At 56.2% G+C, this 56888-nt stretch carries 55 protein-coding genes (1 of these 55 cut by a window edge); 28 read left to right on the forward strand and 27 right to left on the reverse strand.

Features of this window, described 5'->3' with window-relative positions:
• The 3 genes from MUN82_RS00455 to MUN82_RS00465 all read left to right on the forward strand — a co-directional run.
• Positions 1–273, forward strand: partial view of a glycosyltransferase family 9 protein gene (locus MUN82_RS00455; RefSeq protein ID WP_245093874.1) — the 3' end only. It extends 735 nt beyond the left edge of the window; 273 of the gene's 1008 nt are visible here — the last part of the coding sequence; its start codon lies beyond the left edge, outside the window; the stop codon is at positions 271–273.
• Positions 274–365: 92 nt separating this feature from the next.
• Entirely contained in the window at positions 366–1661 is a 1296-nt protein-coding gene (locus MUN82_RS00460; RefSeq protein ID WP_245093875.1) for an aminopeptidase P N-terminal domain-containing protein, read from the forward strand.
• Positions 1662–2000: 339 nt separating this feature from the next.
• The gene (locus MUN82_RS00465) at positions 2001–3464 is read left to right on the forward strand and encodes an OmpA family protein (RefSeq protein ID WP_245093876.1); all 1464 of its coding nucleotides are present in this window, start codon (positions 2001–2003) and stop codon (positions 3462–3464) included.
• Between the two features lie 68 nt (positions 3465–3532).
• Here the strand turns inward: MUN82_RS00465 and MUN82_RS00470 are convergent, their stop codons facing one another.
• From MUN82_RS00470 to MUN82_RS00495, 6 genes are all read right to left on the reverse strand, one after another.
• Positions 3533–4090 carry a DUF4252 domain-containing protein gene (locus MUN82_RS00470; RefSeq protein WP_245093878.1) on the reverse strand — a complete coding sequence of 186 codons (558 nt, stop codon included), beginning with the start codon at positions 4088–4090 and terminating at the stop codon, positions 3533–3535.
• A 43-nt stretch (positions 4091–4133) separates the two neighbouring features.
• Positions 4134–5654, reverse strand: coding sequence for a hypothetical protein (locus tag MUN82_RS00475; RefSeq protein ID WP_245093880.1), 1521 nt, complete (start codon positions 5652–5654; stop codon positions 4134–4136).
• 182 nt (positions 5655–5836) lie between these two features.
• Complete coding sequence (locus MUN82_RS00480) at positions 5837–6247, reverse strand: EVE domain-containing protein (protein WP_245093882.1); 411 nt, start codon at positions 6245–6247, stop codon at positions 5837–5839.
• 92 nt (positions 6248–6339) lie between these two features.
• Complete coding sequence (locus MUN82_RS00485; protein WP_245093884.1) at positions 6340–6774, reverse strand: hypothetical protein; 435 nt, start codon at positions 6772–6774, stop codon at positions 6340–6342.
• Between the two features lie 75 nt (positions 6775–6849).
• Positions 6850–7248, reverse strand: coding sequence for a lipocalin family protein (locus MUN82_RS00490; protein ID WP_245093886.1), 399 nt, complete (start codon positions 7246–7248; stop codon positions 6850–6852).
• Positions 7249–7310: 62 nt separating this feature from the next.
• Positions 7311–7697: a hypothetical protein gene (locus MUN82_RS00495; protein WP_245093888.1), complete on the reverse strand. Its 387-nt coding sequence runs from the start codon at positions 7695–7697 to the stop codon at positions 7311–7313.
• Between the two features lie 215 nt (positions 7698–7912).
• On the opposite strand from MUN82_RS00495, the gene polX reads away from it, so the two are divergent.
• The 3 genes from polX to MUN82_RS00510 all read left to right on the forward strand — a co-directional run bounded on the left by polX (position 7913) and on the right by MUN82_RS00510 (position 11512).
• Complete coding sequence (polX, locus tag MUN82_RS00500; RefSeq protein WP_245093890.1) at positions 7913–9664, forward strand: DNA polymerase/3'-5' exonuclease PolX; 1752 nt, start codon at positions 7913–7915, stop codon at positions 9662–9664.
• A gap of 9 nt (positions 9665–9673) precedes the next feature.
• Positions 9674–10738: a glycosyltransferase family 9 protein gene (locus MUN82_RS00505; protein WP_245093892.1), complete on the forward strand. Its 1065-nt coding sequence runs from the start codon at positions 9674–9676 to the stop codon at positions 10736–10738.
• Positions 10739–10933: 195 nt separating this feature from the next.
• Positions 10934–11512: a hypothetical protein gene (locus MUN82_RS00510; RefSeq protein ID WP_245093894.1), complete on the forward strand. Its 579-nt coding sequence runs from the start codon at positions 10934–10936 to the stop codon at positions 11510–11512.
• 92 nt (positions 11513–11604) lie between these two features.
• Here the strand turns inward: MUN82_RS00510 and serS are convergent, their stop codons facing one another.
• Positions 11605–12879, reverse strand: coding sequence for a serine--tRNA ligase (gene serS / locus MUN82_RS00515; protein WP_245093896.1), 1275 nt, complete (start codon positions 12877–12879; stop codon positions 11605–11607).
• A 374-nt stretch (positions 12880–13253) separates the two neighbouring features.
• Here serS and rho point away from each other — a divergent pair, with 374 nt between their 5' ends.
• The gene (rho, locus tag MUN82_RS00520; protein ID WP_245093898.1) at positions 13254–15380 is read left to right on the forward strand and encodes a transcription termination factor Rho; all 2127 of its coding nucleotides are present in this window, start codon (positions 13254–13256) and stop codon (positions 15378–15380) included.
• 71 nt (positions 15381–15451) lie between these two features.
• On the opposite strand, the gene MUN82_RS00525 is transcribed toward rho, so the two are convergent.
• Positions 15452–16180: a hypothetical protein gene (locus MUN82_RS00525; RefSeq protein WP_245093899.1), complete on the reverse strand. Its 729-nt coding sequence runs from the start codon at positions 16178–16180 to the stop codon at positions 15452–15454.
• Positions 16181–16261: 81 nt separating this feature from the next.
• Between MUN82_RS00525 and MUN82_RS00530 the strand changes: the two genes are divergently transcribed.
• Positions 16262–16924: a DsbA family protein gene (locus tag MUN82_RS00530; RefSeq protein ID WP_245093901.1), complete on the forward strand. Its 663-nt coding sequence runs from the start codon at positions 16262–16264 to the stop codon at positions 16922–16924.
• A gap of 12 nt (positions 16925–16936) precedes the next feature.
• On the opposite strand, the gene MUN82_RS00535 is transcribed toward MUN82_RS00530, so the two are convergent.
• The 4 genes from MUN82_RS00535 to MUN82_RS00550 form a co-directional block, all read right to left on the reverse strand.
• Positions 16937–17575: a hypothetical protein gene (locus MUN82_RS00535; protein WP_245093903.1), complete on the reverse strand. Its 639-nt coding sequence runs from the start codon at positions 17573–17575 to the stop codon at positions 16937–16939.
• A gap of 66 nt (positions 17576–17641) precedes the next feature.
• Complete coding sequence (locus tag MUN82_RS00540; RefSeq protein ID WP_245093904.1) at positions 17642–18523, reverse strand: UbiA family prenyltransferase; 882 nt, start codon at positions 18521–18523, stop codon at positions 17642–17644.
• A gap of 150 nt (positions 18524–18673) precedes the next feature.
• Positions 18674–19462, reverse strand: coding sequence for a class I SAM-dependent methyltransferase (locus MUN82_RS00545; RefSeq protein WP_245093906.1), 789 nt, complete (start codon positions 19460–19462; stop codon positions 18674–18676).
• A 538-nt stretch (positions 19463–20000) separates the two neighbouring features.
• Complete coding sequence (locus MUN82_RS00550; RefSeq protein ID WP_245093907.1) at positions 20001–20420, reverse strand: hypothetical protein; 420 nt, start codon at positions 20418–20420, stop codon at positions 20001–20003.
• A gap of 457 nt (positions 20421–20877) precedes the next feature.
• Here MUN82_RS00550 and MUN82_RS00555 point away from each other — a divergent pair, with 457 nt between their 5' ends.
• The 5 genes from MUN82_RS00555 to MUN82_RS00575 all read left to right on the forward strand — a co-directional run bounded on the left by MUN82_RS00555 (position 20878) and on the right by MUN82_RS00575 (position 26615).
• Entirely contained in the window at positions 20878–21525 is a 648-nt protein-coding gene (locus tag MUN82_RS00555) for a hypothetical protein (protein ID WP_245093909.1), read from the forward strand.
• Positions 21522–21818, forward strand: a complete 297-nt coding sequence (locus tag MUN82_RS00560) for a winged helix-turn-helix domain-containing protein (protein WP_245093911.1) — start codon at positions 21522–21524, stop codon at positions 21816–21818. The genes MUN82_RS00555 and MUN82_RS00560 overlap by 4 nt, the downstream gene beginning before the upstream one ends.
• Positions 21819–21870: 52 nt before the next feature.
• Positions 21871–23514 (forward strand): DUF4153 domain-containing protein, encoded by a 1644-nt coding sequence (locus tag MUN82_RS00565; RefSeq protein WP_245093913.1) that lies wholly within the window; start codon positions 21871–21873, stop codon positions 23512–23514.
• Positions 23492–23716 (forward strand): hypothetical protein, encoded by a 225-nt coding sequence (locus MUN82_RS00570; RefSeq protein ID WP_245093915.1) that lies wholly within the window; start codon positions 23492–23494, stop codon positions 23714–23716. Before MUN82_RS00565 ends, MUN82_RS00570 begins: the two co-directional genes overlap by 23 nt.
• Before the next feature lie 517 nt (positions 23717–24233).
• A complete protein-coding gene (locus MUN82_RS00575; RefSeq protein WP_245093917.1) occupies positions 24234–26615 on the forward strand; it encodes a penicillin-binding protein 1A in 2382 nt (793 codons plus the stop codon).
• 94 nt (positions 26616–26709) lie between these two features.
• Here MUN82_RS00575 and MUN82_RS00580 read toward each other — a convergent pair whose 3' ends face one another.
• The 3 genes from MUN82_RS00580 to MUN82_RS00590 form a co-directional block, all read right to left on the reverse strand.
• Positions 26710–27624 carry a TIGR01777 family oxidoreductase gene (locus MUN82_RS00580; protein ID WP_245093919.1) on the reverse strand — a complete coding sequence of 305 codons (915 nt, stop codon included), beginning with the start codon at positions 27622–27624 and terminating at the stop codon, positions 26710–26712.
• 129 nt (positions 27625–27753) lie between these two features.
• A complete protein-coding gene (folE, locus tag MUN82_RS00585; RefSeq protein ID WP_245093921.1) occupies positions 27754–28431 on the reverse strand; it encodes a GTP cyclohydrolase I FolE in 678 nt (225 codons plus the stop codon).
• Positions 28418–28831, reverse strand: coding sequence for a 6-pyruvoyl trahydropterin synthase family protein (locus tag MUN82_RS00590; RefSeq protein ID WP_245093923.1), 414 nt, complete (start codon positions 28829–28831; stop codon positions 28418–28420). Before MUN82_RS00590 ends, folE begins: the two co-directional genes overlap by 14 nt.
• A 283-nt stretch (positions 28832–29114) precedes the next feature.
• Between MUN82_RS00590 and MUN82_RS00595 the strand changes: the two genes are divergently transcribed.
• On the forward strand, positions 29115–29822 hold the full coding sequence (locus tag MUN82_RS00595) for a hypothetical protein (protein ID WP_245093925.1): 708 nt from the start codon (positions 29115–29117) through the stop codon (positions 29820–29822).
• A 73-nt stretch (positions 29823–29895) separates the two neighbouring features.
• On the opposite strand, the gene MUN82_RS00600 is transcribed toward MUN82_RS00595, so the two are convergent.
• The gene (locus MUN82_RS00600) at positions 29896–30501 is read right to left on the reverse strand and encodes an inorganic diphosphatase (RefSeq protein WP_245093927.1); all 606 of its coding nucleotides are present in this window, start codon (positions 30499–30501) and stop codon (positions 29896–29898) included.
• A gap of 157 nt (positions 30502–30658) precedes the next feature.
• Between MUN82_RS00600 and MUN82_RS00605 the strand changes: the two genes are divergently transcribed.
• Positions 30659–31081, forward strand: a complete 423-nt coding sequence (locus tag MUN82_RS00605) for a hypothetical protein (RefSeq protein WP_245093929.1) — start codon at positions 30659–30661, stop codon at positions 31079–31081.
• A 74-nt stretch (positions 31082–31155) separates the two neighbouring features.
• Here the strand turns inward: MUN82_RS00605 and rplS are convergent, their stop codons facing one another.
• The 8 genes from rplS to MUN82_RS00645 all read right to left on the reverse strand — a co-directional run bounded on the left by rplS (position 31156) and on the right by MUN82_RS00645 (position 39751).
• The gene (gene rplS, locus MUN82_RS00610) at positions 31156–31515 is read right to left on the reverse strand and encodes a 50S ribosomal protein L19 (RefSeq protein ID WP_245093930.1); all 360 of its coding nucleotides are present in this window, start codon (positions 31513–31515) and stop codon (positions 31156–31158) included.
• Between the two features lie 221 nt (positions 31516–31736).
• The gene (trmD, locus tag MUN82_RS00615; protein ID WP_245093931.1) at positions 31737–32411 is read right to left on the reverse strand and encodes a tRNA (guanosine(37)-N1)-methyltransferase TrmD; all 675 of its coding nucleotides are present in this window, start codon (positions 32409–32411) and stop codon (positions 31737–31739) included.
• Between the two features lie 86 nt (positions 32412–32497).
• A complete protein-coding gene (gene rimM, locus MUN82_RS00620) occupies positions 32498–33037 on the reverse strand; it encodes a ribosome maturation factor RimM (protein WP_245093932.1) in 540 nt (179 codons plus the stop codon).
• Between the two features lie 110 nt (positions 33038–33147).
• On the reverse strand, positions 33148–33690 hold the full coding sequence (locus MUN82_RS00625) for a 30S ribosomal protein S16 (RefSeq protein WP_245093933.1): 543 nt from the start codon (positions 33688–33690) through the stop codon (positions 33148–33150).
• A gap of 194 nt (positions 33691–33884) precedes the next feature.
• Positions 33885–34643: an acyl-CoA desaturase gene (locus MUN82_RS00630; RefSeq protein WP_245093934.1), complete on the reverse strand. Its 759-nt coding sequence runs from the start codon at positions 34641–34643 to the stop codon at positions 33885–33887.
• Between the two features lie 316 nt (positions 34644–34959).
• Positions 34960–35667, reverse strand: coding sequence for an RluA family pseudouridine synthase (locus MUN82_RS00635; RefSeq protein ID WP_245093935.1), 708 nt, complete (start codon positions 35665–35667; stop codon positions 34960–34962).
• Positions 35668–35773: 106 nt separating this feature from the next.
• Positions 35774–36589: a 3-methyl-2-oxobutanoate hydroxymethyltransferase gene (gene panB, locus MUN82_RS00640; RefSeq protein WP_245093936.1), complete on the reverse strand. Its 816-nt coding sequence runs from the start codon at positions 36587–36589 to the stop codon at positions 35774–35776.
• Positions 36590–36784: 195 nt separating this feature from the next.
• The gene (locus MUN82_RS00645) at positions 36785–39751 is read right to left on the reverse strand and encodes a putative LPS assembly protein LptD (protein WP_245093937.1); all 2967 of its coding nucleotides are present in this window, start codon (positions 39749–39751) and stop codon (positions 36785–36787) included.
• A gap of 145 nt (positions 39752–39896) precedes the next feature.
• Here MUN82_RS00645 and MUN82_RS00650 point away from each other — a divergent pair, with 145 nt between their 5' ends.
• The 6 genes from MUN82_RS00650 to MUN82_RS00675 all read left to right on the forward strand — a co-directional run bounded on the left by MUN82_RS00650 (position 39897) and on the right by MUN82_RS00675 (position 47161).
• A complete protein-coding gene (locus MUN82_RS00650) occupies positions 39897–40658 on the forward strand; it encodes an N-acetylmuramoyl-L-alanine amidase family protein (protein WP_245097625.1) in 762 nt (253 codons plus the stop codon).
• A gap of 59 nt (positions 40659–40717) precedes the next feature.
• Positions 40718–41758: an MlaD family protein gene (locus tag MUN82_RS00655; RefSeq protein ID WP_245093939.1), complete on the forward strand. Its 1041-nt coding sequence runs from the start codon at positions 40718–40720 to the stop codon at positions 41756–41758.
• 180 nt (positions 41759–41938) lie between these two features.
• Entirely contained in the window at positions 41939–43567 is a 1629-nt protein-coding gene (locus tag MUN82_RS00660) for an acyl-CoA carboxylase subunit beta (protein WP_245093941.1), read from the forward strand.
• A gap of 191 nt (positions 43568–43758) precedes the next feature.
• On the forward strand, positions 43759–44226 hold the full coding sequence (locus MUN82_RS00665) for a hypothetical protein (RefSeq protein ID WP_245093943.1): 468 nt from the start codon (positions 43759–43761) through the stop codon (positions 44224–44226).
• A 112-nt stretch (positions 44227–44338) separates the two neighbouring features.
• The gene (poxB, locus tag MUN82_RS00670) at positions 44339–46075 is read left to right on the forward strand and encodes a ubiquinone-dependent pyruvate dehydrogenase (RefSeq protein ID WP_245093945.1); all 1737 of its coding nucleotides are present in this window, start codon (positions 44339–44341) and stop codon (positions 46073–46075) included.
• Between the two features lie 213 nt (positions 46076–46288).
• On the forward strand, positions 46289–47161 hold the full coding sequence (locus MUN82_RS00675; RefSeq protein ID WP_245093947.1) for a transglutaminase-like domain-containing protein: 873 nt from the start codon (positions 46289–46291) through the stop codon (positions 47159–47161).
• A gap of 165 nt (positions 47162–47326) precedes the next feature.
• Here MUN82_RS00675 and MUN82_RS00680 read toward each other — a convergent pair whose 3' ends face one another.
• Both MUN82_RS00680 and MUN82_RS00685 read right to left on the reverse strand, forming a co-directional pair.
• On the reverse strand, positions 47327–47926 hold the full coding sequence (locus tag MUN82_RS00680) for a redoxin domain-containing protein (protein WP_245093949.1): 600 nt from the start codon (positions 47924–47926) through the stop codon (positions 47327–47329).
• Positions 47927–47962: 36 nt separating this feature from the next.
• Positions 47963–48622: a 4'-phosphopantetheinyl transferase family protein gene (locus MUN82_RS00685; RefSeq protein WP_245093951.1), complete on the reverse strand. Its 660-nt coding sequence runs from the start codon at positions 48620–48622 to the stop codon at positions 47963–47965.
• Positions 48623–48700: 78 nt separating this feature from the next.
• Here MUN82_RS00685 and MUN82_RS00690 point away from each other — a divergent pair, with 78 nt between their 5' ends.
• The 3 genes from MUN82_RS00690 (at position 48701) to folB (ending at position 51327) form a co-directional block, all read left to right on the forward strand.
• Positions 48701–49639 carry a WD40 repeat domain-containing protein gene (locus tag MUN82_RS00690; protein WP_245093953.1) on the forward strand — a complete coding sequence of 313 codons (939 nt, stop codon included), beginning with the start codon at positions 48701–48703 and terminating at the stop codon, positions 49637–49639.
• 140 nt (positions 49640–49779) lie between these two features.
• Positions 49780–50820, forward strand: coding sequence for a DivIVA domain-containing protein (locus MUN82_RS00695; RefSeq protein ID WP_245093955.1), 1041 nt, complete (start codon positions 49780–49782; stop codon positions 50818–50820).
• Positions 50821–50970: 150 nt separating this feature from the next.
• Positions 50971–51327: a dihydroneopterin aldolase gene (folB, locus tag MUN82_RS00700; protein WP_245093957.1), complete on the forward strand. Its 357-nt coding sequence runs from the start codon at positions 50971–50973 to the stop codon at positions 51325–51327.
• A gap of 91 nt (positions 51328–51418) precedes the next feature.
• Here the strand turns inward: folB and MUN82_RS00705 are convergent, their stop codons facing one another.
• Positions 51419–52948, reverse strand: coding sequence for a PQQ-dependent sugar dehydrogenase (locus tag MUN82_RS00705; RefSeq protein ID WP_245093959.1), 1530 nt, complete (start codon positions 52946–52948; stop codon positions 51419–51421).
• Positions 52949–53158: 210 nt separating this feature from the next.
• On the opposite strand from MUN82_RS00705, the gene MUN82_RS00710 reads away from it, so the two are divergent.
• The 4 genes from MUN82_RS00710 to MUN82_RS00725 all read left to right on the forward strand — a co-directional run bounded on the left by MUN82_RS00710 (position 53159) and on the right by MUN82_RS00725 (position 56417).
• Positions 53159–53695: an RNA polymerase sigma factor gene (locus MUN82_RS00710; protein ID WP_245093961.1), complete on the forward strand. Its 537-nt coding sequence runs from the start codon at positions 53159–53161 to the stop codon at positions 53693–53695.
• A gap of 18 nt (positions 53696–53713) precedes the next feature.
• Entirely contained in the window at positions 53714–54568 is an 855-nt protein-coding gene (locus tag MUN82_RS00715) for a zf-HC2 domain-containing protein (protein ID WP_245097626.1), read from the forward strand.
• A gap of 161 nt (positions 54569–54729) precedes the next feature.
• A complete protein-coding gene (locus MUN82_RS00720; RefSeq protein ID WP_245093963.1) occupies positions 54730–55518 on the forward strand; it encodes a DUF4097 family beta strand repeat-containing protein in 789 nt (262 codons plus the stop codon).
• A 179-nt stretch (positions 55519–55697) separates the two neighbouring features.
• Positions 55698–56417 carry a DUF4097 family beta strand repeat-containing protein gene (locus MUN82_RS00725; protein ID WP_245093965.1) on the forward strand — a complete coding sequence of 240 codons (720 nt, stop codon included), beginning with the start codon at positions 55698–55700 and terminating at the stop codon, positions 56415–56417.
• Positions 56418–56888 lie beyond the last annotated feature (471 nt).

Below are 56888 nucleotides of genomic sequence, written 5' to 3' on the forward strand. Positions count from 1 at the left end.
GGTGCGGCCCCGCTGCTGTTTTCCACCGATTCGGGGCCGGTGCACGTGGCCAACGCCTTGGGCACGCCGGTAGTGGTGTGCTTTGGGCCGGGCAATGAGCATAATACGGGGCCCTACCACTCAGCGCGGGCAGCCGTGGTGCGGGCGCCCGGCCCGGTGCCGTGCGGGGGCTGCCAGCGCAACCAGTGCCGTTTCGGCGACGCCCCACCCTGCCTCACTCACCTCGACGAAGCCCAGCTGGTAGCCACCGTGCAGCGCTTGCTGGTGGGATAGGAAGTGGCTTTTTAGGACAATCGCCGGTTCAATCTGTTAACTTGCTGCGGCGCCGTTTTGGCGTCGCCCTCATCTTCTATACCTGTCCTTCCATGCGCTACGGCCCCATCGACCCACAGCTGTTCACCGAAAACCGCCGCCGTTTCAAGAAGTTGCTACCCCCAGCATCGCTGGCTATTTTCAATGCCAACGACATCATGCCCACGAATGCCGATGGTACTATGGCGTTTCGGCAAAACAACGATTTGTTCTACCTCTCCGGGGGCGATCAGGAGGAAAGCATTCTGGTGATTTTTCCGGATGCCAAGCTGCCGCAGTACCGCGAAATCCTGTTTCTGCGCGAAACCAGCGAGCATATTTTGGTGTGGGAAGGCTATAAGCTCACCAAAGACCAGGCCCGCCAGCAGTCGGGAGTGCCTACCATTATGTGGCTTGACTCGTTTAAATCGGTGCTGCCAGCACTGATGAACGAAGCTGAAAACGTGTATTTGAATAGCAACGAGCACATTCGGGCGGTGGTAGAGGTGGAAACCCGCGATGCCCGTTTTGGCAAATGGCTGCGCGAGGCCTACCCTCTGCACCAGTACCGCCGCGTGGCGCCGCTCATGCACCAATTGCGCGCCATCAAGAGCCAGGAAGAAATCCGGCTGATGCGTAAGGCTGCTGATATCACTGATAAAGCGTTCCGTCGCTTGCTGGGCTTTGTGAAGCCCGGTGTGATGGAATACGAGATTGAGGCCGAAATCTTCCACGAGTTTCTGCGCCACGGCTCCCGCGGACCGGCTTATAGCAGCATCATCGCCTCGGGCGAAAACGCTTGTATCCTGCACTACGTCAGCAACGAGCGCGAGTGCAAGGACGGCGACGTACTGTTGCTGGACTTTGGGGCCGAGTACGCCAACTACGCCGCCGATTTGTCGCGTTCTATCCCCGTCAATGGCAAGTTCACCAAGCGTCAGCGCGACGTGTATGAGGCCGTGCTCAGCGTGATGAAGTTCGCGACTTCGCAGCTAGTAGCCGGCAACAACATTGAGGACTACCATGCTGCCGTGGGGCGCCATATGGAGCAGGAGCTGATCAAGCTGGATTTGCTTAACGCCAACGACGTGAAGAACCAGGACCCCGCTGCGCCTTTGTATAAAAAATACTTCATGCACGGTACTTCCCACTACCTCGGCCTCGATGTGCACGATGTAGGCGACAAATACCGGGTGTTTGAGCCGGGTATGGTGTACACCTGCGAACCGGGTATTTACATCCGGGAAGAGGGGCTTGGCATACGCCTCGAAAACGATATTCTCATCACCGAAACCGGCAATGATGACCTGATGAAAAACATCCCGCTGGAAGCCGATGATATTGAGCGCCTGATGCAAGCCAGCCGCTAAATTCGGCGCCGTTACAAGAATCCGCCAAAATTCCCGCCCTGCTGCCAACGTGTAGCAGGGCGGGAATTTTAATTTCGGACCAGAGCTTCTGAGGCTCTGTTTGTTATATTCAATGAATAAAATATATTTTTTTATGCTGGGATTTTAGGCCTAAAATGCGGCCGATTTGCTTGAAAATGGGCTTTGTAGGGTAGTGAATAGGTGTAGCCTATAGGTAGTCGAGTACATGCCTGCTACAACTTTATTCTGCCTGGAACGGTATAGGCAGCATATTCCGCCTCATGCTCTCTCCCATATTGAGCGGATCTACTACAAGTTTTACCCAATTTTTTCTCTTGTATGAGACACCTTTTAACCACAACGGCGGCACTCGGACTAGCCATGTTCGCAGCCGCCCCCAAAGCCCAGGCGCAGACCTCCGACCACAAGACGGTGGTTGGTCTATCGGCCAATGCTTTCCAGTACAAAGGCAATCTGGGCTCCGATTACTGGGACTTCAGCCGCTCTAAGTGGGGCCCTGGCATTTCTATCAACCAGTACATTGCTCCCGGTCTGAGCATTGGTTTGCAGGGTAGCTATGCTGAGCTGAAGAAAACGGTTGGCGCTAGCTCTTTCGCTACCAACGTGGTAAGCGCTAATGTGCCGATCAAGCTGATGCTGAACAACGGCTGGGCACTGAAGGAAGATGCGTTCATTCAGCCCTACATCTTAGTAGCGCCCGGTGTCCTCTTCTACAGCCGCGAAGGTCAGTACCGTGCTAACAACGTAACGTCTAACATCAACAAAGACGAAACGAAATTTGCTGGTCAAGCAGGCCTGGGTATCAACTTCCGTATCAGCGACAACATCGGCATCTTCGTGCAGACCTCGCAGGTAGTAGGCTACAAAGCTAACTTCGATGGTAGCACGGGTGGCGACAGCGACGGCTGGGATGACCGCTTCCTACAACACTCTGCTGGTCTGAACATTGCTTTCGGCAAAGCCAAGGACACAGACGGCGACGGTGTACCAGACCGTAAAGACAAATGCCCCGACACGCCTGCTGGCGTAGCTGTAGACGAGAATGGCTGCCCACTTGACCGCGACGGCGACGGTGTACCAGATTACCAAGATAAGTGCCCCGACGAGAAGGGCCTAGCTTCGCTGGAAGGCTGCCCCGACCGCGACGGTGACGGCGTGCGTGACTCGGAAGACGAGTGCCCCGATACCCCCGGCCTGCCTGCTCTGCGCGGCTGCCCAGACTCAGACGGTGACGGTGTGCCCGACAAAGACGACAAGTGCCCCAACACTCCCGCTGGTACCCAGGTTGACGCAACCGGCTGCCCAGTAGTAGTAGACTCTGACGGCGACGGCGTGAACGACGACGTAGATAAGTGCCCCGGCACTCCAGCTGGTGTAACGGTTGACTCTACTGGTTGCCCGCTGCCCATCCCAGCTGAAATCCGCAAACTAGAGCAACCCATCCGCTTCGAAACCAACAGCACGGTAATTCAGCGTAGCTCTTACACTACCCTCGATAAGATGGTGAAAGTGCTGCAAGACCACCCCGAGTATAGCCTGCGCATCTCGGGCCACGCTGACAGCCGCGGTACGGATGAGTACAACCAAGGCTTGTCGGAGCGTCGTGCTGAGTCGGCTAAGACCTACTTCACCGGCAAAGGCATCGACACTAACCGCATCCCAACCGAAGGTTTCGGTGAGAGCCGTCCGGCTGCTCCGAACACCTCGCGCGCCAACATGTCGAAGAACCGTCGCGCCGAGTTCAAGTTCGAATTCTACATCCCTAGCCAGCCGCAACCCTAATCCTGCGCTGCGCTAAAGCAAAAGGGGCGAACCACTGGTTCGCCCTTTTTTGTGTTGATAGGAAATGACTACTGCGCCGTTTCTCGCACCACATTGGGTAGAAACTCCGCCAGCCGCTCGGCCTGCGCCCGCGTGAAGGTGCCGCTGACATCTACTAGCACAAACGAGTCAGGGGCGTTGTTGAGGTGACCGGTAGCTACCATTTCTTGTACCCGGTCGCCCTGCTGCCGAATGGCGTAGCGTAGCGCCGTGCTGTTGTCGGGGGCAGATACGGCTAAGGGCGTGTACCGCTCGTTTTGCAATAAGCCATCCACCTCCTGGGTCAGGCCCTCGTTGGTGAGCCTGCGGGCACTGGAGGTGGTAGGCGCGAAGGCCAGCACCTTGCAGCTGCGAATGGAGGAAAGCGCCTGCGCTAAGTCGTTGTCGCCGCCGAGCTTGCCCAGGCGGCCCAGCAGCAGCCGGGTCGTTAGGCCCGCCGACCACTCGATGGTGCGAAAGCCAGGGCGGCCATCATACTTGCGAAAAAATTCGGCCACGGTGCGGGCCGGCGTGCCGGGGCCACTGGCCCGGCAGCCACTCAGCAGCAGCGCCACGGCGGCTACTAAGGAAAAGGCATAGCGTTTCATGCGCCTAAATTGCGCCAAATTCCGCTACTGCCTTTTCGGCTGTTTACTGCGCAGTAGTGCCGTCAAAGGCCACGGCATTCAGGAAATATACGTCGCGGCTGGCCCCATTAGCCCCCCGAATGTGCTGGTAGCCAAAGGCCAGAAACCGGCTGCCATACCAGGCCAGCATACCCTGCTGGGTAGCATTATTGGCTTTTTCTTTAGCGTTGGCCAGGGTGGTTTGCACAGGCACCATCAGGTCGTTGGAAGAAGCGTTGGCACCGTCGATAATCTTGTACCGAATGCGGTACTCATCCAGGTACGCCATAACAAAGCGCCGGCCGCCGGGTAGGGGACGCAGCTGCACCATTTCAACCAGATCGTAGCTGCGGGCATTTTGCAGTACAAAGGTGTTGTCCCACAATAGATTACCTTGGCGGTCGAATCCACAAACGATGGCGTGCGTGGTGTAGTATCCCTCAGTGTTGTTGTAGGCCCCCAGCGGCATGCCCGTGTTGGGCTGGTAGGGAACCGTGTTGCGAAAGCGCTGATTGTACACCTCGCCTACCAGTACGTAGCCCTCGGGGGTAGGCAGCAGCTCGTGCGTGAGCAGGCGGTAGTGCAGGCGCAGGTGGCGGTTGGTGGCGCGCATTTGCTCGCCGCGCACTTTCAGCCGTACCGCCCGCTTTGGCGACACAAAATCAAAGAAGTGCTTCAGGTTTAGGAAGTCGTAGAAGCGCAGACTGCGGCGGCTGCCGGTGAGGGTAGGCGCCTCGTTCAGATCAGCTACAAACAAACCCTGGGCGTAGCGCGTGTCGCGTAGGCTGTAAGTGCCCAGCAGTAGCCGGTCGCGGAAGCCAGGACTGAGCTGGGCCATCAGCAGGTTTCGGTCGCTCTCGGCCTGCACAAACTCCGAGCGCACCAGCTGACCTTCGGCCGACAGCTCTTTCACTTGCAGGCGCGTTTTGTAGCCATTACTCTGGCTGCTGATGAAGTCGACGCGGTGTGCCAGTGGGTCAACGGAAAAGGTGAAGTTGGTAGGCAGCTGCTCGTAGATAGCGGGCAACGAGCCAATGCGGTTGCGCCGCAAATTCAGCAGCAAAGCGGTGAGGTGATTTTCAACCATCACCGTCAGGAAGGCTTGCCCGCGCAGCACTCGAAAGTCGTAGATGGAGCGCACATCTTCGGCCTCAAACATGTGCGCATACACGGCCCCAGTCTGGGCATCCAACTCGGCTATCCAGAGCTGCTTGGCTAATAAGTCGTGCCTGAAAAGCGCGTATACCAGCATGCCATCGGCCGTAAGTCGGTCGAAGGAAAAGCCCTTGGGCACCTCCAGCGGCGACGACCACACGGGACTCAGCTGATGGTTGTATTTCTGAAAGCTGAGAGTAGTTGTATAGGCACCAGGTTTTAACTGCTCCACCAGCAGCACCACACTGCTATCGGCGGGTAGGGGCTGAATGCTGACCTCGCTGTTGTAGGCATCTAGCGGCAACTCCAGGCGGGCGGGCTGCGTGGGCTCTTGGGCGGCCAGCGCTGTGCCCATGCACAACCAGAGCAAGGGTAGTAAAAATAGCTTCATCGATAGGTGTAGAAAGAGCGTAGTGGTAGAATTACGACAAATCAACCAGAAAAGCCAGCGCCCACGAGTTGGTTTACTACTACCCGATGCCAATCGATGCTATTTTCCATAAAAAAAGTCGGCCCCGCACAACAGTAGGGCCGACTAGGATGGCGACTAGAAGCATTAAAAAGCAAAAAGCTCTACCCAGCGCCCAACGCCAGCAAGATGTCGAACTCCTCGGGGCGCAGCGGCATCACGGATAGCCGCGACTGACGCAATAGGGCTATCTGAGTCAGGCGCTCATCGGCCTTTATCTGGGCCAGCGAGACAGGCTGGGGTAGGGCCTCACGTGGGGCCAGGGCCACGGCCACCCATGAGCTGCCAGCTTCGGCCGTAGCATCGGGTGCGGCAGGGGCTACCACTTCGGCCACGCCTACCACTTCCTTATCGGATACGCTGTGGTAGAACAGCACCAAGTCCTGAGGCTGCATCTGCTGCAAAAAGTTGCGGGCCTGGTAGTTGCGCACGCCGGTCCAATCGGTGCGGCCTTCTTGTAGAAAGTCCTGCCAGGAATATTTTTCGGGTTCGGACTTCACGAGCCAGTAGTTCATAGAAAGCAAACGGAAAATGAGAACTACAAACTTATAACAAAGCGGCCTACCCAGTTGGAACCAGGTAGGCCGCTTCGGCGGGGTATGCACTGCTATTTTAGGTAGCGGGCGCGCAGCAAATCACTGCTGGCCGCTGTAATCTGTATTTGGAAATCGGGCCGGTAGTTGTCGTTGAGGTGTACGTAGAAAATGGTTTTATCATCGCTCTGCCACCACACGCCTTGGTGCCGGGTAGGGCCAGGGCCAATCCCAGGCGCGATGTAGAGCAAGGTGCCGTCTTTCTCAAACCGAAACCCATCGCCGCCCTCAAAGGGCATGTTGTAGCGCACGGGCTGCTCGGCCCAGGCGTAGTCCTGTGGGCGGTAGGTAGGCGTTTCGTCGGGCCGGGCCTCGTAGGAGTTTAGCCACAGTTGCCCAAGCAAATACGAATTCACTTCCTCCGGCGATACGCTGTCGTCGTCGGCGGAGCAGGCATCAAAGGTTAGGCTGATGAATAAAAGGCAACTGAGCAATAAGAAAAAGCGCATATATAGTAGCAGAGCTAGATAGGTATTGATGTAACGTAAAGAAGAGCGACATCTTGCCCAACACGTTGCAAATCGCTAGTGCAGGTACCGCACTTTTAAGACATTATTTTTCAGCGACACGATTTCTAAGCGATAATCTGGCGACAGTTGATTATCCAGGGAAATGATTAGGGTGTGGGTGCCATCCATTTTCCAAGTGCCCGGGCGGCTGTATATACCATCGGTGGGGGCAATGTCATACTGGGTGAACAAGCCAGCACGGTCGAAGGCGAAGCCGGTGCGGCCTCGCGAAGGCGGAAACGCGTAAGTTTCGGGCCGGTATATCCATACATCATCCCGGCTTTCTTCATAAGAATACAGCCACGAACCTTCTAACTTGTCAGCTATTTCGGTAGCAGTAGGATCGTCGTCTTTCGAGCAGGCACCGAGGAGTAGGCTAAGAAGGCAACCAACAAAAAGTACAGCAATACGCATATGAATAGGACATATAGATGTGAACGATAGTAAGAGGCTCACACTTTGCCAAGCGTTGCATGTCACTTCTCCAGCCGCCGCACTTTCAGCACATTATTTTCCAAAGACACGATTTCCAAACGGTACTCCGGCTCCTGTTTGTCTTCAAAGGAGACAAGCACGATATGGTCGCCATCCATTTTCCAGGTGCCTTCGTGGCCTTCCAGGCCATCGGTGGGGGCAATGTCGTACTGCGTGAACAAGCCTGCGCGGTCGAAGGCGAAGCCGGTGCGGCCCCGCGAGGGCGGAAACGCATAGGTGTTTGGGCGGTAAACGAGTACGCCATCTTGATCTTCCTCGTGGGCATGCAGCCAGGTGCCCTCCAGCTTGCGCAGGTTAAGGTCGGAACGCGTGCATGTAGACGCCAGCAACAGGATGCTCAGAAAACCGAGGAGAGAAAAAAGGCGCATAGTACCCAAGTCAAATAAAATGAAAACGGCGTGAGCTGCAAACAGGGCAGCGCTTGGTCTGAAACGTACGTAACGGTATATACGGCAACCACCTCGCTAGAGGTCTGTTGAAGCAAAACGGGGCGTAAGCTACCAGTTTGCCCGTATCTTTACCGAGCTGCGCCCTACCTGGCCTCGGCGCCCCGCGCGGCCCTACCACCTAAGTTCCCTACCCCGTGACCAATCGTGACCTGATTCGGGCTTTTAAACTGGCGGCTCAGCTGCTGGAGCTGCACGACGAGAATCCGTTTAAAATCCGCGCCTACGAAGGCACTGCCAATGCTCTCGATCAGCTCAACTTTCAGGTGGCCGATGTGGAGCGTACGGGCCTGCCCGACCGCACCGGCCTGAGCAAAAGCGCCGCTGCTCGCGTGGCCGAGCTGCTCGATACGGGCTCGTTTGACGAGCTTACGCGTCTGCTGGCCCTCACGCCGCCCGGCGTAGTAGAGCTGCTGAACATCAAAGGCATCGGTCCTAAGAAGATCCGCCAGTTGTGGCGCGAGGCCGGTATCGAGAGTCCCGAGCAGCTGCGCGAAGCCGCCGAGCAGGACCAGATCAGCAAGCTGAAAGGCTTCGGCAAAAAGACCCAGGATACTATTTTGGCAGCGCTGGAGTTCACCAGCCAAAGCAAAGGCAAGCTGCTGTTCCCGCAGGCCGAGGCCCTGGCCGCCGACCTGCAAGCCCGCCTGCGCGAAGCCCTGCGCACCGAGCAGATAGCTGTGGCCGGAGAGCTGCGCCGTAGCCTCGAAACCATCGAAACGGTGGTGTTGGTGGCAGCCACGTCTACCCCCGACCGCGGCCACGAGGCTCTACATGCGCTGGAAGGTCTCACCGCCGAGCCTACCCAATGCGGGGTGTACTGCTGGCGCGGCACCGCCACCGAGTCGGGCGTGAAGGTGCAGGTGCATTTCGTGACCAAGGAGAACTTCACCAACCAGCTGTTTCTGCTGACCGGCAACGAAGCACACCTCACCGAAGCCCTACCTAGCACCGCGCCCGGCCAGCCGGCCACCCTGCGGCAATTGGTGAAAAAAGAGAAGTTTTATCAAGAAGAAGCCATCTACGAGAAAGCTGGCTTGCAATACGTGGTGCCTGAGTTGCGCGAGGGTAGGGGCGAACTGACCTTGGCCAAAGAGCAGAAAATTCCGCGCCTGCTGGAGGAAACCGACCTGCGCGGCTCCCTGCACAACCACAGCACCTACTCCGACGGTGCCCATACCCTGCGCCAGATGGCCGAGTGGCTGCGCGACCATCAGTACCAGTACCTCGGCATTTGCGACCACTCGCAGGCAGCGCACTACGCCAATGGCCTCACGCCAGAGCGTGTGCGCCAGCAGCAGCAGGAAATCGACCAGCTGAACCAGGAGCTAGCGCCGTTTCGCATTTTCAAGGGTATTGAGTGCGATATTCTGAGTGATGGGGCGTTGGACTACACACCTGATGTGCTCAACTCCTTCGATTTTGTGGTGGCCTCCGTGCACAGCAACTTGCGCATGGATGAGCGCAAAGCCACCGAGCGGATGCTGCGCGCCATCGAAAATCCCTACTGCACCATGCTGGGCCACCCCACCGGCCGCCTACTGTTGCGCCGGGAGGGCTACCCACTCGATTTTAAAGCCATTATCGATGCTTGCGCCAAGCATGGGGTTATCATTGAAATCAACGCTAACCCCTGGCGCCTCGATCTGGACTGGCGCTGGGTGCGCTACGCCCTCGACCAGGGCGTGCGCCTCAGCATCAACCCCGACGCCCACCACACCGATGGCTACGCCGATATGCGCTACGGCGTGCTGATGGGCCGTAAAGGAATGCTGACGCCCGAAATGACTTTCAATGCGCTAGCGGTGGAGGAAGTGGACGCGTATTTTGCGGCGCGGAAGGCCAACATCAAGCCGCCGCTGGAGTACAAAAAATCGTTGTTTGAGTAAGAAAACTGCATGAAAATCCTGATTCTGCGCTTTTCCTCCATCGGCGATATTGTGCTCACTACCCCCGTGGTGCGCGCCATCCGGCAACAGCTGCCCGGCGCAGAGGTACACTTCTGCACCAAACCTGCTTACCGGGGGCTGGTCGAGTCGAACCCATACATCAAGAAAGGGCATTACCTGACTGGCTCCCTGCGCGAATTGGCAGCGGAGCTACGCGCCGAACAGTTCGACTATATCGTTGATTTGCATAATAATCTGCGCACCAGCCTGCTAAAGGTGCAACTGCGCGTGCCCAGCAGCAGCTTCGACAAGCTAAACTTACGGAAGTGGCTCCTAGTTCGCTTCAAGCTCAACCGCCTACCCCACGTGCACATCGTGGACCGCTACCTGGCTGCAGCCGCACCCCTGGGTGTGCACAACGACGGCCAGGGCCTAGATTATTTCATTCCCGAAAAAGATGAGGTAGACCTGGCTACAGCTTTGCCCGCGGGTTTCCAGCGCGGCTACGTAGCCTTTGCTATTGGGGCACAGCACGCCACTAAGCGCCTACCCGTGGAGCGCATTATTGAGCTGTGCGGGAAGTTAGGCCGCCCCGTAGTACTGCTCGGCGGCCCTGAGGATGAAAGCACTGGCCACGTGGTAGAATTGGCGTTCGAAAAGCAAGCAGCTACCCCCACACCGCCTACCCCGCAGCTTCCCGATAGCCCTTACTACTTTCCCAAGCCCCCAAGCCCTCAAGCCCCCAAGGCTCTCATTTACAACGCCTGTGGTAAATTCAACCTGCACCAATCGGCCTCGCTGGTGCGGCAGGCGCAGTTCGTGGTCAGCCACGACACCGGGCTGATGCACATTGCGGCGGCTTTCAAAAAGGAAATTTTTAGTGTGTGGGGCAACACAGTGCCGGCTTTTGGCATGTACCCCTACCGTACCGAGTTTCGGGTGCTGGAGGTGGAAGGGCTAGCGTGCCGACCGTGCTCCAAAATTGGCTTTGCGCAGTGTCCGCAGGGGCATTTCAAATGCATGCGCGAAATATCCTTCAATTTGAACTTGCCACCTCTTCGAGATGGACGGTAAGAGAGGAGTTGCTATAGAAAAGAAATGAATAGAATTTCGGCCTAATATTCGCTATGGTCTCTAATGCCTTAGTCAGGTTAAAATTCTATTTCCTCCTTTCTCCATTTACATTATTTTATGCGAATTTGTACTCTCTGCATGTGGGTGCTTTGTGCTGTTGCATTGACTGTAACTTCTTGCGGTCCACAAATTTATATGGCAAATGATTTTCGTGCGTATTCTCCCAAGCACAAAGTAGTGGCCATTCTACCAGCAGCTGTTTCTATGCAGCTTCGTCCTAACCAAGCCCGTAACATGACTCCTGAACAGCTGCACGATATGGAGCGGCAGAGTGGAGTAGATTACCAAGAGAAAATTTATGCGTGGCTGCTGCGCCGTAGCCAGCAGCGCGGCTACACGGTGGCTTTCCAGGATGTAGCGCAAACCAACGCCTTGCTACGTCAAAACAACTTAACCTATGCCGACCTGCGTACTCGGGCGCCACAGGAAATTGCGCAGCTTTTGGGTGTAGACGCCGTACTGAGCACCAGCGTACGTACCTCGAAACCCATGAGCGACGGCGCCGCCGTGGCCGTAGGCCTTCTGGTAGGTGCCTGGGGTGCCACCAACCAAGCCAACATCACTGTAAATATTCACGAGCACGATGCAGGTAAATTGCTGTGGAAATATGATTACCTGGCTTCCGGATCAGTTTCCAGCTCCACCGAAAACGTAGTAGATGCGCTGATGCGGAACGCCTCCAAGAAATTTCCTTACACTCCTGTAAAATCGTAGTAACCTACTTCGTAGCCTGACGCAAAGCATAAATAAAGGGCCGTTACGCTATAGCGTAACGGCCCTTTATTTATGCTGATTATGCTGAAATATTACCCAATCTGGCTAAACCCGCAGTACGAGTGTAGCACCTCCGGCAACTGGATACCATCTGCCGTCTGGTTGTTCTCTAGCAGGGCCGCCACAATGCGGGGTAGGGCCAGCGCAGAGCCATTGAGCGTGTGCAACAGCTGCGTTTTGCCACCCTCGGCACGGTAGCGTAGCTTAAGGCGGTTGGCCTGGTAGGTTTCAAAGTTGGAAGCCGAACTCACCTCCAGCCACCGCTGCTGGGCAGCGCTCCATACTTCTAAATCGTAAGTGAGGGCGGAGGTGAAGCCCATGTCGCCGCCACAGAGGCGCAGCACGCGGTAGGGGAGTTGCAGCTTTTGCAACAGGCCTTCGATGTGCGCTACCATCTGATCCAGGGTAGCGTAGCTTTCCTCGGGCTGCGTGATCTGCACAATCTCTACCTTATCGAACTGGTGCAGACGGTTGAGGCCGCGCACATCGGCGCCCCAGCTGCCAGCCTCGCGGCGGAAGCAGGGCGTGTAGGCGGTATTACGGATGGGCAGCTTTTCCGTCGGGATAATCTCGTCGCGGTAGAGGTTGGTGATAGGCACCTCCGAGGTAGGAATCAGGTAGAGATTATCCTGGGCGTCGTGGTACATCTGGCCTTCCTTATCGGGCAATTGGCCGGTACCGTAGCCCGAGGCCTCGTTCACCAAAATCGGGGGCTGCATCTCGGTGTAACCAGCGGCGCGGGCTTCGTCGAGGAAGAAATTGATGAGCGCCCGCTGCAACCGGGCACCTTTGTCTTTATACACCGGGAAGCCCGCGCCGGTGATTTTCACCCCGAGCTCAAAATCGATGATGTCGTATTTCTTGATCAGCTCCCAGTGGGGTAGGGCGTCGGCAGGCAGTGTGGGCTTGTCGCCTACTTCGCGCACCACCTCATTGTCTTGGGCCGAGCGGCCTTCGGGCACGCTGCTGTGCGGCAGGTTGGGCAACTTCCACAGTGTTTGCTGCAAGGCCTGTTCCACCTGGGTCAGCTCGTCGGCGTGCTGCTTGGTTTGCTGCTTAAGCGTGGCCGTGCGGGCTTTCAGCTCCTCCGCTTCGGCCTTGTTGCCGGCCTTCATGAGGCCTCCAATCTGGCGGGCCAATTCATTGGCCTCGGCCTGAGCCGAGTCGTGCTCAGTCTGGAGCTGACGGCGGCGCTGGTCGAGGTCGAGCACGGCTTGCACATCGGCTTCGGCGGTTTTGTAATGCTTTTTGGCGAGGGCGGCCAGCGCCTCGGCGGTGTGCTCGCGCAGGACGGAAACTTGCAACATAAGACAGAGATAACGCGAAATGGGAGAAAGCAAAAGTACGCAGCCGGAACGGAAGCTGTGCGCCTGGCGTTAGACAAGCACTACCGCTAATAGCCCGGATAGCGTGGAATTTCTAAAAATCCATGTATCTCATTTGGCAAAGTGCGCGTATTACTCTAACATTGCGTTAACAAGCCGGCCGCTGTTGCCGGGCCTACAGGTAGTTTGTACTGTTGTGAGGCCCACGCCGATTTTCCAGCGCCTCCCCAGTACTCCATTCTTTCTTCGTCTGATTTCGCGTTTTGCGCCGCCCGGCGGTTGCCTTCGTTGCCCAGCGTAGCTTATGCAGCCGCGTGTTTGGTCCCGGGCCCGCCCTTTCGCCCCTACTACTTATTATGTACACTATTGACGAGTTGAAGAACCGTCTGCTGTCCGAGCTAAAGGAAGTTGCAGAAGAGCTTAAGGTTGGTAACTTCCGCAGACTCAGCAAACAGGATCTGATTTACAAGATTCTTGATCAACAGGCTATTTTGCCTGCCGATCAATTGCCTCAAAAAAATACAACTCCTGCCCCAGTAGAGGCGACAGATGCCCCAGCTGCGCCGCGTGCCAATGGCCGTGCTACGCGCACTGCTGCTCCACGTCGTGGTGCTACTAGGGCAGCAGCTCCAGCGGCCAGCGCTTCAGAAGTAGCCGTAGCTGAAGCTCCCGCTCCTGTAGCCGAAGTTGCCTCAGCTCCTACACCAGAAGCTATAGCACCTGCCCCTGCGCAAGAACCGGAAGTACTTCCTACTCCCGCTGCAGAAGCTCCTGCGGAGGTGGCTACTGGCAACGACCGACCCATTAAGCTTTACCAGCGACCTGAGCGCCGCGCCCGCAATGGGCAAAGCAGCCGTGACAATACTCTGGAAACGGCTGTAGCTGCTAGCGATGTGGCAGTGGCCGACGAGTCGGTGACGGCAGAAGAAGCCGCTGCTCCTGCTGCTATTCTGCGCGACCAACCCACGGCCTTTGTGCGCGAAGGTAGAGAGCCACGCCCTGAGCGCGACCAGAACCGCGACGGTCGCGATAATCGGGAAAACCGGGAAGGCCAGCGCAACGATGCCCCCCGCGACTACCGCTCCAACGACCGACCTCAGCGCAACGACGCCCCGCGTACCGACGGCCGCGAACTACGCCCCGAGCGTGACCAGAACCGGGAGGGTAGGGAAAATCGGGAAGGTCAACGCAACGACGCACACCGCGACAACCGCGAGCCGCGCCCTGACCGCGACCAAAACCGCGCCGAGCGCGACCAGCGCCGCGAGGAGCGGTTTGCCGCTCGTGAGCAGCAGCGCCAGCAACGCCGCGAAGAGCAACAACAGAACCCACGTCAGCAGCAACCCGCCCCTGCTCGCAACGATTTGGATATTACTATCCAGAGCGAAGGCACGCTGGAGATGATGCCCGATGGTGGCTACGGTTTCCTCCGCTCGCCGTTCTACAACTACCTGGCCTCGCCCGACGATATCTACGTGGCGCCCCAGCAAGTGAAGCAGTTTGCTCTGAAGGCCGGCGACACAGTAAAATGCAGCATCCGGCCACCCCGCGAAGGCGAGAAATACTTTGCTCTGGTAGGGGTAGAGAGCGTAAACGGCCGCTCCCTGGAGGAAGCCCGCGACCGGATACCGTTCAACAACCTCACGCCCCTGTTTGCGGAGGAGCGCCTCAAGCTGACTACCAAGCCCGGTCAGTACAGCACGCGTATTCTGGATTTGTTTGCCCCCATTGGCAAGGGCCAGCGTGGGTTGATTGTGGCCCAACCTAAAACCGGTAAAACGGTGCTGTTGCAGGAAATCGCAAACTCCATTTCCGAAAACCACCCCGAGGTCTACCTTATTATTCTATTGATTGACGAGCGCCCGGAGGAGGTAACAGACATGGCCCGCTCGGTGAAGGCCGAAGTGCTTAGCTCTACCTTCGACGAGACGGCCGACCGCCACGTGAAGATTGCCAGCATTGCGCTGGAAAAGGCCAAACGCCTGGTAGAGTGCGGCCACGATGTGGTGATTCTGCTAGACTCGATTACGCGTCTGGCGCGTGCGTATAACACGGTGCAACCTGCTTCAGGCAAGATCTTGTCGGGTGGTGTGGATGCCAACGCGCTGCACAAGCCCAAGCGCTTCTTCGGTGCGGCCCGCAACGTGGAAAACGGCGGCTCGCTCACCATCATCGCTACGGCTCTGATCGAAACTGGCTCCAAGATGGACGAGGTAATCTTCGAGGAGTTTAAAGGAACCGGCAACATGGAATTGCAGCTGGACCGCAAGCTTGCCAACAAGCGCATCTTCCCGGCCATTGATGTGCCGGCTTCCGGCACCCGCCGCGAAGACTTGCTGATGAGCAAGGAAGAGTTGAACCGCATCTGGGTGCTGCGCAAGTTCATGTCCGACATGACGGCCTCTGAAGCCATGGAGTTCCTGAAGGACCGCATGAAAGGCACCAAGGACAACGATGAGTTCTTGATTTCGATGAACGGCTAAACGGAAGTTCAAGAGTAAAAAAGCCCGCTTCGCACTGCGCGAAGCGGGCTTTTTGCTTGGTATAAAGCCGACTACGGTTGCCGCTTATCGAGAGCTTGCTCTAATACAAAGGAAATTCGCGTGCCGTCGTAGAAGCGGTAGTGCATTTCGGTGAAGCCATATTGCGGATGAAAATAGAAATCGAGGTAGCTCTTGCCCAGTTTGCTGTGCTCACCAACGGCATGGATTAGCCAGCAATCGGGTAGGGTTAGTGAACCGTACTGGCGAGTTGCTTGCCTATCAACCTGGTAGGTGGGCGTAACCTTTCCCTTAAATGCTCCCCAGCCCATCATAATGTATAATGGGTTTTCTTGCCAGCCGCCTCCTGCCTGTAACGACGCGGGTTTAACCTGTGGGAATGGCGCCACTTCGGTGTAGGCATACTGATTACCGCGGATAGGATGCATCCAGATTTCCTGTCTATTCTCGATAGCGCCGGTAGTCTCCTGGTTGTGCCACCAATATTTTTCTGGTTTGTCTAATCGTTTAGTTTTTGGATTTGGGTAGGCTAGAAACGTCAACGAATCTTGCGTGGTGTAGGTATAGCGGACCTGAAAGCCAGTTTGTCGTTTGGGTTGTCCTACCCAGGGCTGCCCCAAAGGTTGAAATGTGATGCGTTCCTGGCTCAGCGTGTCGCCGGTGGGGCTGACGAAAACGGCGTGGTAGTGATAGGTGCGATTGGCATTGAAAATAACGAGGCTATCGGGTAGGGGCTGGCGTGCCGGCAGCAAGCTAGCTAGTGAAAGGAAAACCGGTAGCATCAGAATAGATTGAATAAGAGAAAAGTAGCTAAACTACTTCGAACCAAAGTAGGCATAATATTCAGCTCTTACCTTTGCCTCATGGAACAGACTGCCGACCGCCCCGAAATTCTCTACCTCTTCGACCCGTTGTGTGGCTGGTGCTACGGCATGAGCCCCGTAATCCGGCAGGCGCAACAGGCGTTTGCGGGCCGCATAGATGTATCAGTGCTGTGCGGTGGTATGCTGACGGGTGCCGATGCAGCCTCCATCGGCGAGAGCTGGGACTTTTTGAGTGGCGGTGCCGCGCAGGTGGGCGAAGTTACGGGGGCGGAGTTTGGAGCTGCCTACCATACGGTGGGCGAGGAAGGCGCACTGCGGCTTGACTCGGAGCCACCGAGCCGCGCCATTGTCGTATTCCGCCAGCTCGATGGTGGCCAGCAGCGCACCATCCAGTTTGCCCACGATGTGCAAACGGCCTTGTTTCGCGACGGACAGGACCTGAACGAGCTGGCTACTTATCTGCCTTTGTTGCAGCCGTACGGCGTAGATGCGGCTGCTTTTCAGCGCCTATGGAGCGCTCCGGAAACTGCTGCGCTCGTGCAGCAGGAGTTCACGACGGTTGGTCGGCTCAACCTGGAGGGCCTGCCCACCACCGTACTACGCGTAGGCAACGACGGCTATATAGTGGCCAAGGGCTACCAGCCTTATACCGTGTTTGCGGCCGGGCTGGAGCAGGCATTAGCTGAGAAAGCAGGAGGGTAGGAAAAACACTCCCTAGCTCCCAAAGCCACCTAACTGCACCACTTGCTTGGTAAGGGGCGAATAGGCAATACGGCGTCGGTCTTCTTTGCCCACCAGATATTGAAAACCGATGGTATCGGCGCGGCGCTGCATATCGGCCCACGTGTTGCGGTCGAGGGGGCTGCCAGCAGGCAAAGGAGCCGCAGAGGGTAGGGCGGGTTGATGAAAATTCTTGTCTTCAAAGAACTCGTCCATGCGGCGGCGTACGTAGGCCTCGCGGGCGGTGGGGGTAGGGCGCGAGGTACCAGCCATGTCGTAAACCATGGCTGCCTCTAGGTCAGCGGCCGACAGCATTTCGTGGAAAATAACCTGCCCGGTGTGGGCGATGATAGTGAAATCGATCTGCCCATCCAATACATTCTGGCCGCGCAGTACCAACCTGAATACATCGGGCATGCCGGGGGTAGAAAACTCGTGCCGCTTCTGCACCACCTTCAGCGTATCCGACTGGGCCGAGACGCTGCCGGCGCGGCTAGTATCGGGTGCTTCCAGTGGCATATCGTTGACGGCTGTAGTGTCGGCAGCGAGGGGAGAAGTGCCCGCATATTGACTACTCTGCTGATAGCAGGCACTCGTAAGAAGCAGGCAGGAAAGAGCAACGAAATAGCGCATACCGTGGAGGGGAAATAAATTACTAACTAATACGGCAAGGACTTGACTGTCGTTTTCGGCTGCCCGCTACCACCAGCGCCAGAGTAGCATTACCACAAACGCCGCGCTCAGGCACAACGACGATACTTGGTTCATGCGCATGGTGTGGTCGAAATTGGCGGCGCTGGCATCGTACCACACCAACCAAGCCCAGCGACCAAACAACCCCACTACGGGTAGGGTAGCCGTCAAGAATAGCAGGGCGTGCGGCCACTCGTTGCGCTGTGCGTATACGGCCACCAGCAAAGCTGCCCCTATCCCCAGCGCCACGCCTGCAAACACAAACGTACCCCGTATGCCCAGGCGAAGGCTCAAAGTCCGGTCGCCACGTCGGGCGTCTTCTTGGTGCTGATATACCTGCGTGAGCGGGTAGGAACCGCATAAAAACAGCGTGCTCACCAAAGCCAGCAGGAGGTTATCGGAGGCCGATATAGCCGTAGAAGAAGCGCCTACCCCCACTTGCGTCATCACAAACGTGAAGGCTCCCTGGAACACCACAACCACCAGCGTGCTCACAAGCGGATATTTTTTCAACCGAATGCCCTCGTAGCTGTACGCCTTCGATACCAGCAGATACATGGCTACCAGCCCGGCAAAGGGTAGGGAGAGGAGCGCCCCGCCCAGCACAGCCAGTGCATCAAACAGCCACACCAGATGCAGCAGCTCCCGCGACACCGGCGGCGGCTGACGCAGACCGCCAATGCTGCCTTCGTCGCGGTCATAGTAGCTATTGTAGCCGTTGGAGGCAGGGTAGGCCAGCAGGTGCAGCACCACAAACACGCCCACCGCTCGCCACGGGCTGAATGGCTCGCGCAAAGCGCTCAGCCCAAACCAGAATACCGGCATCAGGTACACCGAAAATGGAATCCGCAACAACGGCAGCGCCTGACGGTAAGAAGTAAGTGACAAGGAAAGGAAGAAGTAGAATGAGAATCAGCAGGCGGTTGTTCGCGTAGCTCTACGTAAACCTTCAGCCATTTTAGCAACAGCTGAAGTCGTACAGGTTGTAAAATTGACAGAATCGCCTACACTTTTTAATTCTTACTTCTCAATTTTCAATTAATTCTTCGGCCAGCCCGTGAGGTAGAGTACCTGCGAACCCGACCAGTGGCGCGCCTTGCCCACACGCCACTCAAACTGGCCAGTAGGGTCAGCGCGACGGGCTAAGGCTAGGAGTTGGTTGGGTGGGTACAGGCGCAGAATCGATACTACGCCGTCCCAGATAGTGCACGCCGGAATCAGAGGAACGAGGTAGGTGAACAGCAGCCGGCTCCAACGAAACGGGCGGATAAATGGCGTAATGCACAGCAGGGCTATGGGCATTACCAGGGCTGCCAGCACTACTTCGTGCCAGTGCTTGCCAGCGCCCTCAAATACGCCAATGCCCGCCCGCTGCCGCACGGCATCGACCAGAATAGCCTCGGCCAACGCAGGCGGGAAGTGGTGAAACGCCGAAAAGACTACCCGAAACCCCGGCAAGGTAGCCGGCACGCGGGTAGCATCTACGGAGGTAGGCAAAAACGTGAGCCCGCCGTCCGTGCGCTCGTGCAAATGCTGCCACGCAGTAGGCTGAGGGTAGAGGTCGGTGAGAGTGACGCGCAGCTGCGGAAAGTCCTGCGCTTGTAACGCCCGCCACACACCCTCGGTGCCGCCACCCGCGCCGGCGCATAGCTCCAGTAGCTCCGTTTGCCGTGTGTGCTGGAGCGCCTCGCGCAGGAGAGGTACAATGGGCTGATAGATTTTCAGCCCTGAAATCATGAAGCGTAGGTAATCCATCATGCCCGCCCGCACTACCTCCGGAAACCACGGCAAGTCCTCGAACTCGAACAGTTGCAAGCGAAGCTTCATTCGGCTGAGGGACTTTGGTATAAGACGGCTAATAAGGCTGCCGCCAACCAGGGTAGGCTGATAAGCGCACTTATCCAGTACACCGTAAACAGCACATCGAAACGGAAGCCACTCAGCTTGCTATGCTGTGTCAGCAGCCAGTAGCAGCCATACAGAGCGAAGAGCACCGCAACGAAACCTACAAAAATAAGCGCAGTGCCCCACAGCAAAGCTGTTCGCCGTTCTGGACAGGGTAGGGAAGCGGAACGTGCAAATAGCCGCTTCATATACGGAATACGGAAGCATCCTGCCAGAAAAGCCCAGAATCCACCGCTACCCCAAAATCCCATCGGCGCACCAGATGTCACCAGTAGTACAAAGCCTAGTGCGGTGCCGCCCCATGTGGTGTGCCATAGGTGCCACCAAGCTCTTGTTTGGGCTAAGTCGTTCTTCCGAACGTCATGAATTGCCAACGTATCGTCCATGGGCGGGCGGCACAACAGCGCCGGATTACCCTACTGCTACGCCAGCATTGCCCGAAACGTTGGCTGCTCTGCGCTTAGGCGTTCTGGAAGCGCGGCGGTGCCGGCTCGCATAGGAAGTAGACGGCTGCCAACGCCGCCGCCAGATACGGCAGCGACATGGTGACTAGACTGCGCAGATCAACCACCGGCAAATGGTGCAGAACGAAGAAATTAGTTACTGCGTAGCAGCCTAGTACGGCTACAGTACCAATAGTACGGCGCGCCGAGCAGGTAGACAACTGGCCCAACAACCGGAAAAGGGGTACGCAGAAAGGCAGAACTAACAAGGAAACCAAGGCGGCCAGCAAACCACTAAACAGGCCGATGGAAAAATCGGCAGGACGGTCGAGCGCGAAGTCAATAGTCAGTAGTATGGTGCCTCCTAAGTTGCTGAGCAGCCACAACGATAGAGCCTTACGCAGAGAGTAATTGGTTAGTGAAGTAAAAGATAACATATAACGCAGCGGTAAAAAAGTTGGGAAAAGTAAGGAGACTAGGAAAAAGAAGTTGGATTTCTATTTTCTGGAAATGTTAACCAAAAATGGGAAAAGTGAAACTGTATCTTGATTTTATATACGAAACGGCGGTTTTGCAGGATTTTCATCAAATGGAACTTTTTTATATAAACTGTCCTACAGTGCCTAATTCGAAACATTTCTACTGTATTTTTTTATAAACAGAGGCAGTTACATAGACTAGCACTAATAGCCATCTAGCGGTATCTGCGCTGAGGAATAAAGAGCGGAAGCCTAATTGCAAACGAAACTTCCCATTTTGGCAGCAACTATACCCTATAGAGCTAGTCGCGATTCCCAATTCTTACTAGGGCCACTCAATAGAGAAAAGCTCTAGCGTTTGGAAATCTCGACTGTATTTAGAAACTTTGTAATGCAAAGTGCTCTGTATAGATCTATGAAGCCAGTTACCGATCCGCTCGCCCAACTCACGGAAATCCGCGCCATTATGGAGCGCTCCTCGCGGTTCATTTCGCTTAGTGGCCTGTCGGGGGTAGGGGCGGGGGTGGTAGCGCTGGCCGGCGTGGCTGTGGGCAACTGGTACCTCAACAGTCAGTATGGCCCCCAGGGCTTTATGCGACTGATGAACGGTAGCTACGATACTCGGCAGGAGGCGCTACCGTTTCTGCTAGGCCTAGCGGCTGTTATTATTACCCTGGCACTGGGTGTAGCCTTCTTTTTCACGCAGCGCCGTGCCCGGCAAAACGGCATGGCCCTGTGGGGGCCGTTAGGACGGCGACTGGCGCTCAGCCTGGCTATTCCATTGGTAGCAGGTGGGCTATTCTGTTTGATGCTCTACCTGCGCGGTGCCGCCGGGTTGGTGATACCGGGTATGCTGCTGTTCTACGGGTTGGCCCTGCTGAATGCCAGCAAGTACACGCTGGACGAAATCCGGTGGCTGGGCCTCACCCAAATTGGGCTGGGATTGCTCGCAACCTTGCTTCCGGTTTGGGGGTTAGTGTTCTTTGCCTTTGGGTTTGGGCTGTGCCACATCGGCTATGGCCTACTCATGTATAACCGTTACGAACGTTCCCGCCCCGCGTGAAGTACGCCATTCATACGCTCAACAAAGCTTTCGACAACCGCGTGCGGCTAGGCGTTATGGCCGTGCTCATGACTACCGATTCCGTGAGCTTCAACGACTTGAAGGAAGCCTTAGACCTCACCGACGGCAACCTGGCCAGCCACGTGTCGGCCCTGGAAAAAGCGGGCTACGTAACCGTCACAAAACAGTTTGTGGGTAAGAAACCCAATACCACCTACACTGCTTCAGCCGAAGGCAAGCAAGCGTTTCAGGAGCACCTGAATGCCTTGGAAAAACTCTTGAAAGGAGGGTAGGCTCTTTTTTTTGTGTATAAACTTTGAAATACAAAGTACTTTAATAAAAAATATGGCAACTTATTCACCTAGTGCGGTCTACCAGACGGCCGCCGCGCCTACTGTCCCCCCATTTCCGCTCACTACGCTGCAAAAGCTGGCATTGCCGGTAGGCGCCATTCTGTTCGACGTACTATTCTGGCACGAGCGCATGGCCCTGAACATGTTGGTATATACGGTATTTGTGCTGGGCGTGAGCGTAGCTGGCCTGCCGCGTACTGCTCCGCAGTGGCGCTCGGGCTATTGCTGGCTGCTGCTGATGGGAACATTGCTGAGTGCCGTGTTGGTTGCCGTGTATGCTTCCGGGGCAGCGCAGTTGGCGGCGGTGGTGTCGCTGGCAGGGTGGCTGGGCTACCGCAACCAGCCCCACCTGCGCCTGGTGCTGTATGCTGTGCTCACCAGCCTACTGAATCTGGTGCCGGCCACCCAGCGCCTGTTCCAACTGGTACGGTTGCCGGCCAACCTGAACAATAGGGTAGGGCGTGGCTGGTTCTACGGCCGGTTGCTGGTACTGCCATTGGCTGCGCTGGCAGTCTTCCACGTGTTGTTTGTGCTGGCCAATCCGAAGTATGAAGCCCTCACGGCGCGATTCTGGGAGTTGGTAGGCGAGGCCCTGGACCTACTGTTCAGCCGCTTATCGGTGCCGCATGTGCTGTTTTTTCTGTTGGGCCTAGTGCTCACGGCCGGCGCATTACTACTCTTGCCATTGCACTATTTCGCCGACCACGAGTCGCGCTTCGGGGAGTTTGTGCAGCGGCAACGCGACCGAGTAGCCTCGCTAGGCGTACGCCACCCCGATTTTCGCGCTGACCGTTTTCCGCCCCTGGGCCTGCGTCGCGAGTACTTAATGGCCGTGAGCCTGTTGGTGCTGGTGAATGGGCTGCTACTTGTGGTCAATCTCATCGACATCAGCTGGATCTGGATTGACTTCCAACCCACCGCCAACTTCGACCTCACACAGTTTGTGCACGAGGGTACGTATGTGCTCATTCTGAGCATTTTGGTGGCAATGGGGATTGTGCTGTGGTTTTTCCGGCGCAACCTTAACTTCTACCCCCGGGGTCTCGCTACCCTGCGGTGGCTAGCTACCGTGTGGGTGGTGCAGAATGCGGTGCTAGCCGTGTCGGTAGGGCTGCGCAACTACTACTATATCATATATACGGGTCTGGCCTACAAGCGCATCGGGGTATATGGCTTCCTGCTGTTAACGTTCTTTGGCCTGCTCACGGTGTTGCTGAAAATCTGGCAGCGGCGTTCGGCCTACTCTCTGGTGCGCCTAAATATGCTGGCCGCCTACGTGGTATTGCTGCTGCTAGCCGCCGGCAACTGGGAAATCTGGATGGTGCGCTACAACCTGCAAACCCGTTTTCAGCGCGTTGACTACGGCTTTTTGCTTGACATGCCCGACCGCGTGTTACCCGAGCTGGCCGCTACCGCGCCTACCCTTGCCGGCCGCGAGCTAGTACAGGAAAACGACTACAACCAGTGGGTAGCCTTACCCGAAACCGAAGCACAGGCCCGCCTGCAGCAGCGCATTATAGAGTTTCAAGCGTTGGAGGCGCAACGCCGCTGGCCCAGCCGCTCCTGGGCTGACTGGCAAGCCATTCAAACCATCAAAGCAACCACACTTACGCATGCTTCTCAATCTCGTCCTTAGCCTGCTTGCGCTGTTGAGCTGCGGCGGTGGGGTGGTAGTCCTAGCCATGGTGCTCACCTGGCAAGAGCATGCCGCTACCCCCGACGTGCGCTGGCGGCGCCTGGTATACCTGGTGCTACCCGTTACGGTGCTGGTAGCGGGCCTTATGCTTGGGTCATTAACGCTGGTGTTTCGATACTGGACGCCGGCCGCGGCCGGGTAGATACAGTAGAGGGTTATGAGAAATCTAGTAAGCGAACTTGGGAAGTTTGTGTGGAGGATACTATGTCTGCCCCCAGCACTTTTATGGTGGGCGATGGCGGGCCTGGTGTTTGCCGGCCTGAATGAGCTGCTAATTGAAGAGCTATGGCCTACTACACCTAAGGCTGGGATGTTTTTTGTAATGGCGGCTTGTGTATGCGGTATTCTGCTTGTGTGGTCGATACCACCAACTGTACGCGCATTGTATCGCACAGCCACTCATATTGTGTGGCGTACGTTATGTTGGTGGCTTTGGGTAGGAAGTATAGTATGTGTGATAGGAGCAAACTGTGCGTTGGGGTTTGGATTGCTGCTCAGTTTTGCGGAATGGACGGTTAAAGGCTCATAATATAATTGTGGTTCATACAGTCGTTATGGTAAGGCTAACAGTTGATCATACGCCCGCCCGCGCCTAATCTGGTATATTTGTACCTGCCAGGCCCCTACCCGTTGCGCGGGCCGGTTCCAACGCGCTCCGCATGTCCGCTCCCGACCTTCCGAATCAAGAGAATTCCACTCCCGTTCCGCCTCGCCGTCGTTGGCCCAACCGCTTGTCGCGCTTTATGTGGGCGCTGTTCATCATTGGGGTAGGGGTGTTTCTGCTCTATCCTATTTTGGTAAGCACCAACTTCCTATTCTTGTTCGGGAAGTCGCCGAGCCTGGAGGAACTGGAAGATCCTAAGGTGGAGCAGGCCTCGGAACTGTACTCATCGGATGGTGTGCTGATGGGCACGTACTTCCGCGAAAACCGTTCGCCGGTAGCCTACAATAAGATTTCCCCCCTGCTCATCAAGGCGCTGATTGCCACCGAAGACGTGCGTTTTTACGACCACTCCGGCATTGATGCCACTGCCCTGGCCCGCGCTGTGGCAGGCGTGCTCAGCGGCGACACGCGCAGCGGCGGTGGCTCTACCATCACCCAGCAGCTAGCCAAAAACCTTTACAAAACCCGCCGTGGCGAAACCCGCGGGGGACTGGGCCACATTCCCGGCGTGAGCACCATCATCAGCAAAACCAAGGAGTGGCTGACGGCCGTGGAGCTGGAAAAGCGCTATACCAAGGAAGAAATTCTGCGCATGTACCTCAATACCATGGAGTACGGCTCCAATGCGTTCGGTATTAAGGTGGCCGCTAAGACCTTCTTTAGTACTTCGCCCGATAGCCTTTCTCCTCAGGAAGCGGCCATGTTGGTAGGGTTGCTCAATAACCCTACTGCCTTCAACCCACGCTTTCACCCCGAAGCAGCTCTGAAGCGACGCAACCTAGTACTCATGCGTATGGGCCAGGCGGGCTTTCTGAGACCCACCGCAGCCGACTCGCTTCAACAACTACCCATTGCGCTACAATACCACGTAGAGCGCCACATTGATGGGCCGCCTACCTACTTCCGGGGGGCCATCAGTCAGGCGCTAACTACCTGGTGTGAGCAAAACGGCTACGACCTCTACCGCGACGGTCTGCGCGTATATACCACTATCGACTCGCGTATGCAGGAGCACGCCGAGTATGCGGTGGAAAAGCACATGAAGAACCTGCAACGCCGGTTCGATACCTTCTGGCGCAACCGCAACCAGAACCCCTGGGTGAACGAAAAGGGCAAAGAAATCCCGAACTTCATTGAAACCCAGATGAAGCGTACCCAGCAGTACAAGATGCTGGCGGCGCAGTTCAAGGGGCAGCCCGCCCGCCTAGACTCGGCCCTACGCGCCAAGCGTCCCATGAAGGTGTTTACTTGGAAGGGCGACAAGGATACTACGCTGCTGCTTTCCCCGCTAGACTCGTTGGCTTACTACAAGCATTTCTTGCAGGCGGGCATGATGACGATGGACCCTTTCACGGGCCAGATCAAAGCCTGGGTAGGCGGCCTCGATTACCGCTTCTTTCAGTACGACCACGTGAAACAGGGCAAGCGCCAGGCGGGCTCCACGTTTAAGCCCTTTGTCTACCTCACGGCTATTGACAACGGCTACACCCCCTGCGACCGAATCCGGGATGAGCGCATCACGATTAAATACGTGGAAGACGGCAAGCCCATGGAGTGGCAGCCCGACAACGTAACGCGGTCTTACACCGGTACCAATATGACGCTGCGCCACGCCATGGCGCGCTCCGTAAATTCTGTGACGGCTCAGCTTACGGAGCTGGTAGGCTGGGACAAAGTGGCTGAGTACGCCCACAAGGTAGGTATCCGCAGCAAGCTGCTAGGGGTGCCCAGCATCGGCCTGGGTTCGGGCGGCGACGTGAGCGTGTACGAGATGGTGAATGCCTACAGCACGTTCGTCAACCAGGGCTTCCGCTCCGAGCCGCGCCTGATTACGCGCATCGAAGACCGCAACGGCAACGTCATTGCGCAGTTTGACCCACGCCAGAAACGGGTTATCTCGGCCGAAACGGCTTGGCTGATGACCTACATGCTGCGCGGCGGCATGGAGGAGCCTGGTGGTACCTCGCAAGCTCTCTGGGATTATGAACTCTGGAAAAACAACAACCAGATTGGCGGCAAAACCGGCACCACCTCCAACTACTCCGATGGCTGGTATATGGGCGTCACCCGCGACCTGGTAACCGGCGTGTGGGTAGGCGGTGAGGACCGTAGCATCCACTTCCTGCACTCCGAGCAGGGAGAAGGCGGCCGCATGGCCCTACCCATCTTCGGCCTCTACATGGAGAAGATCTACCAGGACAAGGAACTGGACTATAAAATGGGGCCGTTTCCGAAGCCCACAGTTAAGATCAACAAGAAGTACCAGTGCGTGACCGAAGCGCCCCGCCGCCGCCGCGAAGCCGTCGACTCACTGCAGATTGACAATCTGTTGGATCAGATTAACTCCGGCCGTAGCAGCGTACCGGATAGCTTGTAGGGTAGGGCAGTTACATCTGTCATTGCGAGCAGCACGAAGAATCTAAGCAGCCCTTTCGGCTCACTCAGATTCTTCGTGCTGCTCGCAATGACACCTACTCTTCCGGCTCGTAAATCTCCTCCAGGGCCTCCTGCAAGTGCGGGTACTCAAACCGGTAGCCGTGTTGTAGCACCTTATCGGCACTCACGCGCTGGGAGGCTAGTACAATCTCGCTCATCTCGCCCATCAGCAGCTTCAAGCCGAAAGCAGGTACTTTGGGGAGTACTAAGGGCCGATGCAGCACCTCCGCCAGCGTTTCTGTAAACTCGCGGTTGGTGACTGGGTGGGGAGCTACGCCATTGTACACGCCGCGCCACTCCTTTTCTTCCATCGCCTGAATGAACAATCGGCACAAATCGTCGATGTGAATCCAAGACATGTACTGCTTGCCTGAGCCCAGCGGCGCGCCCGCGCCCAACTTGGTGGGCTTGGCAATGACGGGTAGGGCGCCCCCATCGGCACTCAGCACGATGCCAATGCGAACAATAACCGTACGGATTCCTAATGCCTGTACGCGCTGGGCAGCTAACTCCCACTGCCGGGCCACATCAGCCAGAAAGTCGTCAGGGTCGGGGAGGGTGTTTTCGTCTACCACGTCGCTACCCTGGTCGCCGTAGAGACCAATAGCCGAAGCCGAGAGAAACGTTTGCACGTGGTGGTTGCCGCGGGCCAACGTACGGGCCAGCAGGTTAGTGCCCTGCGTACGGCTATCAATAATCTCTTTCTTGCGCTCCTCCGTCCACTTGCCATCCGACACGCTGGCGCCGGCCAGATTAATTACGTAGTCGGCGTAGGGAATAGCGTGCTCGTCAATATCGTCGTGGCGTGGGTCCCAATGGAAGCGGCGGAATCGCTCGACATGCGCCTCGCGGCTGAGCAGGGCCACTTCATAGCCGGCATCAATCAGCATTTCGGCCAGTCGGGTGCCAATCAGGCCAGTGCCGCCCGAGATGAGTACTTTTCGCGACATGCAGAAGGGAATTGCAGAGTGTAAAGGAAGCGCGTATGTAAGAACAAACGGCTACCGGGCAGCAGAGTTATACCTGCCCGGCAGCCGCAAGCTAGCTCATAGGCTGTAATTGGCAACAAGGATGCCGGTTTACTTGCCAATCAGGCGCAGGAACTCCTGCCGCAACTGAGCATCCTGGTCGAACGCACCGCCGTACTCGGCCGTAAGCGTGCCACTGCTGGTATCGTTCACGCCCCGGCTCATCACGCATAGGTGGTCGGCTTCAATAAGCACTGCCACGTTTTCGGTGTGCAGCGCGTTTTTCAATTCCTCGGCAATCTGGCGTGTAAGACGCTCCTGTACCTGCGGGCGGCGGGCATAATATTGCACAACCCGGTTGAGCTTAGAAAGTCCTACCACATGCTCGCCGGGCAGGTAGGCGACATGGGCTTTGCCGATGATAGGCACAAAATGATGCTCGCAGCACGAGAAAACGGTGATGTCGCGCTCTACCAGAATTTGCTGATAGCTATAGCGGTTCTCAAACAAACGTATCTCCGGCCGGTGCTCGGGATTGAGCCCGCGGAACCACTCCTGCACATACATTTTGGCTACCCGATGGGGCGTGCCTTTCAGGCTGTCGTCGGTCAGGTCGAGGCCCAGCAGGTGCATAATCTCGCGGAAATGACCGGCTATAGCATCAATCTTGGTGTCGTCGGTCAGGGCAAAGGCATCGTCGCGCAGGGGCGTGCGTAGCTCGGGGGCCAGGTGCGTATCGGGGCCGGCGGAGTGGGACGAAACCGGTTCCGTCGGGTCAAAGTTGTCCATGATATTCTACAAAGTTGCGGTCGGTTTCGTAGAGCGTTACCGACAAATGCAGGTCGGCGGCCAAGTGTGGGCGCAGCCGATTCCAGATAACGACGGCAATGTTCTCGGCCGTAGGGTTGAGGTGGCTAAACTCCGCCACGTCTAGGTTAAGGTTTCGATGGTCAAAGATACCCAGAATCTCGCGTTTCAATAGCTGGCTCAAGTCCTTCATATCATAGACGTACCCCGTCTCAGGATCCACTACCCCGCGCAGGCGCACGGTCAGCTCGTAGTTGTGCCCATGATAATGAGGGTTACTGCACGCACCAAATACCTGCTGGTTGTGCTCGTCGCTCCAGGTAGCGTTATATAAGCGGTGAGCAGCGTTGAAATGCTCCGTACGGCAGACTGTGACTAGCATAGGATAGGTACAACCAATAGAAACAACAGAAGTTTTGTGCTACGGCAGCACGGTAGCAGCAGCAAATAGCAAATTAAAGTAGCCAATGCATACAGGTATTTCTGGTTTTTGGCAGTTAAATAATATGGCATATCATTTATTGAACAAAATTCGATAATCCCTGAAAAAATCAATTATGGCGTAGCATTTGTAGTAGCCTGGGTAGCTAGATTCGACGAATTTACTTAGCTAATTGTCACGTTTACACCTTGCAACCTCTTCATTTCAAAATACTTCGCTGCATATGAAACGAAGCCTACTCCTCTCTTTTTTACTATTGGCGCTGACCGTTGCAGGTTATGCGCAACGCTCGCCCGTAGATGAAACCGAAATGGCTGTGAAGGGCATTCCCCGCAAAGGGCAGCGCGTAACGGTGCAGTTGGACAACAAGCGGGTAGAAGATGCCTGGGCAAAGCAACTAAGTGAAAAATTTGGCAGCAAGCTGAAAAACGACAAGGGAATCTATACGCTTGATGGCGTGGTGATTGAGGAAATATCCAAAACTCCTATTCGCGTGATCAGCAAGGTAGATGCAGCGCCTACCGGTACTGCCGTGTGGTGGTCCGTTGACCTCGGCAATGCCTACTTAAGCAAAGAGTCTACTCCCGCGCAGTGGAAAGCCTCGGAGGATTACCTAAAGACGTTTGCTCGTATGCTTTATCGCCAGGACTTGGCCGTGCAGGTGCAGGAAGCTGAAAAAGCGCTTTTAGCTTCGCAAAACAATCACAGTGCGGTAATTTCCAAACAGGATAACATCAAAAAAGATATTGAGAAGAACAAGGTTAAGAAAGTAGAAATTCAGCAGCAACTGGCGCAGAACGCTGCCGAACTACTGAATCTCAACAACCAGGTAGACCTGAACCTGAAAGAGCAGGAAGCTGCCCGTGCCGACATTGTGAACATGCGCGTGGCCCTCGAAGCCGTGAAAGATCGCATGAACAAGCTGGAATAGGCTTCCTCCAAAGTGCCACCAAAGTAAAACCCCGCCCGACACGGCGGGGTTTCTTGTTTATCCGGGAGTGGCGCTAATGCATAGTCTCTTGCACCAGATGCTGCGCAACTTGCTCGTCTTTCCAGCCCGCTACGCGCACGCTGCCGGCGGTAGTGCCCGTCTGCCGAAACCACTGCTCCAGCATGGGCCGCACGCTGGGATAGTCTCGCTGCAAGGCTTCCCATGTGGTAGCGCCGGGTAGAATGCGTAAGCTTGGGCGGGCGGGTATCGCCAGGACAATCTTGCGGGGCGTACCGGCCTCATCGAGTCGCAGCAGTGCCACGGGCACAATTTCCACCACGGTGCCAGTGGGTTGACTCTCGGCTAGAATCAGTGCAGTGAGGGGCTCGCCCTGGGGGTAGCGCTTTGTAGGCACATCGTGCGTGCCAGGTATAAAAGCCAGATTACCGGGGTAGGGTAAAAACTCTATCGTGCGGTTGGTGCCGGCGCGCTGGACGTGGCGGAAAGCGCGCGTGGTGGGGTCGTATTGCTGTATGTGGTTGGTGCCAGCCGGAATTTCGACCACCGCCTGTAGCAGGTGATGTTCCTCCGAAAATGTTGGCAAGTCGGCATAATCGGTGCGGCAGCCAACCAACAAGCTCAAGGTGCCCAACATCAGCGAAAGTGGTGGTAAGCGCATAAGTAAAAGTATAGGAGGTGGCCACAGTTACCCGGCAACCGAAGAGAGCTAAGTTTACGAAATCCAGCCCAACTACTGCTCCCCAACCTTTCCCAACCAGTCGCGTTTGCATAAGCACTTTCCACCTGCTGCTCCGGCAGCGCAACGCTTACATCCTATGTCTTTCCATAAAGAGCCCAAAAACGATACCCAGCACCAAAACCACTTGGACGGAGCTACCAAGATTTTGAATTCTGATTTGCAGGAAGAAGCCAGCCGCGCCGGCCTGGATAACACGCTCCAGAACTGGATTCAGGATATTAAAGACGCAAATAATCCCGAGTTTCACCAAATCGTAACGGATTTGCAGGACTTGAAAGCGCATTTCGGCTCTGGTACGCTCGACAAAAGCATTATTAAGCGCCTGCTCAATCGTTTGGGCGAAAATACCGTGAAGGCGGCTGTATTCGCTGAAAATCCCAACACCGCCGAGCGTGTGACGAAACTAGGCGAAGCGCTATTGGCTGCCAGCAAAGGAGTACAGAGCAATGAGACTACACCTGCACAGGATCTAGCAGAAGATTCTGCCGCCAACAAGTAGCGCAGGCATATATCATAAAAAAAGCCTACCCCGTAAAGGGTAGGCTTTTTTTATGGATGCTATAGTAGCACGCCTTATTTCATGCGACGCTCTTTAATACGAGCAGCTTTGCCCGACAGGCCACGCAGGTAGAACAGACGAGCACGGCGTACTTTACCACGACGAATCAGTTCGATTTTTTCGATGTTGGGCGACAACAGCGGGAAAATTCGCTCGGTACCAATTTGGTTCGAGATTTTACGCACGGTGAACGTTTCACCGTTCGAGCTGGCGTTTTTGCGCTGGATTACTACGCCCTGGAACTGCTGCACGCGCTCCTTGTTGCCCTCACGGATTTTCACGTGGACGTTAATGGTGTCGCCGGCGGCGAAATCGGGGAAGCTGGCGCGGCGCTCCTGGGATTCCTGCTGGATAAAATCGAGTAGTACGCTCATGACTGAAAAAAATCAAATGGACGGCGCCGCCGTCCGGCTAGGTTTCGGGTAAAGAGGCGCAAATATAGCCCTCTGTTTTGAAGATTGCAAGTCTAGAAGATAAATGGCCGAATTGTTAAATGGTTGAAATGCTGTGCGATTGGCTGGTTGGCCGTTCAGCGGGTAGGCAGACCACCATCCTTTCTGCTACGCAGCTATTCAATCGTTTAGTAATTCAGTTATTAATTCAACAAATCGGGCCGGCGCTGCTGCGTGCGGGCCAGTGCCTGTTCGTGCCGCCACTCTTCCACACGTGGGGTGTTGCCGGAAAGCAAGATATCGGGCACTGAATGCCCGCGCCACTCAGCTGGTCGGGTGTACACAGGCGGCGCTAGCAAGTTGTCCTGGAAAGAGTCGCTGAGGGCTGACTCTTCATTGCCAAGCACGCCTGGCAGCAGGCGTACCACGGCGTCTACCAGCACAGCAGCGCCCAGTTCTCCGCCACTTAGCACGTAGTCGCCAATACTGATTTCGTGGGTGATATATTCCTGCCGAATACGTTCATCGACGCCTTTGTAGTGGCCGCAGAGTAGCAGTAGGTTCTCACCTAGCGACAAACGGTTGACCAGCGGCTGGCGTAGGGTTTCGCCATCGGGCGTGAGGTAAACGATAGCATCGTAGGAGCGCTGAGCCATTAGCTCATCAAAGCAGGCCGCAATGGGCTCTACGCGCAGTACCATACCCGCGCCTCCACCAAATACATAGTCATCAATTTGACCGTGTTTGTTGATGGCATAGCGCCGTAAATCGTGCACGTGCAGTTCTGCCAACCCCTTATCCTGCGCCCGTTTCACGATAGAATACGCAAAGGGGCTCGCTAGTAGCTCAGGTTGGCAGGTGACAATATCAATACGCATGGTAAGTGATAGTAACGTGGCGTTTAACGGAGGCTATCCGCTGTCATCCGCAGAAGAAGTGAATAGCCCTTCGCTGCCCGCTGAGCTTAAGAGCCCAGATAAATATCGAGCAGACCTTCGGGTAGAGTTACGTAGAGCTTCTTGGTAGCTTGGTCGGCACGGGAAATGAGCTCATCAGCCACTGGGATAAGCACTTCCTGCTCTTTGTAGCGCATGGCCATCACATCCTGCTGCGGAAGCTCGTAGAAGGCCTCCACAATGCCCAACTCGCCTAGATTTTCATCTACTACTGTGTAGCCAATTACATCGTGGAAGTAGAACTGATCTTCTGCTAGTTGAGGCAAATCGGCCAAAGGGCGATAAAGTACGGCGTTGCGAAGGGGCTCGGCATCTTCTACCCGCTCCACGCCTTTCAGCTTCAGCAGCACCCGGTCGGCCGTTTGGGGCTGCACACGCTCTACGGCATATTCCTGAGGCTGATTGGGTGTAGCGGGTAGGGCCAGCCATACCGTCTTCAGCTTACGATAATCGCTCACATCGTCTACGTCCAGAAACGCCACTACCATGCCACGGAGGCCGTGGGGCTTCACCACCGTGCCCAGCTGATAATATTCGTCAAGATTCATACAAAAATGGCTAAACGTAAAAGCGGAAGGCTTGGAAGGTAGGCCACGCGGGCAAGCCCGTCGTTACCTTCTTCCAAGCCTTCCGACTTTACCTACGTGGCAGCAAGCAACTAAGCGCCAGCTTCTTCTGTGGTTTCGGCAGCAGCCTCGGTGCTTTCTGTCGCCTCGGCAGCAGGAGCAGCGGCGGCAGCGGCAGCAGCCTGGCGCTGACGGATAGCCTCAGCGCGTGCTTCGCGTACTTTGGTTTCAGCAGCCAGTTGTGCCTGACGCTTCTCGGCTTGAGCAGTGCCCAGGCTTGTGCGCTTGTCTTCGATTTTGGCGTTCTTTTGCTCCATCCACTCGTTGTAGCGCTGGTCGGCAGTTTCTTGCGAGATAGCGCCTTTGATAACGCCAAGTTGCAGGTGCTTGCGGTAGAGCACACCACGGTAGGAGAGCATAGCCCGAACCGTATCGGTAGGCTGAGCGCCCTTCATGATCCAATCGAAAGCTTTGTCGCCGTCGAAGTTGATGCTGGCAGGGTTGGTATTGGGGTCGTAGGTACCGAGTTTCTCGATGAAACGGCCGTCGCGAGGGGCGCGGGCATCGGCTACTACAATGTCAAACTGAGCGGCCTTTTTGCGGCCACGGCGGGCGAGGCGAATTTTAACTGCCATAAACCGGGTTGGTTAAGCGACGCATCTCGTGCGTCTGGTTGAAAGTGAGGCGCAAAGGTAATCACAGATTTTGCAGATTAAAAGGATTGCGCCGAAATAGATTTTGGGCTGTTGCGTGCTCGGAATCAAGCCAAAAGAAAAAGGCTGCTACCATCTCGGTAACAGCCTTTTTCTTTTGATAGTAATACAGCGGTTTAAGCCGCTACGCGCATCTTGGCTTTGGGTGCTTTGCGCTTGATTTTAATGATGCGGGCTTTGTCCAGCGTCCAGATGAACATATAGGTAGGGTCAAACTCCCACCACTTCACGCCGAAGTTGACACGCATGGGCAGCTTGTGGTGGTTGTTCTGAAACAACTCACCGAAAGCCAGAAAATCCAGGGCCAACGTATTCTTGGAGTGGTCGTGGTTGTCGAAATTTTGGTAGCCGTATTTGTGGCCGCCCCAGTTCACAATGGCACCGTGCAGCGGGCCCATCAGGAAGTGGAGGGGTAGGAGCAAGTACATCCACCAGGCTGTAGCAAAATTGATGTAAAACAGCACGTAGGCCGTGCCCCAGCCCAGACGCGACATCCAGGAGTCACCAATTTTCTCGATCAGGCTCCACTCGGGATAGTCACCCTCAAAGCGCTCCGCCAACTCATAATTGCGGTTAAGCACGTCGTTATAAATATTCTTTGTTTTCCACATCATCGTGAAGGCATTCGACGAGTACAGCGGCGAGTGCGGGTCCAGCTCTGTGTCGGAGAAGGCGTGGTGCATGCGGTGCAGCAATGCATAGGCCCGCGGCGACAAGAACGACGACCCCTGGCAGATATACGTGAACAGGAAGAAGAATTTCTCCCAAAACTTGTTCATCGTGAACATCTTGTGAGCCGCGTACCGGTGCAGGTAAAACGTCTGCGTGAACAGCGACAGATAATAGTGGGCAACGAAAAAAATGAGGATCGGCATGGATCAGAACAGTTAGAAACGCCGTGAAAAATCGAGATGAGTTGCCCGCACAAACCGAACGGGCTGCATTAAGTTCACATTCACTTCACAAACCTACGGCCAGAGCGCGCGTCGTTCAATAATCCCAGCCAAAAGGCCAAAATGTTATTAAAAGGTGAAGCAATGGAATGATAATGTGTAGGGTCTTGGGTGATGTAACCATCTGTTATCCTAAACGCAGTGAAGGGCCTTATCACGTCACAACGGCTCGTTCTGGCGTGATAAGGCCCTTCACTGCGTTCAGGATAACAGATGGTTACAGCTTTCCGCTACGTTTTTACAAATAGGCTTGGGCGGCCTCCCAGTGCGCCACGTCGGGTAGGGGAGCCCGGAAGCACATGGCTTCTTTGGTGACGGGGTGGTTAAACTCCAACTGCCGGGCGTGTAGCGCAATGCTCACGTCGGGTAGGGGAGCCAGGAAGCCGTACTTCACGTCGCCCACGATGGGCGTGCCCAGGCCCGTGCTCAGTTGGGTCCGGATTTGATGGGGGCGCCCAGTAATAGGGTTGACCTGCACCAGCCAGCGCGTGCCGGCCTGGCCCAGCACCTGGTAGTCCAGTTCCGATTTTTGACCCTGGGGGTGCAGCTTAGGGTAGGCTTTGGTGACGTTGCGGATGGGGTCTTTTACCAGCCAGTGCGTTAGATGCCCTGCCAACTCTTCAGGGGCTTTGCCTATCAGCGCCCAGTAGGTTTTGTGCACCTTGTTGTCCCGAAACATTTCATTGAGGCGGCTTAGGGCTTTGCTGGTTTTGGCCAGAGCCACTACGCCACTCACGGGCCGGTCGAGGCGGTGTGCTACGCCAATAAAGGCAGCGCCCGGCTTCTTGTATTTGAACCGCAGATACTCCTCGGCCTTGGCCGACAGCGGCTCATCGCCGGTGGCGTCGCCCTGTACCAATAGGCCAGCAGGTTTATTGATAATCAGTAGATGATTGTCCTCAAACAGGATTTCGCGGCCCTCGGCCCAAATATTCGGACGATTCACTTTTTGGAATTAATAATTAGTAATCAATAAATAAAAATTGGCGTTGTCTGCATTAGCGCAAGCCTTCACTTATTTATCAATTCTTAATTCTTCATTAGTAATGAAATCAATATGCTTCTTCTTGGGTAGGGAAGTCGCGATTTTTCACGTCTTGCACGTAGTGGCGCACGGCCTCGCTCATAATTTCGTGTAGCTCAGCGTAGCGTCGCAGGAAGCGGGGCTTAAACTCTTTGTTGATGCCCAACATATCGTGTACCACCAATACTTGGCCGTCTACATCGGGACCGGCACCAATGCCAATTACGGGGATGGTGAGTTGCTCGGCTACTTGCTTGGCCAGCTTCGAAGGAATCTTTTCCAATACTACCGCAAAGCAGCCAATTTCCTGGAGCAGGAGCGCATCTTCTATTAGTTTCTGGGCTTCGGCTTCTTCCTTGGCTCGCACTGAGTAGGTACCAAATTTATAAATACTTTGCGGGGTAAGACCCAGATGACCCATTACCGGAATGCCTGCTGTGAGAATACGCGTGATGCTATCCTTGATTTCGGCGCCGCCCTCCAGCTTGATACCGTGCCCGCCCGATTCCTTCATGATGCGGATAGCCGAGCGCAACGCCTCCGACGAATTACCCTGGTAGGAGCCAAACGGTAGGTCTACCACCACTAAAGCCCGCTTCACCGCCCGCACCACCGACTGCGCGTGGTAGATCATCTGATCTAGGGTGATGGGGAGGGTTGTCTCGTGGCCAGCCATGACGTTAGACGCTGAGTCGCCCACCAACAATACGTCAATGCCGGCGCCGTCTAGAATAGAAGCCATCGAAAAATCGTAGGCCGTAAGCATCGAAATTTTCTCGCCGCGCTGCTTCATCGCCAGCAGTTGATGCGTGGTTACGAGCTTCACCTCTTTGTGTTGAGACATTTTCGGGGGACTGAGGGTCTTGGGAACTGAGTTTTTGGGGAAGTACTGAGAAAAGATGCGTCATACCCGCCTAGTGGGGCTACCCAAACGCGGCCCAAAGCTCCAAAAAAAATAGGAGTCGGGCTTCACCTGCATATCTTTCTCCCTTACTCAACCGCTTTCCGGGTAGAAATGTCTAGGGCAACAACTCTACTTTTAGTTGTTGAGGAAAGTCTTGTTGCGGTTCAGCTTCAGGCTTTGTAGCAGCGCCGATTTGGCCGCAATCGTCACGAAATAGCCCTGCGTGTAGCCGAAGGGACGCCAGTTGCCGGTAATCTGCCAGCAGTGCAAATCACGCGAGAAATCGAGCGAAGTGAACGTGACCGTACTATTCTTGAAATCGTAGCCCGTACTGTAGCCCAAGCGGAGGTTGTCGGTGAGCTTCACCGAGCCGCTCAGGCTAAGTGCCATAGCTGTCAGCGGTGCCGGACGTGTGTAGAAGAGGTTGGTAGCGCGGGTGCCGGGGTCTACATAGCTGGCCGTGAAACTGGTGCTCAACTCCCAAGGTAGAGTGAAATCCACATAGTCCTCGTACGGATTCACCGGGATGGGAGAGCCCAGCATAGGGTCGTTGGTAGGGGCCACCGTGCGCGGCACGGTAGATTTTTTGTTTCCAGTGGCTGGGTTGAATTGGTAAGACAGCTGCACTGCCGCCGTGGTAAGGCGGGCCAGCCGGCGCTTGGGCTGATCGAACAAATAGCGGTCGATCAGCCTGCCCGTAGAGTCGCGCTGATACACTACGAAGTTGCCATTGATCAGAATGTTGAGCTTACGCGCCACCTGGGTGCGGAACGTGGCGGTGATAGGCGCGAAGTTCAGCGAGTCTACTGCGAAGTTGTAGCCGGTGCTGAAGTCGAAGCCATCAATCAGGCTTAACTTTTTAAACGGGGTAGTGCCGGTAGTATCCTGGTTGTCGCGTACCTTCATTTCCAGGGAGTTCTGAAGGGAAAAGGTCAGAGCGCTGGTGCGCGTGCCGCTGGGTACACCGTAGGCAAAGCCGTTGTAGCGAGACAGTGCCAGTTGATTAACAAGAACATCTGGATCACGTGGAATCAGATTGCCGCTTCGGTCTCTTCTCGGTTGCCCATTCGCATCCCTTGCAAATTGGTTATACAACAGGCCCTGCGAGTTCACCAACGTACCCGTGTTCAGCAGTGTGAAGTAGGCATCGTTTGCGGCGAAGTTAGGGGAGTACTGGTAGTTCAGGCTAGGCGTAATCTTGTGGCGAATAGCCTCGATTTTCTTGCCTTTAATCTGGTAGATACCATAGAGGTTGGTACCCAGGTTCACGCCGCCTGAATAGTTATACACTCGATTGAAACCCGTTACGGTATCAATGCGCACGGCACGGGCTTCTTCTACGTAGCTGTAATCCAGGCGTTTGAAGTACCACGTTTCGCCATAGTTGACAGAAGGCTGCACGGTCAGATACTTGAGGAAGGCTACCCGGTCGAGGAGGCCACCAAAAAACTGATCGGCCGTGTAGCTGCCCAGCGAAATCTGGAACTGGTGCTGAATGCCGGTTTGCGCATTGCGCAGCAGCGTATTGATGTTGGAGAGCTTAACGGGTAGAATCTGGGAAGTGTTGGTGCCACCGATGAGCGGTATAGCTCCGCCTTCCAATACCCGCGACGGAATAGAATTGCTGATTTGGTTGCGGGCCGTGAGGGTATAGGCCACCGCAAACTGCTCGTAGAAATTTCCTTTCGGCTCCAGCCCAAACAGGCTATACAAGTACTGACGAGCTACGCCTACCGTCACGTCGGGTAGGGTGAAGTCCATGGTGCCAGTAGTGGTATTCTGACTTTGGCTGGCCTGAATGGAATAGTTGATGGGCAGGTAGCGCAGTTGCTTGGAGTAGGTGATGTTGGAGCTGAACGCCGGGGTGAGGTAGTTGCGGGCGTTGAAGTTGTTTTGGCGGTTGTAGTTGTTGCTACCCGCTTGCACGCTGGCCGAGAACCGTCCGCCACCGGGCCGCGCCACCGGTGTATGCGACCAGCTTAGCCAGAACGTGCGGGGCGTATATACCCGTCCCGCGGTGTTCTCCAGGGATATACCTCCCGTGTTCAGAATGCGCTGCGTGGGGCGCTGGTCGTAGCTGAAGCTGAACAGGCCGGAGTAGGCATAGCGTTTGGTATATTGCGCTTCGGCCTGCCCACGGAAGCCGCCGAAGGTCTCGGCATTGCCGGAGTACACGTCGCCGGTGAAGCGCACGCCGATGTTCTGGTTGGGTACCCAGTAGTATCCCCCGTTGCGCAGGAAAAAGCCCCGGTCAGCGCTCTGCCCGAAGGTAGGGATAATGAGACCCGACGCTCTACCCTTGCGCGGGGTAGGGAAGTAGCCAAACGGTAGGCCAATAGGGGTAGGGATACCACCAATAACCAGGTTAAATGGACCCGTAACCACCTTCTGGCCTGGTATCACCTTCATCTTGGTGGCATTGATGTGAAAGTGTGGCACGGCCAAGTTACAGGTAGTATAGCGGCCGTTGCGGCCGTATATCTCATCCAGATCATTTTTCTTGACCACCTCAGCGTGCACAAACCCCTCGCCCTGCTGGGTTACTACCTCCCCGATTTTGCCTTTGCGGGTTTTAAAGTTGTAATCGATTTTGCCTGCTTGGTAGGTGGTAGCGCCCTGTTTGAACAACGGCTGCCCCTGCGTACGCCCCGTAGAATCGGGCACCCCCACGGCCGACATCAGATTTTTGCTGTAATCAACGGTGATGATAGCTGCTTTCAGCGACATGTCGCCGTAATCAACCGTAGCCTTGTCGTAAAGCTTGGCAACTTTAGCGTCGATGTCGAACTCGATGGAGTCTTTCGCTGCGTACTTTACGGTGGTTTGAATGGGGCCTTTGGGCCGGGCCGCCAGCCGCAGCGAGTCGGCCACGCGCACGGAGTCGGGTACGGGTTGCAGCGAGACGGTACGGGCCGTGTCGTTGGCAGTAGGCCGAATAATGCGGCCGGGCCGCACGTCGGCGTTGGGTGGTACGGCCGTGCTTTGCGGACGCTTATTAGTCTGAGCCAACGCGTGCCCGGCTGCCCCTACCCATAAGAGTAGCAGCAGGATAGTGGAAGGCAATAGCTGCCGGATAAAGCGTAAAAAGAATACGGTAGACAAGGGGATGGTCCGGGCCACGTAGTTTTAATTCGTTTATTTTGTGGCTGCTTACAAAGGTAGCGGGTAGCTGCTCCAACTAACGAAAACTGTGCGGAATATTGTCATTGTCTGCACCGCCGTGCTGGTGTTTTTTGCCGGATCGTCGGTGACCATTGCGCCGGGTGTGGCGGCGCCTACGCCCGAACAACCACCCCAAAAGTACCGGATCAGAACCGTAGTGCTTGATGCCGGGCATGGGGGCAAAGATAGAGGCTGTGCCGGGGCTACTGCCCGCGAGGCCCAGGTAGCCCTGCAAACCGTGCTGGAGCTGGGCCGCCTGATTGAGCAGAATATGCCCGATGTGAAAGTGGTGTATACCCGCAAAACCGATGTATTTGTGGAACTGGCCGACCGCGCCGGCATTGCCAACAAGCACAATGCCGACCTATTTATTTCGGTGCACTGCAACTCGGGGCCGTCGGTGGCCTACGGCACAGAGGTCTGGACGATGGGGCCGCACAAAACCGACGCCAACCTGGCCGTAGCCAAGCGTGAAAACGCCGTTATTCTGCAGGAAGACGATTATAAGGAACGGTACAATGGGTTCGACCCCCGCTCACCGCAGAGCCATATTCTGTTCTCGCTCTTCCAGAGTGCCTATATGGTAAACAGCCTGCGCTTTGCGCAACACATTGATGCAGAGTTCAAAAATCGTGTGCAGCGCCACTCACGCGGCGTGAAGCAAGCAGGCTTTTTGGTGCTCTGGAAAACGGCCATGCCCTCGGTTCTGATAGAGCTAGGCTTCTTAACTAACCGCAACGAAGAACAATACCTCAACGATAAATCGGGGCAGTCGTATATGGCCTCGGGAATATACCGCGCTTTCCGCACGTATCGCAACGAGTTGGAAAGCACCAATGAAGGATAACACATCCGCTTTTTTGGCTTCCCAGTGCCTTATTATCTCATCTTTTAGTCTGACCAAACGTGTCAAAAGAAATAAAAGTAGCGTTGCTGGGTATAGTGGCCATAGCAATTCTAATTATTGGCTTCAATTTTCTGAAAGGCTCCAACCTGCTTTCTTCAGACCGCACGTACTACGCCAAATATGACAATGTAGACGGCTTGGCCGTGGGCAACCCGGTGGTGCTCAATGGTATCAAGGTAGGGCAGGTGAAGCAGATGGAGTTGCTGCCGAGTGAGCACAACCGCGTGAAAGTGTCGTTGGAATTAGCCAAAGACGTAGTGGTGGGCGACTCTACCACCGCCAGCCTATCGGGTTCCTTACTGGGTAGCAAAACCATCACGCTATTCCTGGGTAAGAACTCCAAGATATATGATGGTGGCGAGGAGCTGCGCTCCTATACCGTAGCCAGTATCACAGACGCTTTCCAAGCCAAAGCCCTACCCGTGCTCGGCACCGTCGATTCTACTTTAATCAAGGTGAACAGCTTCCTGAGCAAAGATGCTCGTCTGAGCCTGCAACAAACGCTGTTGAACGCGCAGGGCTCATCGGAAGCGTTTAAGAATCTGCTGCTGATGAACCAGCGCAACATCAACCAGATCACCACCAATATGGCCCGCCTCACCCGCGACTTGGCCGTGACCAGCCAAAAATTCGACCGTATTGCGGCCAACTTCGGCCAGCTCAGCGACTCCTTGAAACAAGCGCCCATCGGCCCTACCATGCGCAAGCTCAACGCCACCATGACCGAAGCCCAAACCGCCATGACTACCCTGAATGAGGGCTTGGCCAATCAGCAAGGCTCGCTCAACAAGCTGATGAACGACGACTCGCTCTACAACAACCTCAACGCCACGGCCGCTAGCACCAACTCCCTGCTCACCGATTTTCAGGCTAACCCGAAGCGCTACGTGCACTTCTCGGTGTTTGGCGGTGGCAAAGACAAGGTGAAAAAGGAAGTAACCAAGAAGCCGAACGGCGAGGTGGAAGTCGATACAAAGCGAGTGAAAAGCACCTCCAGCAACTTGGTAGAGCCTGCCACCACGCCACCTGCCGGCCAGTAGACAATCGTCTGGTCAGTTATTTTAATAGTTTTGAAATCCGCCCGTCAAGGCGGATTTCTTGTTTTGTGTGATTAGTGAGATGGTGCAGGTGTGAGTTAAAGCACGCTCAGGATGACACGCGTTCTTTAACTCACACCTGCACCATCTCACCATCTTGCCGCCACCCTACCCCCACCCACTATGGACCTCGAATTCAATAAAAACGAAGACCACCTCAAACAGCTCACGTTTCAATTGCGCCAGCGCCTGCAAAAAGTAGCGCTGGGCGGCGGAGAAAAACGCATAGCTGCGCACAAGGCCAAGGGCAAGCTCACGGCCCGCGAGCGGATAGCCTACCTGCTCGACAAGGATGCCGAAACGGTGGAGGTAGGCGCGTTTGCCGGCGAAGGCATGTATGCCGACGAAGGCGGATGCCCCAGCGGTGGGGTAGTGGTAGTGCTCGGGTACGTGCAGGGTAGGCAGTGCGTGGTAGTGGCCAACGATGCGACCGTGAAGGCGGGCGCGTGGTTTCCCATCACGGCCAAGAAGAACCTGCGGGCGCAGGAAATCAGTATAGAAAACCGCTTACCCATTATCTATCTGGTTGATTCGGCGGGGGTGTATTTGCCGATGCAGGACGAGATTTTTCCGGATAAGGAGCACTTCGGCCGCATTTTTCGCAACAATGCCGTGATGTCGTCGATGGGCATTGTGCAGCTTTCGGCCATCATGGGGCCGTGCGTGGCGGGCGGGGCCTACCTGCCTATTATGAGCGATGAGGCCATGATTGTGGAGGGTACCGGCTCGGTGTTTCTGGCTGGCTCCTACCTCGTGAAATCAGCCATTGGCGAAACCATCGACAACGAAACGCTGGGCGGCGCCACCACGCACTCCGAAATTTCGGGCGTCACAGATTATAAGTTTGCCACGGATGAGGAATGCCTCGACCATATCCGCAGCATCTTCGACAAGCTGGGCGACACGCCCACGGCGGGCTTCAACCGCGCCGCGCCGGCCGCGCCGCAAGCGAATCCGCAGGAGCTCTACGGCCTGCTACCCGCCGACCGCGCCAAGCCCTACGATATGATGGACATCATCCATCGGCTGGTGGATAGCTCAGAGTTTGAGCCCTACAAGGACCTCTACGGCCAAACGCTCATCTGTGGCCTAGCCCGCATCGATGGCTGGGCGGTGGGCATTGTGGCCAACCAGCGCAAAATCGTGAAGTCGAAGAAGACGGGTATGCAGATGGGCGGCGTCATCTATTCCGACTCGGCCGACAAAGCCGCTCGTTTTATCATGAACTGCAACCAGAAACGGATTCCGCTGGTGTTCCTGCACGACGTGTCGGGCTTTATGGTAGGCAGCCAGAGCGAGCAGGGGGGCATCATTAAGGACGGCGCGAAGATGGTGAATGCCATGGCTAACTCGGTGGTGCCGAAGTTCTCGGTGGTGGTAGGCAACAGCTACGGCGCCGGCAACTATGCCATGTGCGGCAAAGCCTACGACCCACGCCTAATTGTAGCTTGGCCCACCGCCCAATTAGCTGTAATGAGCGGCGCTGCCGCCGCCAACACGCTCCTGCAAATCCAGGTAGCCTCTCTGAAAGCTAAGGGCCAGGAAATAACGCCCGAAGCCGAAAAGGACCTCCTCGACACCATCAAGGCCCGCTACGACGAGCAACTCTCACCCTACTACGCCGCGGCGCGGCTGTGGGTGGATGCCATTATCGACCCGTTGGAAACGCGTAAGGTCATTTCCCAAGGCATTGCGGCTGCGAATCACGCGCCGATTGAGCGAGCGTATAATGTGGGCGTAATTCAGGTGTAAGTCCAGCTTGTCAAATTGTGTCACTCAATCGTTCAGACGGACTGAACGACACCTAGGCTCGTGCCTTATTTGCTAAACTGAAAGGACTAAAGAGGTAGAAGTAGTTTAAGCGTTTCTAATGAGACGTCAGGTTTCGCTTAACTGATTCTATCTCCGTTCCTACCTTTACCATTCATTCAGCCCTACCCTCTGTGAGCGAACAAACTCCTTCTGCTTTCGAAAAAGCCCGCGCCGGCCTGTGGGTCAGCCTGCAAAAACACTTAGCGGCCGTGTACAGTGCGGAGAAATCCTTTCTGGCCGCTACTTCATTCGTTGAGGCTTTCCCGTTTGCACTACACGCGGCCACAGAGGAGCAGCAAGCCGATTACCAACAGGCCCGCCGTGCCCTGCGCGACCTATACACTGACGAAACCACCCAACTCGGCACGCTGGTAAAAGCCATCCGCACCAAATCATACACCGAAGACGAGAAGAAGCAATTGTACCTGCTGCTGCTGGGCTACCTGGATATTGCTGCCAGTGTATTTGCGCTACTGAGCACGCACGTGCCTACCAAGCTACCCGAAGACGAAGAACTGGCTACCACGATGGATACGTTTGAGCGCGTGCGCAAATTCGCCCGCCTGAATGTGAAGGGCTTGGCTGGGTTGCTGGGGTAGGCGCTTCTTAACAGCTAGGAAAGGGTAGGGGTGGCAAATTATACAACTACTATTCTTGTACGCCCCTACACCCGCACTTCGCGTATAGTCTTCGAAACGAGAACTGAAGACGATGGCGAAGAAGAAAGTATCCGAAATACTGATTGATACACTGCTGGCAGCTGGCGTACAGCGCGTGTACGGCGTAGTAGGCGACTCGCTCAACGGCGTGACGGACGTTATCCGGCAGCGCGAGGGCATTGGCTGGGTGCACGTGCGACACGAAGAAGCCGGCGCTTTTGCGGCTGGCGCCGAAGCCCACCTTACGCAGGAACTGGCCGTGTGCGCTGGTAGCTGTGGCCCCGGCAACACCCACCTCATCAATGGCCTCTACGACTGCCACCGCAGCCGCGTGCCGGTGCTGGCCATTGCCTCCCAGATTCCGAGTGCAGAAATTGGGACGCAGTATTTCCAGGAAACCCACCCGGAGCGTTTATTCCAGGAGTGCAGCGACTATTGCGAGCTGATTTCTACTCCCGAACACGCCGTGCGCGTTATAGAAAGCGCCATCCAGACGGCTTTGGTGAAGCGCGGCGTGGCCGTAATCGTACTGCCCGGCGACGTGTCGGAGATGGAGGTAGAGGCGCCCGAGCCGCGCCTACCCGCCCGGCATCGCTCCGCTACCCTGCGCCCTTCGGACGCTGATATAGCCGATGCCGCTACCATGCTGAACGGGGCAGAGAAAATAACCATTTTGGCTGGGGCCGGCTGTGCGAAAGCGCATGCTGAACTCATGCAGATAGCCAGCGCGCTGAAAGCGCCCATGGTGCACGCTCTGCGCGGCAAGGAGTACATTGAGTATGATAACCCGTTCGATGTGGGGATGACCGGCCTGCTGGGCTTTGCTTCGGGGTACCACGCTATCATGGACGCCGATGTGCTGCTGATGCTGGGCACCGATTTCCCCTACACGCAGTTCCTGCCGCACGAGTCGAAAACTATTCAGGTGGACTGCCGCGCCGAGCACATTGGCCGCCGTACGCGGGTAGACATTGGGCTAGCCGGCGACGTGGGCGAAACCATCCGGCAATTGCTACCCCACCTAGTGGCTAAAACTGAGCGGGCTCACCTGGATAAGGCCCTGGCCAACTACAAAGACTCGCGCGAGAACCTAGACGAGCTAGCCATTGGCAAGCCCGGCGACGACTCCATGCATCCGCAGTACCTCACCAAGCTGATCAACGAACTGGCCGCAGAGGATGCCGTCTTCACTTGTGATGTGGGCACGCCTACCGTGTGGGCCGCCCGCTACCTTGCTATGAACGGTCAGCGGCGTTTGCTGGGCTCGTTCAACCACGGCAGTATGGCCAATGCCATGCCCCAGGCCATCGGGGCGCAGCTGGTCTACCCCAACCGGCAGGTAGTAGCCCTGGCCGGCGACGGAGGTTTTGCCATGTTACTCGGCGACCTACTGACGCTGAAGCAGTTGAATTTGCCTGTGAAGCTCGTTATCTACAACAATAGTTCTTTGGGCTTTGTGGAGTTGGAGATGAAAGAAGCCGGCCTGTTGCCTTTCGAGACGACCCTCGATAATCCCAATTTTGCGATGTTGGCTGAAAGCGTAGGCATCCGGGGCATACGTGTAGCGGACCCCGCCGACTTGCATGCTTCTCTGGCAGAAGCCTTTGCCCACCCCGGTCCGGTGGTGATTGACGCAATTGTGAAACGCGCCGAGCTATCCATGCCGCCTACTATTGAGCTAGAACAGGCCAAAGGTTTCAGCCTCTACGCCCTGAAAGCCGTAATGAGCGGCCGCGGCAACGAAATACTGGACCTGGCAAAGGACAACCTGAACTTGCTGGGATTGTAAAATAGGGTAGAGCAGACCATCATTCCGAGCTTACCAAGGAATGACGGCCTACTTAGTCAAAAATGACGCGTCAATAGCTTTTAAATGAACATTTGCCGTAGTTAGCGGTGTTGAAAGTAGCCGGTTTGGTGCGAGGCATCAAACCGGCTACTTCTATTCAGTATCTCCGCTCTGCCAGTTCTGGCTCCCGCCGCCGAAGCCTCGGCTATGTCTATGACCAACAAAGAAATAAAAGCCCTTATCTCGCTGCTCGATGATCCGGAAATAGCGCCTCAGATTCAGGGTACTATCCAGAATCTGGGAGAAAGCATCATTCCGTTTTTGGAAGAATCGTGGGAAGAAACGCTGGACCCACAGCAACAGCAGCGCCTCGAAGACCTCATTCATAATCTGCAATTTGATGGGCTGAAGCAACGCCTGCGTGTGTGGCGCGACTCGGGCGGCGACAGTTTGCTGGAGGGCATGTGGTTGCTGAACTCCTACCAGTATCCCGATGCCGATTTTCAGGCTTTGAACCGCGCCATTGAGCAATTGCGCTTTGAAGCCTGGACCCAGATGCGCCCCGGCATGCACCCCGCCGACCAAGTACAAGTACTGAATCACGTGCTGTTTCGCACGCACAAGCTGGCGGCCAATACCCAGAATTTTCACTCGCCTGCCAACTCCATGCTGCACTTGGTGCTGGAAACCCGGCGCGGTAACCCCCTTACGCTCTGCGTAATCTACCTGCTGGTGGCCCAGCGTCTGATGCTACCCATCTACGGCGTGAACCTGCCCAACCTGTTTGTGCTGCTGTTCCGACCTACCAATCCCAACGTAGAGCCGTTCTACATCAACTGCTACAACCGCGGCCTGATTCTGTCTCGCACTGATATCGAGCACTACATTGCCCAACTCAACCTCACGCCCAACGAGGTGTTCTTCGAGCCCTGCTCACACCTCGATATCGTGCGCCGCGCTCTACGCAATTTGCAGTTGAGCTTTGAGAAAATGCAGGAGCCCAATAAAGCCAGCGAAGTAGCCGAGTTGCTCGCTATCCTGACCGACGAAGGCGACCCGTTGACGGATAATGAGGGGGAAGAGTAGGGGAGTAAGGAAGGGAGGGAAGTAAAAAAGAGTGTCATCCTGAGCGGAGCGAAGGACCTTATCACGCGTGAACGAGTCGTTATGACGTCCATCGTTCTCACGTGAGAGGGTCCTTCGCTGCGCTCAGGATGACACACTTTTTTACTTACTGACCTTCAATTTGCTTTAAAACTTCTTAATTAAGCATCCTGAGGCTCGGGTGTCAGATACACCGGCGGGGCGGCCTGCTAGCAAGTTGTCGAGTACCTGGGCAAGGTAGCGCTGGCGCACATCACTTTCTACCTGTGGGTTGTCGTCGATAGCACCTTTATAGCGCACGACGAAGCCGTTGCCGGCGGGTTGTAGTACTACGGCTTCGGGGGTTTTGGTGGCGCCCAACTGGCTGCTCACTTTCTGACCCTCGTCGGTGAGGTAGGTGATGTTGTTGCTGTCGCTTTTCAATACCAGTTTTTGTGTATCGTTGGCAGCATCCAGGTTGATGGGGGCTTCTACATACAGAAATTGGACGCCCCGGCTGCCATACGTAGAGGCCAGCGCATTGAGGCGGTCTTGGTAGGAGCGGGAGAAGGGGCAGTTCTGGCTGATAAAGACCACTACCACAGCCTTGCTGCCAGCGTAGCTGCTCAGCGAAACCGGCGCGTTGGCCGCGTTCTTCAACGTGAAATCGGTGACGGTGCGCGTGCCCTGAGCGCGCGCTACCCCCACGCCCACAGCGCAAAAAACCAGGGTAGCAGCAGCGAGAAGCGAAAGTCGGCGGAAAGACATGGCAAAAAATATGGGATGAGAAGCACGAAGCAAACACTACAGCTCCGATAGTGATTCAACGCAATACGTGAGTACATAGCCGGGTGCAGGGCGCAAATACATCAGCTGGTGCTGGCTGCGGGAGTTTTTGAGCAGCAGGTGAGCCGTCAACTCGCCTGCCTCCCGCAGCCAAAACGGGTCGAGCAATAATTGCTCTTTAAACACCAGCCCCCGGCGACTATGCAACTTGTAAAGCGTCTCTTTGGCACTCCAATAGAGACTGTACTTGGTGGCATCGTCGCCGGCATCGGCCCGCTCAGCTTCCGATAGAAACCGCGAGGCCAGTTTTTGTGCTTTTCCACGAATTAATTCAACATCTATGCCAACTCTGCCTTGAGGCGCTACTATACCAGCCACCCACTCACCAGAATGCGAGAGCGAAACTGCGTAATCGGGCAGAGTGGGGAGGTAGGGCCGACCGTTGGCATCGTTGGCTAAGGTAGCGGGCGTGGTAGTTACTTTTAGCAGCAGTGCATGTACCAGCAGGCGGCCTGCTGCCCACTGCGCCGCACGGGTAGGGTCGCGTCCGGCCGGGTACAGCGCTTGGTACACAGTAGGGTAGGGCAGCAACGGCAACAGCTCATCGACGGTTTCGGTAAGACGCCACAGGCCGAGGTAGGCGCCGTGGGGTAGGGAAGCTAGGGAGTGCAGGGGCATAAGCGGCAGAAACGCCGCCCACCTAACGTGGCGCGGCACAAGCAAATCTGGCGTAATTTCGCCGAAATTCTCATGTGCATGTCCGCTTCCTCCCGTCCTCAGGTTCAGAAACTCGCTACCCTTACCGGGCACCGCGACTGTGTATATACCCTGAGCGGCGGCGCCGACGAAGCCACGTTTTACTCGGCCGGAGCCGATGGGCTGGTAGCCAGCTGGAACGTGCTGGACCCCCAGGCCAATGGTCTGCTGGTGGCAAAAATGGAGAAGTCGGTGTATGCGCTGCGCTACCTGCCGGCGCGGCAATTGCTGGTGATCGGGCACAACTTTGAGGGGGTGCAGGTAATTGATCTGCAGCACCGTCAGCTGGTACACGCCACGGCCTTGCCCCCGCTTGCTATCTTCGATCTAGCTTACTCCGAGGCGGCGCAGCGTTTGTTTGTGGCGTTGGATGATGGCACGCTGGCCGTGCTGCGCGCCACAGATTTTAGCTTGGAGAAACTCCTGCGCGTGACCGATAAAAGCCTGCGCTGCCTGGCTCTGCACCCTACCCGCCCGGAGCTGGCTATAGGCAGCAGCGATACCACCGTGCGCGTGCTGGACGTGCACACGCTGGAAACCCTACATACACTCCCCGATGCCACTAATTCTGTTTTCACCATGGCCTACTCCCCCGATGGCCGCTATCTGCTGGCCGCCGGCCGCGACGCTCATTTGCGCCGCTACGACGCGGCAACCGGATATACTCTGGCTGACACTGTAGTAGCGCACATGTTTACCATTAATCACCTTACGTTCTCGCCCGATGGCCGCTTTCTGGCCACGTGCAGCATGGACAAATCCATTAAGCTCTGGGAGTCCGATACCCTGCGCCTGCTGCGGGTGGTAGACCGGGCGCGCCACGCCGGCCACGGCACCTCCGTGAACAAGTTATTTTGGTCGGGGCAGCAAAATCGGCTAGTTTCGTGTAGCGACGACCGCAGCCTGGCGGTGTGGGAGCTTACGCTAGCTGACAGTTAATGGCTGTTAGCTGTTGGCTTTGTGGTTAATAACCAAGCAGCATATTGCTATGCTGCAATAGATTGTCAGGTTGTGGCGTATTCTCAATAAATGCAAAGGCTGCTGGCTATGAGCTAACAGCTACTAGCCAACCGCTACACATGAAAATATCTGCCCTCGACATTCGGCAAAAGACCTTCGAAAAAGCCTTTCGGGGCCTCGACGCCGACGAAGTAAACGCCTTCCTGCTCACGCTCTCGCAGCAGTGGGAGCGGATGGGCGATGAAAACCGCGACCTGCGCAACAAGCTGGACTACGCCACGCAGGAAGTGCAGAAGATGCGCGAGATTGAAAGTTCACTCTATCGCACCCTCAAAACCGCCGAGGACACGGGCAACAACATCACAGAGCAAGCCCAACGCAACGCAGAAATACGCTTACGTGAGGCCCAACTGCAAGCCGAAGAGCTCCTGTCGCAAGCCCGGCAAAAGGCGCGCACGCTGGTAGAAGATGCGTATAAGCAGGCCGAGCGCAGCGTAACCGAAATGCAAGTGGAGGTGAGCCGCCTCAACCAGGAGCACCAGCGCCTGGAAGGCGTGCTAGATTCCATGGTGCGTGACTTGCAGCACTTGGCCACCGATGCGCTGGATAAGGTAGAAAAGGCGCGCAACCGCCCTAAAGGCAGTACGGCGGCCATCCTTTCGCGGGCAGCCAGCGTAAAGGTGAATAAACCAGAACCTTCACCCGAAGCTACTCCTGCCATGCATATCGACACTACTGCCACTTCCTCCGTTGCTGCTGTAGGCGGCGCGCTAGTTGCCACCCAGTTTGGTAGCGCCGCTGTTACCACGGCCCGCCCCATCGGTCCGCAGCCTGGCGCTTACAACCCTAAGCCCGGCCAGCAACCCGACCCCGGTGCGCCCGCTCAGATTCCCGGTCCGGAAATCAGCCCAGACCCTACCCCCAACGAAAATCCTGGCCAGGTGCCGCCCTCCCGCATTGAGGAGCCCGCGCCCTCGCGCATTATCGAGCCCGACGCGCCCAACGTGGAGCCTGTACGGCCCGATATTCAGCCTATAGGCCCTAGCCACCCCGAGATTGTGCCACCGGCCCCCGCGCCGCAGCCCGGCACGGGTAGCCCCGGCCCCGGCTTCAAAGCCGATCCAGTAGTAGCCGAAAAGTCGTTTTTCGACGAAATCTAAATCACGTATTCGCTCGGATTTTTCGAATTACACGGATTTTGTAGACGATTTTGCAAAGCCTACCTTACTAGGGTAGGCTTTGTTGTTGAAGAAGTAGTGCTGGCACGGGTCAGTTACTACTCACCATTTCACTACTCACCATTTCACCACATGGGCCAAATTGCACTGGAAGGCATGGAGTTTTTCGCTTTTCACGGTTACTATGACGAGGAGCAGAAGATCGGCAACAAGTATGGCGTCGACTTATATATCGACACGGACTTACACGCCGCTGGGGCATCGGATAAGCTACAGGAAACGGTGAACTATGAAGTGCTGTACAGGGTGGTAGCCGAGGAAATGCAGGCCCCGGCTCGGTTGCTCGAACATCTCGGCCACCGGGTACTAGATCGAGTGCTAGCAGAGTTTCCTTACATCCACAGGGCGCGGGTAAGTGTGTCGAAATTCAATCCGCCGCTGGGTGGTATCTGCCACCGTGCCCGCATCACGCTGGAACGCACACGGTAAAGACAGAACAAGCTGTGTCTAATCGTTGAACGATAGGCAGCAGCATGGTTCTACCAAAACGCACGCGGTAGCGACACAATATGTTGTGTCGCTACCGCGTGCGTTTTGGTTTATCGGCCTCGCCTACGGGCGTGCCGCCGCTTCGGTAAGTGAACTCCAGGATGCAACCGCTGACGGCTGCTTTCTTTGGGTCTTTTTTAGAGGGGCCGGAGCTAATGGCGGCACTGTCCAAGGCCAGATAAATCTTACGGCCATCAGGCGAAAGGGCCACGTCGCGGTAGCGGGCGGGGGCCTGGAAGTACATCAGCGTGTCGCCGCTGATGCCGTCGCCGGCCGCATTCAGCTTGAGCCGAATCAGCTTGCCGTGTTTTAAGCCAGGAATTAAGAGAGAATTTTGCCAGCCCGGTATAGACGTTGCGGTATACACGGCCAAGCTGCTAGGCGCTTCAGAAGACCACTGCATTTTCTCGGGCTTGGGGCGCTGCTCGTTGCGGTAGAGCTTTTGCAGAAACGCAGCCGAACTTGGGTAAAGTGTCTTGATCGGGTCGCGGTAGGTGGCCGCCCCAATAGCGGCTGCATTGGCCCGCTCACTATCAATGGTAGGGTAGGTAGTATGCCAGCGGCCCGGTAGCGAATCGTGGTTGCTGACGCCCGCGGCTAGTCCATTGTAGTTGCCATCGGCATAGCCAAGAACCAGTGGGTGACCGTAGTTTTTACCTTTTTCAATCAGGTTGATTTCATCATCGGAGTAGGGGCCGTGCTCGGAAGAGTAGAGCCGACCAGTGCCGCCTATTTCCGCGTAGTCCAACCCTTGCGGGTTGCGGTGCCCGTAGCTCCACACGGCGTTTTGCTGGGCCCCCATAAACGGGTTGTCGTTCGGAATCCACTGGTCGGTAGGGGTAGGGTCGGTGTCGGGTTCCAGGTTAAAGCGCAGCACTTTGCCTTCGTACCTGTTGATTTCCTGCGCATGATTGGGGCGTCCGCCATTGGAGAATTGCCCAGCGCCCAGGTCACCGGTGGTTAGAAAAAGGTAGTCTTTGCCTTCAACGGGCGCAATCAGCAGGCGGCCGGCCGTGTGGTCGTTGCTGCTGGGTAGGGTGTCGCAGAGTGTAACGGGCTTGCCTAAGGTCTGAGCCTGGCGGTTGTACTCGTAGCGCACCAGCTTAGCGGTGAAGAAGCTGCCGCCGTAGTTGGGCTTGCTGCCTTTGCCTTTCTCAGCGGCGCCCGCAAAGTGGTAGATATACACGAGGTACACGTAGGGTTTGCCTTGCAACAGTTGTGGGTGCAGCGCCATGCCCATGAGGCCGCCCTGGGGCCAGGGCTTGCCACCGTCGAGGCTGTCGGGGATTTTATCGTAACGCGGAAAGTTCTTGGCGTTGTGGAGGTCGAGCAAAACGGTTTTGGCGCCGTTGGCTGGGTTGATGCGGCTGACGCGGTAGCCGCGGGCTTCGGTAATCCACAAATACTGGTCGGGGCCGTAGGTCACTTCCCACGGGTCGCTGAGCCCTTTGGCGACAATGCGACGGGTGAATTTTTCGCCTTGGGGCCCAATGAAGGTGGTTTGGGCATAAGTAGATAGGTAGCTAACCAACAGACATAAGTACAGGAACAAACGAAACATAGTATAAAAAAGGTAAGTCGGCTGAAGGGGCGAATAATGCTGGATTAACAGCAGGAAAACAAGCATCTGCATACACGTAATCCACGGCGAGGTGTTATGGATGAGTTACAGGATATAGCAGGAATGAAATATTTTTTGCGGGGCGTGTAACGAATGCCGAAATCGGCGGTACTCCCTTCAACTCTCTCCTAAACGCCTACTCTTTCCGCCGTGCACAGCCCCAGCGACGAAACCCTAATGGCGCAGGTCCGCGACAACGACCTCGATCAGCTCACGCCGCTGTTCGAGCGTTACCAAGGGCCGTTATTTGGATTTCTGCTGCGGCTCACCAACGACCGCGACACGGCGCAGGACCTCGTGCAAAACGTGTTTCTGCGGGTGTTGAAATACCGCGCCAGCTATCAGCCGGCCCAACCGTTTCGGGCGTGGGTGTACCAGCTGGCCCGCCACGTACACGCCGACCACTGGCAGCGCCAGCCCGTGCCGGCCGGCGACCTAGAAACGGCTGAGCGCACGCCTACTCTACGTCGGGCTGCCTTGGCTGGAGTGGCCGCCAGCTCCGATGGTGAGCACCTGCAAGAGGCCCTGGCGCTGCTACCCGCTGCCCAGCGCGAAATCCTGGTGCTGCACCGCTTCCAGGGCTTCGACTACGCCGAGATAGGGGAGATGCTGGGCTGCTCGGAAGGAACGGCCCGCGTGAAAGCCCACCGCGCCTTGGAGGCGCTTCGTAAAATTTATTTCAGCTAATACTCTGACTGCTCTGTGATGCTCGACAATATCAACCCTTCTCTCTCCACGCCTGAATGCACTGCGCTAGAGCCGTTGCTGGCTGACTACGCCGCCCAGGCCTTGCCGCCGGCCGATAGGGCGCGAGTAGCAGCACACTTGCTCCAGTGCCCCAACTGCCAGGCACGGGTAGCCCAGTACGCCACGTTGCTAGACGCATTCGAAGACCAGCCGCTTGCCATGCCGCCCTTGGCTCTGCGCGACAACTTTCTGGCGATGCTGGAAGCTGAGAAGGCGCTGCTACCCTCGGCTCCAACGGTTTCGTTGCCGGCAGAAGCGCCGTCAGTGCCGTTGCACCGGTCAGCGGTGGCCAATACGAATGGATTATGGCTGCGCATTGCCGCCAGCGTGGCGTTGCTGGCAATCGGTACCGTGCTCGGGCTGCTCCTGAACCGCCCGGCCGCGCCGGTGGTGGCAACGGCACCAGCCAAGGAAGCACAAAACCTGGCGGCGCAGCTCACTGCCGCCACCCAGCAGCCGGCCACAGCCAGCCAGCGGATTCAATTGGTGAGCGACGCACCCAGTGGCACTCGCCCCGGCGATCCTACCGTGCTGGTGCTCATCAACACCCTGAATGCCGACCCTAACCCCAACGTGCGCCTGGCCGCTGCCGAAGCGCTCTACCGCCTGCGGGCCGATTCGCTGGTAGGCCCGGCCCTCATCCAGGCCCTACCCGTGCAGACTGACCCCAACGTGCAAATCACGCTGATTGAGCTGCTGGTGAAGCTGCGCGACAAACAAGCCGTACCCCAACTCCGGCGCCTCTCCCAGCGCCCCGATGCCCTACCCGCCGTGCGCGACCAGGCCAAGCAGGGTGTCAGCCTCCTGATCTGATGGGGTAGTAGTACGATCTAGAGACTAGCCTGACTTCCGAGTAAGCGCCAGCATTGGCGACATACAGCAACAACATTTTTTCTCATTCTTCGCAGCGCTATCCACTGAAGTCCGCGGCTTCGGGCGGTCGTCTGCTGCTCATTCTCAGCAACACAATTCCTATGAAAAAGCACCTGTTTTTCCTACCCTGCCTATTGCTTCTTGCGAGCAGCACCCTACATGCGCAGGAGTTTAAGATGAAGCTCACCGGCAACGACCGCAAAGTCGTTATCGAGATGCAAAACAGCGACCATGTAACCGTGGAAGGCTACGATGGCGACGAAGTAGTGGTGAAAGGCCAGGGCGGCCGTGCCACCGAGGAAGCGCCCAAGCGTGCCGAAGGACTGCGGCCCGTGTACAACTCTGCGGTAGACAATACGCGCCTCGGGCTGGGCGTGACCAAAGAAGGCAACACCGTGCGTATTGTGAAAGCCTCGCGCCGGGAGGGTGGCTACGTGATTCGGGTGCCACGCACGGCCGACGTAGTGTACCGCGAAGCCCAGTGGGGCGGCAACCGCGTGTTGCTCCAAAACCTGCAAGGCAAGCTGGAAGTGATGATGAAAAGCGGCGACGCCAAGCTCCTAAACGTGACCGGCCCTGTGGTAGCCAACAGCACCAGCGGCGACATCACGGTGGTCTACACCACGCTGAACGCTGGTCCCAGCTCCATCAGCAACATCAGTGGGGCCATTGATGTGGCCATGCCCGCCAGCACCAAGGCTTCCCTGACCATGCGGACCATTTCGGGCGAAGTATACACCGATTTCGACATTGCCCTACCTAAACCCACCAACGCCAACAACCTCGTGCAGATTGGCGGCCAAACTCTCAACGGGGCCGTGAACGGCGGCGGCACAGCCATATCCCTGAAAAACGTGAGCGGCGACGTGTACGTGCGCAAAGCCAAGTAGCCGGTTGAGGTGTCAGTAAAAAACGCGTGTCATCCTGAGCTTGCGAAGGACCTTCTCACGCGAGAACGAATCGTTGGTACGACAGTCGTTCAACTGGCATAAGGTCCTTCGCAAGCTCAGGATGACACGCGTTTTTTACTGACAACTGATATTTCATAACCCTAAACTTAACTCTTCCCATGTTTCGTTTTTTGCTATTGCTGTTGGTCCTAGTAGGACTGAGCAGCCTGGGTGCTCATGCCCAAAAAGTACTGGAACAAAAAGCCGCCATCAGCGCTGGTCAGCGCCTGAATCTGGAGCTGAAACAGGCCTCCACCATCAAAATTCACGCGGGCAGCGGCTCGCAGGTGGTACTGCGTGCCACTGCTACCATCAACGGCGGGCAGCTAAACGATGCGCTGCTGCTCACAACCAGCAAGACCAACGAGGGCGTGACCATCACCTCCGCTTTTGATGACAACCTAGTAAAAACCAGCCGCAGTATAGAGTGTCCCGAGGGGCAGGGCTACACGCAGTGGGGCGGTAGCTGGCGCAACGGCAAAGCCGAAGGACCGGCTCTGTGCTTCAAGATTGAGATAGACGTGACGGTGCCGGCCGGCGTGGCGGTGCGCGTGAACACCATTAGCGGCAATATTGAAGTAACCGATCTGACGGCGCCGCTGGAAGCCAAAAGTATCAGTGGCTTTGTAGATGTGAGCTGGCCCGCCCGCCAGGGTGCCGAGGTAGCGTTTAAGACCATCACCGGCGAGGTGTATACCGACCAGGAAATTGCCTTCGCCAACCGCAAAGAAAACCCCATCGTGGGCTATCAGCTGCGCGGCACGCTGGGCAGCACCGGTGGTCCTGCGGTGCGCCTGGAATCTATCAGCGGCGACGTGTTCTTCCGCAAGCGCAAGTAAAGGCGCCCTACCCTGGCAGAAGCTAGTTTTCTGCCAGGGTGGTTAGAGATAAGTAATTGATTTATAGTGTATCGTTATGTATAAAGATGGCCGCGAGATGGTCATGCTGAGTCTGTCGAAGCATCTCGTGTGCAGTACTCAACGTCAGCGCACGAGATGCCTCAATAGGCTTAGCAGAACGAGCGGGCAGCTACCGAAGTATATTCAACGAAAAATTTCGTAGATCTTATTGCTTTTATAGAAACAACACTATATGTTTGTAGTACGAAAAAGTTCGTAATAAAAGATATCCACTATTCCTCGTCGACGGTAGGTCTGCTGAAGCACTGATTTCGCATACCCTTTCTGTTCCGTCGGCATTGCTGCCAGGCACCGCGCACTTGCTGCAGCGTTGCTTCCCGTCCCTTCTCCGCTTGCTTGCTGCTATTGCCGCCCGGTATGTAGCGTGGTCTTTTGCGTGCCTTCACTAGA

Origin of the sequence: Hymenobacter aerilatus, from assembly GCF_022921095.1 — a bacterium.
Taxonomy (GTDB): domain Bacteria; phylum Bacteroidota; class Bacteroidia; order Cytophagales; family Hymenobacteraceae; genus Hymenobacter; species Hymenobacter aerilatus.

What these genes read in the sequence shown, in the direction of transcription:
- MUN82_RS00725 (WP_245093965.1), top strand. Translation starts at nt 55,698, where the DNA reads ATGTTTCGTTTTTTGCTATTGCTGTTGGTCCTAGTAGGACTGAGCAGC.
- MUN82_RS00485 (WP_245093884.1), bottom strand. Translation starts at nt 6,774, where the DNA reads ATGCGCTTTTTCTTATTGCTCAGTTGCCTTTTATTCATCAGCCTAACC.
- trmD (WP_245093931.1), bottom strand. Translation starts at nt 32,411, where the DNA reads ATGCGTATTGATATTGTCACCTGCCAACCTGAGCTACTAGCGAGCCCC.
- MUN82_RS00630 (WP_245093934.1), bottom strand. Translation starts at nt 34,643, where the DNA reads ATGCCGATCCTCATTTTTTTCGTTGCCCACTATTATCTGTCGCTGTTC.
- MUN82_RS00705 (WP_245093959.1), bottom strand. Translation starts at nt 52,948, where the DNA reads ATGTTTCGTTTGTTCCTGTACTTATGTCTGTTGGTTAGCTACCTATCT.
- MUN82_RS00490 (WP_245093886.1), bottom strand. Translation starts at nt 7,248, where the DNA reads ATGCGTATTGCTGTACTTTTTGTTGGTTGCCTTCTTAGCCTACTCCTC.
- MUN82_RS00680 (WP_245093949.1), bottom strand. Translation starts at nt 47,926, where the DNA reads ATGTCTTTCCGCCGACTTTCGCTTCTCGCTGCTGCTACCCTGGTTTTT.
- MUN82_RS00495 (WP_245093888.1), bottom strand. Translation starts at nt 7,697, where the DNA reads ATGCGCCTTTTTTCTCTCCTCGGTTTTCTGAGCATCCTGTTGCTGGCG.
- panB (WP_245093936.1), bottom strand. Translation starts at nt 36,589, where the DNA reads ATGTCTCAACACAAAGAGGTGAAGCTCGTAACCACGCATCAACTGCTG.
- MUN82_RS00460 (WP_245093875.1), top strand. Translation starts at nt 366, where the DNA reads ATGCGCTACGGCCCCATCGACCCACAGCTGTTCACCGAAAACCGCCGC.
- MUN82_RS00590 (WP_245093923.1), bottom strand. Translation starts at nt 28,831, where the DNA reads ATGCTAGTCACAGTCTGCCGTACGGAGCATTTCAACGCTGCTCACCGC.
- MUN82_RS00465 (WP_245093876.1), top strand. Translation starts at nt 2,001, where the DNA reads ATGAGACACCTTTTAACCACAACGGCGGCACTCGGACTAGCCATGTTC.
- MUN82_RS00505 (WP_245093892.1), top strand. Translation starts at nt 9,674, where the DNA reads ATGAAAATCCTGATTCTGCGCTTTTCCTCCATCGGCGATATTGTGCTC.
- MUN82_RS00550 (WP_245093907.1), bottom strand. Translation starts at nt 20,420, where the DNA reads ATGTTATCTTTTACTTCACTAACCAATTACTCTCTGCGTAAGGCTCTA.
- MUN82_RS00715 (WP_245097626.1), top strand. Translation starts at nt 53,714, where the DNA reads ATGCTCGACAATATCAACCCTTCTCTCTCCACGCCTGAATGCACTGCG.
- MUN82_RS00575 (WP_245093917.1), top strand. Translation starts at nt 24,234, where the DNA reads ATGTCCGCTCCCGACCTTCCGAATCAAGAGAATTCCACTCCCGTTCCG.
- poxB (WP_245093945.1), top strand. Translation starts at nt 44,339, where the DNA reads ATGGCGAAGAAGAAAGTATCCGAAATACTGATTGATACACTGCTGGCA.
- rplS (WP_245093930.1), bottom strand. Translation starts at nt 31,515, where the DNA reads ATGAGCGTACTACTCGATTTTATCCAGCAGGAATCCCAGGAGCGCCGC.
- MUN82_RS00605 (WP_245093929.1), top strand. Translation starts at nt 30,659, where the DNA reads ATGTCTTTCCATAAAGAGCCCAAAAACGATACCCAGCACCAAAACCAC.
- MUN82_RS00480 (WP_245093882.1), bottom strand. Translation starts at nt 6,247, where the DNA reads ATGAACTACTGGCTCGTGAAGTCCGAACCCGAAAAATATTCCTGGCAG.
- MUN82_RS00510 (WP_245093894.1), top strand. Translation starts at nt 10,934, where the DNA reads ATGGCAAATGATTTTCGTGCGTATTCTCCCAAGCACAAAGTAGTGGCC.
- MUN82_RS00475 (WP_245093880.1), bottom strand. Translation starts at nt 5,654, where the DNA reads ATGAAGCTATTTTTACTACCCTTGCTCTGGTTGTGCATGGGCACAGCG.
- MUN82_RS00660 (WP_245093941.1), top strand. Translation starts at nt 41,939, where the DNA reads ATGGACCTCGAATTCAATAAAAACGAAGACCACCTCAAACAGCTCACG.
- serS (WP_245093896.1), bottom strand. Translation starts at nt 12,879, where the DNA reads ATGTTGCAAGTTTCCGTCCTGCGCGAGCACACCGCCGAGGCGCTGGCC.
- MUN82_RS00580 (WP_245093919.1), bottom strand. Translation starts at nt 27,624, where the DNA reads ATGTCGCGAAAAGTACTCATCTCGGGCGGCACTGGCCTGATTGGCACC.
- rho (WP_245093898.1), top strand. Translation starts at nt 13,254, where the DNA reads ATGTACACTATTGACGAGTTGAAGAACCGTCTGCTGTCCGAGCTAAAG.
- folE (WP_245093921.1), bottom strand. Translation starts at nt 28,431, where the DNA reads ATGGACAACTTTGACCCGACGGAACCGGTTTCGTCCCACTCCGCCGGC.
- MUN82_RS00625 (WP_245093933.1), bottom strand. Translation starts at nt 33,690, where the DNA reads ATGGCAGTTAAAATTCGCCTCGCCCGCCGTGGCCGCAAAAAGGCCGCT.
- MUN82_RS00545 (WP_245093906.1), bottom strand. Translation starts at nt 19,462, where the DNA reads ATGAAGCTTCGCTTGCAACTGTTCGAGTTCGAGGACTTGCCGTGGTTT.
- MUN82_RS00555 (WP_245093909.1), top strand. Translation starts at nt 20,878, where the DNA reads ATGAAGCCAGTTACCGATCCGCTCGCCCAACTCACGGAAATCCGCGCC.
- MUN82_RS00535 (WP_245093903.1), bottom strand. Translation starts at nt 17,575, where the DNA reads ATGCGCTATTTCGTTGCTCTTTCCTGCCTGCTTCTTACGAGTGCCTGC.
- MUN82_RS00600 (WP_245093927.1), bottom strand. Translation starts at nt 30,501, where the DNA reads ATGCGCTTACCACCACTTTCGCTGATGTTGGGCACCTTGAGCTTGTTG.
- MUN82_RS00570 (WP_245093915.1), top strand. Translation starts at nt 23,492, where the DNA reads ATGCTTCTCAATCTCGTCCTTAGCCTGCTTGCGCTGTTGAGCTGCGGC.
- MUN82_RS00530 (WP_245093901.1), top strand. Translation starts at nt 16,262, where the DNA reads ATGGAACAGACTGCCGACCGCCCCGAAATTCTCTACCTCTTCGACCCG.
- MUN82_RS00675 (WP_245093947.1), top strand. Translation starts at nt 46,289, where the DNA reads ATGACCAACAAAGAAATAAAAGCCCTTATCTCGCTGCTCGATGATCCG.
- MUN82_RS00690 (WP_245093953.1), top strand. Translation starts at nt 48,701, where the DNA reads ATGTCCGCTTCCTCCCGTCCTCAGGTTCAGAAACTCGCTACCCTTACC.
- MUN82_RS00525 (WP_245093899.1), bottom strand. Translation starts at nt 16,180, where the DNA reads ATGCTACCGGTTTTCCTTTCACTAGCTAGCTTGCTGCCGGCACGCCAG.
- folB (WP_245093957.1), top strand. Translation starts at nt 50,971, where the DNA reads ATGGGCCAAATTGCACTGGAAGGCATGGAGTTTTTCGCTTTTCACGGT.
- MUN82_RS00685 (WP_245093951.1), bottom strand. Translation starts at nt 48,622, where the DNA reads ATGCCCCTGCACTCCCTAGCTTCCCTACCCCACGGCGCCTACCTCGGC.
- MUN82_RS00470 (WP_245093878.1), bottom strand. Translation starts at nt 4,090, where the DNA reads ATGAAACGCTATGCCTTTTCCTTAGTAGCCGCCGTGGCGCTGCTGCTG.
- MUN82_RS00565 (WP_245093913.1), top strand. Translation starts at nt 21,871, where the DNA reads ATGGCAACTTATTCACCTAGTGCGGTCTACCAGACGGCCGCCGCGCCT.
- rimM (WP_245093932.1), bottom strand. Translation starts at nt 33,037, where the DNA reads ATGAATCTTGACGAATATTATCAGCTGGGCACGGTGGTGAAGCCCCAC.
- MUN82_RS00720 (WP_245093963.1), top strand. Translation starts at nt 54,730, where the DNA reads ATGAAAAAGCACCTGTTTTTCCTACCCTGCCTATTGCTTCTTGCGAGC.
- MUN82_RS00695 (WP_245093955.1), top strand. Translation starts at nt 49,780, where the DNA reads ATGAAAATATCTGCCCTCGACATTCGGCAAAAGACCTTCGAAAAAGCC.
- MUN82_RS00595 (WP_245093925.1), top strand. Translation starts at nt 29,115, where the DNA reads ATGAAACGAAGCCTACTCCTCTCTTTTTTACTATTGGCGCTGACCGTT.